The 57,671-nt window shown below is 49.7% G+C and carries 51 protein-coding genes, 1 tRNA gene and 2 pseudogenes (1 of these 54 running past the window's edge); 35 read left to right on the forward strand and 19 right to left on the reverse strand.

The window, feature by feature from the left end; all coding sequences use genetic code 11:
• Positions 1-149 precede the first annotated feature (149 nt).
• The 7 genes from tal to QEZ41_RS09915 all read right to left on the reverse strand — a co-directional run bounded on the left by tal (position 150) and on the right by QEZ41_RS09915 (position 9,030).
• A complete protein-coding gene (gene tal / locus QEZ41_RS09885) occupies positions 150-1,070 on the reverse strand; it encodes a transaldolase (protein ID WP_289411333.1) in 921 nt (306 codons plus the stop codon).
• A gap of 30 nt (positions 1,071-1,100) precedes the next feature.
• Positions 1,101-2,063, reverse strand: coding sequence for a tRNA dihydrouridine(20/20a) synthase DusA (gene dusA, locus QEZ41_RS09890; protein WP_289411334.1), 963 nt, complete (start codon positions 2,061-2,063; stop codon positions 1,101-1,103).
• Between the two features lies 1 nt (position 2,064).
• Entirely contained in the window at positions 2,065-3,066 is a 1,002-nt protein-coding gene (gene yejK / locus QEZ41_RS09895; RefSeq protein WP_289411335.1) for a nucleoid-associated protein YejK, read from the reverse strand.
• 14 nt (positions 3,067-3,080) lie between these two features.
• Entirely contained in the window at positions 3,081-4,436 is a 1,356-nt protein-coding gene (locus QEZ41_RS09900; protein WP_289411336.1) for a TAXI family TRAP transporter solute-binding subunit, read from the reverse strand.
• Between the two features lie 78 nt (positions 4,437-4,514).
• Positions 4,515-5,879 carry a sigma-54-dependent transcriptional regulator gene (locus tag QEZ41_RS09905; protein WP_289411337.1) on the reverse strand — a complete coding sequence of 455 codons (1,365 nt, stop codon included), beginning with the start codon at positions 5,877-5,879 and terminating at the stop codon, positions 4,515-4,517.
• A gap of 18 nt (positions 5,880-5,897) precedes the next feature.
• Positions 5,898-8,864, reverse strand: a complete 2,967-nt coding sequence (locus QEZ41_RS09910) for a sensor histidine kinase (protein WP_289411339.1) — start codon at positions 8,862-8,864, stop codon at positions 5,898-5,900.
• Positions 8,854-9,030 carry a hypothetical protein gene (locus QEZ41_RS09915; protein ID WP_289411340.1) on the reverse strand — a complete coding sequence of 59 codons (177 nt, stop codon included), beginning with the start codon at positions 9,028-9,030 and terminating at the stop codon, positions 8,854-8,856. The genes QEZ41_RS09910 and QEZ41_RS09915 overlap by 11 nt, the downstream gene beginning before the upstream one ends.
• A gap of 175 nt (positions 9,031-9,205) precedes the next feature.
• Between QEZ41_RS09915 and QEZ41_RS09920 the strand changes: the two genes are divergently transcribed.
• A complete protein-coding gene (locus QEZ41_RS09920; protein WP_289411341.1) occupies positions 9,206-9,595 on the forward strand; it encodes a DUF6858 family protein in 390 nt (129 codons plus the stop codon).
• 44 nt (positions 9,596-9,639) lie between these two features.
• On the opposite strand, the gene QEZ41_RS09925 is transcribed toward QEZ41_RS09920, so the two are convergent.
• Together QEZ41_RS09925 and yaaA are read right to left on the reverse strand one after the other, a co-directional pair.
• Positions 9,640-10,107 (reverse strand): multidrug transporter, encoded by a 468-nt coding sequence (locus tag QEZ41_RS09925; protein ID WP_289411343.1) that lies wholly within the window; start codon positions 10,105-10,107, stop codon positions 9,640-9,642.
• Between the two features lie 5 nt (positions 10,108-10,112).
• Positions 10,113-10,895 carry a peroxide stress protein YaaA gene (gene yaaA / locus QEZ41_RS09930; RefSeq protein ID WP_289411344.1) on the reverse strand — a complete coding sequence of 261 codons (783 nt, stop codon included), beginning with the start codon at positions 10,893-10,895 and terminating at the stop codon, positions 10,113-10,115.
• Positions 10,896-11,178: 283 nt separating this feature from the next.
• Here yaaA and QEZ41_RS09935 point away from each other — a divergent pair, with 283 nt between their 5' ends.
• From QEZ41_RS09935 to QEZ41_RS09945, 3 genes are all read left to right on the forward strand, one after another.
• Positions 11,179-13,014, forward strand: a complete 1,836-nt coding sequence (locus QEZ41_RS09935; protein ID WP_289411345.1) for a DUF294 nucleotidyltransferase-like domain-containing protein — start codon at positions 11,179-11,181, stop codon at positions 13,012-13,014.
• A 551-nt stretch (positions 13,015-13,565) separates the two neighbouring features.
• Positions 13,566-15,353, forward strand: coding sequence for a putative bifunctional diguanylate cyclase/phosphodiesterase (locus QEZ41_RS09940; protein ID WP_289411346.1), 1,788 nt, complete (start codon positions 13,566-13,568; stop codon positions 15,351-15,353).
• A 79-nt stretch (positions 15,354-15,432) separates the two neighbouring features.
• Positions 15,433-16,452, forward strand: coding sequence for an endonuclease (locus QEZ41_RS09945; protein ID WP_289411348.1), 1,020 nt, complete (start codon positions 15,433-15,435; stop codon positions 16,450-16,452).
• 580 nt (positions 16,453-17,032) lie between these two features.
• Here QEZ41_RS09945 and QEZ41_RS09950 read toward each other — a convergent pair.
• The gene (locus tag QEZ41_RS09950) at positions 17,033-17,272 is read right to left on the reverse strand and encodes a PA4570 family protein (protein WP_289411349.1); all 240 of its coding nucleotides are present in this window, start codon (positions 17,270-17,272) and stop codon (positions 17,033-17,035) included.
• A 176-nt stretch (positions 17,273-17,448) separates the two neighbouring features.
• On the opposite strand from QEZ41_RS09950, the gene QEZ41_RS09955 reads away from it, so the two are divergent.
• The 3 genes from QEZ41_RS09955 to QEZ41_RS09965 all read left to right on the forward strand — a co-directional run bounded on the left by QEZ41_RS09955 (position 17,449) and on the right by QEZ41_RS09965 (position 20,179).
• Positions 17,449-18,036, forward strand: a complete 588-nt coding sequence (locus QEZ41_RS09955) for a putative metalloprotease CJM1_0395 family protein (RefSeq protein ID WP_289411350.1) — start codon at positions 17,449-17,451, stop codon at positions 18,034-18,036.
• A gap of 95 nt (positions 18,037-18,131) precedes the next feature.
• Complete coding sequence (locus tag QEZ41_RS09960; protein WP_289411352.1) at positions 18,132-19,193, forward strand: hypothetical protein; 1,062 nt, start codon at positions 18,132-18,134, stop codon at positions 19,191-19,193.
• A 365-nt stretch (positions 19,194-19,558) separates the two neighbouring features.
• Positions 19,559-20,179, forward strand: coding sequence for a YajG family lipoprotein (locus QEZ41_RS09965; RefSeq protein ID WP_289411353.1), 621 nt, complete (start codon positions 19,559-19,561; stop codon positions 20,177-20,179).
• A 128-nt stretch (positions 20,180-20,307) separates the two neighbouring features.
• Here the strand turns inward: QEZ41_RS09965 and QEZ41_RS09970 are convergent, their stop codons facing one another.
• A complete protein-coding gene (locus QEZ41_RS09970) occupies positions 20,308-20,847 on the reverse strand; it encodes a CIA30 family protein (protein ID WP_289411354.1) in 540 nt (179 codons plus the stop codon).
• Between the two features lie 145 nt (positions 20,848-20,992).
• Between QEZ41_RS09970 and QEZ41_RS09975 the strand changes: the two are divergent.
• A pseudogene (locus tag QEZ41_RS09975) lies at positions 20,993-21,433 on the forward strand (DEAD/DEAH box helicase); the annotation flags it as partial.
• Between the two features lie 153 nt (positions 21,434-21,586).
• Here the strand turns inward: QEZ41_RS09975 and QEZ41_RS09980 are convergent.
• Positions 21,587-22,564: pseudogene (locus tag QEZ41_RS09980) on the reverse strand (IS5 family transposase).
• 34 nt (positions 22,565-22,598) lie between these two features.
• Positions 22,599-22,769, reverse strand: coding sequence for a hypothetical protein (locus QEZ41_RS09985; RefSeq protein ID WP_289411355.1), 171 nt, complete (start codon positions 22,767-22,769; stop codon positions 22,599-22,601).
• A 369-nt stretch (positions 22,770-23,138) separates the two neighbouring features.
• Here QEZ41_RS09985 and QEZ41_RS09990 point away from each other — a divergent pair, with 369 nt between their 5' ends.
• From QEZ41_RS09990 to QEZ41_RS10010, 5 genes are all read left to right on the forward strand, one after another.
• A complete protein-coding gene (locus QEZ41_RS09990; protein ID WP_289411356.1) occupies positions 23,139-26,828 on the forward strand; it encodes an ATP-binding protein in 3,690 nt (1,229 codons plus the stop codon).
• Entirely contained in the window at positions 26,825-27,445 is a 621-nt protein-coding gene (locus QEZ41_RS09995) for a DUF4194 domain-containing protein (RefSeq protein ID WP_289411357.1), read from the forward strand. Before QEZ41_RS09990 ends, QEZ41_RS09995 begins: the two co-directional genes overlap by 4 nt.
• Positions 27,445-28,701, forward strand: a complete 1,257-nt coding sequence (locus QEZ41_RS10000; protein ID WP_289411358.1) for a hypothetical protein — start codon at positions 27,445-27,447, stop codon at positions 28,699-28,701. The genes QEZ41_RS09995 and QEZ41_RS10000 overlap by 1 nt, the downstream gene beginning before the upstream one ends.
• Complete coding sequence (locus QEZ41_RS10005; RefSeq protein WP_289411361.1) at positions 28,698-29,513, forward strand: DUF7281 domain-containing protein; 816 nt, start codon at positions 28,698-28,700, stop codon at positions 29,511-29,513. The genes QEZ41_RS10000 and QEZ41_RS10005 overlap by 4 nt, the downstream gene beginning before the upstream one ends.
• 144 nt (positions 29,514-29,657) lie before the next feature.
• Positions 29,658-30,707 carry an AI-2E family transporter gene (locus QEZ41_RS10010; RefSeq protein WP_289411362.1) on the forward strand — a complete coding sequence of 350 codons (1,050 nt, stop codon included), beginning with the start codon at positions 29,658-29,660 and terminating at the stop codon, positions 30,705-30,707.
• A 179-nt stretch (positions 30,708-30,886) separates the two neighbouring features.
• Here the strand turns inward: QEZ41_RS10010 and QEZ41_RS10015 are convergent, their stop codons facing one another.
• Complete coding sequence (locus QEZ41_RS10015) at positions 30,887-31,309, reverse strand: hypothetical protein (RefSeq protein WP_289411363.1); 423 nt, start codon at positions 31,307-31,309, stop codon at positions 30,887-30,889.
• 53 nt (positions 31,310-31,362) lie between these two features.
• On the opposite strand from QEZ41_RS10015, the gene QEZ41_RS10020 reads away from it, so the two are divergent.
• The 5 genes from QEZ41_RS10020 (at position 31,363) to radD (ending at position 36,478) form a co-directional block, all read left to right on the forward strand.
• Positions 31,363-33,441: a cobaltochelatase subunit CobN gene (locus tag QEZ41_RS10020; protein ID WP_289411364.1), complete on the forward strand. Its 2,079-nt coding sequence runs from the start codon at positions 31,363-31,365 to the stop codon at positions 33,439-33,441.
• A gap of 68 nt (positions 33,442-33,509) precedes the next feature.
• A complete protein-coding gene (locus QEZ41_RS10025; protein WP_289411365.1) occupies positions 33,510-34,013 on the forward strand; it encodes a MotA/TolQ/ExbB proton channel family protein in 504 nt (167 codons plus the stop codon).
• Positions 34,010-34,321: a DUF2149 domain-containing protein gene (locus tag QEZ41_RS10030; RefSeq protein ID WP_289411366.1), complete on the forward strand. Its 312-nt coding sequence runs from the start codon at positions 34,010-34,012 to the stop codon at positions 34,319-34,321. The genes QEZ41_RS10025 and QEZ41_RS10030 overlap by 4 nt, the downstream gene beginning before the upstream one ends.
• Entirely contained in the window at positions 34,308-34,517 is a 210-nt protein-coding gene (gene hemP / locus QEZ41_RS12025; RefSeq protein WP_353061910.1) for a hemin uptake protein HemP, read from the forward strand. The genes QEZ41_RS10030 and hemP overlap by 14 nt, the downstream gene beginning before the upstream one ends.
• A gap of 200 nt (positions 34,518-34,717) precedes the next feature.
• Positions 34,718-36,478 (forward strand): DNA repair helicase RadD, encoded by a 1,761-nt coding sequence (radD, locus tag QEZ41_RS10035; RefSeq protein WP_289411367.1) that lies wholly within the window; start codon positions 34,718-34,720, stop codon positions 36,476-36,478.
• Positions 36,479-36,944: 466 nt separating this feature from the next.
• Here radD and QEZ41_RS10040 read toward each other — a convergent pair.
• From QEZ41_RS10040 to QEZ41_RS10050, 3 genes are all read right to left on the reverse strand, one after another.
• Positions 36,945-38,110 (reverse strand): IS3 family transposase gene (locus QEZ41_RS10040; RefSeq protein WP_434556810.1). Its coding sequence is split into 2 segments (ribosomal slippage): positions 36,945-37,864 and positions 37,864-38,110, totalling 1,167 coding nucleotides; the frame shifts between segments, so codons are not numbered across the junction.
• Between the two features lie 170 nt (positions 38,111-38,280).
• Positions 38,281-38,357 (reverse strand) — tRNA-Met (locus QEZ41_RS10045).
• 37 nt (positions 38,358-38,394) lie between these two features.
• Complete coding sequence (locus tag QEZ41_RS10050; protein ID WP_289411370.1) at positions 38,395-38,937, reverse strand: DUF2062 domain-containing protein; 543 nt, start codon at positions 38,935-38,937, stop codon at positions 38,395-38,397.
• A gap of 337 nt (positions 38,938-39,274) precedes the next feature.
• Between QEZ41_RS10050 and QEZ41_RS10055 the strand changes: the two genes are divergently transcribed.
• The 10 genes from QEZ41_RS10055 (at position 39,275) to QEZ41_RS10100 (ending at position 46,919) form a co-directional block, all read left to right on the forward strand.
• Entirely contained in the window at positions 39,275-41,521 is a 2,247-nt protein-coding gene (locus QEZ41_RS10055; protein WP_289411371.1) for a DNA internalization-related competence protein ComEC/Rec2, read from the forward strand.
• A 127-nt stretch (positions 41,522-41,648) separates the two neighbouring features.
• Complete coding sequence (locus tag QEZ41_RS10060) at positions 41,649-42,281, forward strand: MotA/TolQ/ExbB proton channel family protein (RefSeq protein ID WP_289411406.1); 633 nt, start codon at positions 41,649-41,651, stop codon at positions 42,279-42,281.
• Positions 42,278-42,706, forward strand: a complete 429-nt coding sequence (locus QEZ41_RS10065) for an ExbD/TolR family protein (RefSeq protein ID WP_289411372.1) — start codon at positions 42,278-42,280, stop codon at positions 42,704-42,706. Before QEZ41_RS10060 ends, QEZ41_RS10065 begins: the two co-directional genes overlap by 4 nt.
• Entirely contained in the window at positions 42,703-43,704 is a 1,002-nt protein-coding gene (gene lpxK, locus QEZ41_RS10070) for a tetraacyldisaccharide 4'-kinase (RefSeq protein ID WP_289411374.1), read from the forward strand. Before QEZ41_RS10065 ends, lpxK begins: the two co-directional genes overlap by 4 nt.
• Before the next feature lie 50 nt (positions 43,705-43,754).
• On the forward strand, positions 43,755-43,943 hold the full coding sequence (locus QEZ41_RS10075; protein ID WP_289411376.1) for a Trm112 family protein: 189 nt from the start codon (positions 43,755-43,757) through the stop codon (positions 43,941-43,943).
• The gene (gene kdsB, locus QEZ41_RS10080) at positions 43,943-44,710 is read left to right on the forward strand and encodes a 3-deoxy-manno-octulosonate cytidylyltransferase (RefSeq protein ID WP_289411377.1); all 768 of its coding nucleotides are present in this window, start codon (positions 43,943-43,945) and stop codon (positions 44,708-44,710) included. The genes QEZ41_RS10075 and kdsB overlap by 1 nt, the downstream gene beginning before the upstream one ends.
• On the forward strand, positions 44,710-45,174 hold the full coding sequence (locus tag QEZ41_RS10085; RefSeq protein ID WP_289411378.1) for a low molecular weight protein-tyrosine-phosphatase: 465 nt from the start codon (positions 44,710-44,712) through the stop codon (positions 45,172-45,174). The genes kdsB and QEZ41_RS10085 overlap by 1 nt, the downstream gene beginning before the upstream one ends.
• Entirely contained in the window at positions 45,171-46,193 is a 1,023-nt protein-coding gene (gene murB / locus QEZ41_RS10090) for a UDP-N-acetylmuramate dehydrogenase (RefSeq protein WP_289411380.1), read from the forward strand. Before QEZ41_RS10085 ends, murB begins: the two co-directional genes overlap by 4 nt.
• A 73-nt stretch (positions 46,194-46,266) precedes the next feature.
• The gene (locus QEZ41_RS10095) at positions 46,267-46,443 is read left to right on the forward strand and encodes a helical membrane plugin domain-containing protein (RefSeq protein WP_289411381.1); all 177 of its coding nucleotides are present in this window, start codon (positions 46,267-46,269) and stop codon (positions 46,441-46,443) included.
• Between the two features lie 194 nt (positions 46,444-46,637).
• Positions 46,638-46,919 (forward strand): DUF503 domain-containing protein, encoded by a 282-nt coding sequence (locus QEZ41_RS10100; RefSeq protein ID WP_289411382.1) that lies wholly within the window; start codon positions 46,638-46,640, stop codon positions 46,917-46,919.
• Positions 46,920-46,946: 27 nt separating this feature from the next.
• Here the strand turns inward: QEZ41_RS10100 and QEZ41_RS10105 are convergent, their stop codons facing one another.
• Together QEZ41_RS10105 and mfd are read right to left on the reverse strand one after the other, a co-directional pair.
• Positions 46,947-47,474, reverse strand: coding sequence for a CsiV family protein (locus tag QEZ41_RS10105; protein WP_289411383.1), 528 nt, complete (start codon positions 47,472-47,474; stop codon positions 46,947-46,949).
• Positions 47,475-47,495: 21 nt separating this feature from the next.
• Complete coding sequence (gene mfd, locus QEZ41_RS10110; protein ID WP_289411407.1) at positions 47,496-50,930, reverse strand: transcription-repair coupling factor; 3,435 nt, start codon at positions 50,928-50,930, stop codon at positions 47,496-47,498.
• 163 nt (positions 50,931-51,093) lie between these two features.
• On the opposite strand from mfd, the gene QEZ41_RS10115 reads away from it, so the two are divergent.
• The 7 genes from QEZ41_RS10115 to nqrF all read left to right on the forward strand — a co-directional run.
• On the forward strand, positions 51,094-52,539 hold the full coding sequence (locus tag QEZ41_RS10115) for a glyceraldehyde-3-phosphate dehydrogenase (protein ID WP_289411384.1): 1,446 nt from the start codon (positions 51,094-51,096) through the stop codon (positions 52,537-52,539).
• 267 nt (positions 52,540-52,806) lie between these two features.
• Positions 52,807-54,144 carry a Na(+)-translocating NADH-quinone reductase subunit A gene (locus QEZ41_RS10120; RefSeq protein WP_289411385.1) on the forward strand — a complete coding sequence of 446 codons (1,338 nt, stop codon included), beginning with the start codon at positions 52,807-52,809 and terminating at the stop codon, positions 54,142-54,144.
• Positions 54,145-54,147: 3 nt separating this feature from the next.
• Positions 54,148-55,359, forward strand: a complete 1,212-nt coding sequence (locus QEZ41_RS10125; RefSeq protein ID WP_289411386.1) for an NADH:ubiquinone reductase (Na(+)-transporting) subunit B — start codon at positions 54,148-54,150, stop codon at positions 55,357-55,359.
• Positions 55,352-56,140 (forward strand): Na(+)-translocating NADH-quinone reductase subunit C, encoded by a 789-nt coding sequence (locus QEZ41_RS10130; RefSeq protein ID WP_289411387.1) that lies wholly within the window; start codon positions 55,352-55,354, stop codon positions 56,138-56,140. Before QEZ41_RS10125 ends, QEZ41_RS10130 begins: the two co-directional genes overlap by 8 nt.
• Before the next feature lie 3 nt (positions 56,141-56,143).
• Entirely contained in the window at positions 56,144-56,812 is a 669-nt protein-coding gene (locus tag QEZ41_RS10135; protein ID WP_289411389.1) for an NADH:ubiquinone reductase (Na(+)-transporting) subunit D, read from the forward strand.
• Complete coding sequence (gene nqrE, locus QEZ41_RS10140; RefSeq protein WP_289411390.1) at positions 56,812-57,420, forward strand: NADH:ubiquinone reductase (Na(+)-transporting) subunit E; 609 nt, start codon at positions 56,812-56,814, stop codon at positions 57,418-57,420. Before QEZ41_RS10135 ends, nqrE begins: the two co-directional genes overlap by 1 nt.
• 13 nt (positions 57,421-57,433) lie before the next feature.
• On the forward strand, positions 57,434-57,671 hold the 5' end (the start) of the coding sequence (gene nqrF, locus QEZ41_RS10145; RefSeq protein ID WP_289411391.1) for an NADH:ubiquinone reductase (Na(+)-transporting) subunit F. The gene runs 986 nt beyond the window's last position; only the first 238 of its 1,224 coding nucleotides appear in the window; its start codon is at positions 57,434-57,436; its stop codon lies off the right edge, out of view.

Raw genomic sequence — 57,671 nt, forward strand, 5'->3', positions numbered from 1 at the left:
AATGAGCCCCGTACAATACAGACTCAAGTATGAAAACAATTGTGTAAACGCAGTCCAATAAATGGGGTGCATTCCAACGGACCATCCAACAACACCAAACCCAATCGCGCATAAGATGCGCTCCTATAAGAGCTAAGTGTGTGTCAGGTTTATGCGGTGAATAGCTGCTCTAGTTTGCGCTGGTCGTTGGCAAATGCACGAATCCCTTCGGCGAGTTTTTCTGTGGCCATGGCGTCTTCGTTGTGGTTCCAGCGAAAGGCGCTTTCATCCAGCTGCACCAAGGCTTCCCCTTTTTGTCCAGGTGACAGACGACGCTCAAGCACGCCGTCAGTTTGCGCTAGCTGCGCCAATAACTCTGGGCTAATAGTTAGACGATCACAGCCAGCTAATGACTCAATCTGCCCCATATTACGAAAGCTTGCACCCATCACAATGGTGGCAAAATTATTGCTTTTGTAATAACGGTAAATACGCGACACCGACTGCACACCCGGATCTTCAGTACCGCTGTAATCACGGTTCATCCGCTGTTTGTACCAGTCATAAATCCGTCCCACAAAGGGAGAAACTAAATACACACCTGCATCAGCGCAGGCAGCCGCTTGAGCGAAGGAAAACAATAGCGTCAGATTGGTTTGCACGCCTAGTTTTTCAAGACGCTCAGCCGCCCGAATGCCTTCCCAGGTGGCAGCGATTTTAATCAGGATGCGTTCACTGTCCAAGCCACGCGCTTGGTAGGCATTAATCAACTCTAAGGCAGCGGTATAGGTGCCTTCTTCATCGAAAGATAAACGCGCGTCCACTTCGGTGGAAATTCGTCCCGGAATCAGCAGGCTTATTTCTTTGCCCACAGCGACCGCAAAATCCACGGCGGCTTGTCGCGTGTCGGTTGGGTGGGCCGCTTTTGCTTGGCTAAGCAGCTGGCTGTATTGCGCTTGCTGTGCAGCTTTCAGTAGCAGGGTGGGGTTAGTGGTGGCATCCTCTGGCTGCAATTGACGGATAAGCTCAACGTCGCTGGTATCGGCAACCAAGGTGGTGAATTGTTTAAGTTGTGCCAGTTTTGAAGCCATTTTTGTGTTAACCCCGTAAGTAGAATGTGTTTAGCGCCCTTGCAAAACCTCAATAGCTTGGTCGAATACGGCGAGTTGGTTTTCATGACGATGGATATCAGCCGATAGAAGTTGTCGAAAACGTCGTGCACCGGGAAACCCTTGAGCAATCCCGAGAATATGCCGTGTAATATGGGTTACTTTAACCCCTTGTGCAACTTGCTGTTCAATGTAAGCACGCAGTTTGAGCATGACTTCACTGCGACTTGTTGGCGCAAGGCTGTTGTTGTCTTGATACAGTCGCTGATCCACCTCAGTGAGTAGCCAAGGGTTTGAATATACCTCACGTCCAAGCATCACACCTTCAAAGGTTTGTAAGTGCTCCTCGCATTCGTCAAGGGTTTTAATGCCGCCGTTAAGCGTCATCTGTAGGTGCGGGTACTCTTGCTTAAGCTGTTGCACTACCTCATAACGTAGTGGCGGCACATGGCGATTTTCCTTGGGCGATAAACCTTCTAAAATCGCAATGCGTGCATGTACGATAAAATGCTCACAGCCAGCTTCGGCTACCATGCCGACAAAATCCACCAGCGCCTGATAGCTATCGCGGCCGTTAATGCCAATGCGGTGTTTAACGGTCACGGGAATATCCACCGCTTGACGCATGGCATCCACGCACTCAGCGACACGATCAGGGTGCGCCATTAAACAGGCACCAATCATGTTGTTTTGCACGCGGTCGCTGGGGCAGCCAACATTGATATTGACCTCGTCATAACCCCAGTCTTGCGCCATGCGCGCGCACTGTGCCATTTCTTGTGGCACGCTACCGCCTAGCTGCAGCACCAAGGGATGTTCAGTGTCGTTAAACGCAAGATGCCGCTGTACATCACCATGAATTAAAGCACCGGTGGTCACCATTTCGCTGTACAGAGTAGCGCGGCTACTGAGCAAGCGTAAAAAATAACGGCAGTGGCGATCGGTCCAATCCAACATCGGGGCGACGGCAAACATCTTAATTCTGCCTTTTTAGCTGGTCTTTGAGCTGAGTCGGTAGGTTACGAATGATCAGCGTATCTTGAGCTTCATCATACTCAACCTTAGAACCCAGTAAGTGTGCCTCAAAGCTAATTGAAAGTCCTTCAGCGCGGCCACTAAAACGTTGAAACTGGCTCAGGGTGCGGCGATCGGTAGGGACGTAGGGGCTTAAGCCGTAGTCTTTATTACGAATATGGTTGTAAAAAGCCTGTGGGTTTTCCTCATCCAGTACTTCAGACAGTTCAGTGAGTGCAACGGCATCACCTTGGCGGCTTTGTTGGTTAGCATAGCGCACCAGGGTGTTGGTTTTTTCCTTGACGTGCTCTTCGCTTAGTTCGTTGTCATCGACATAATCACTAAACGCCTGCAGTAGGGTGCGGGTTTCGCTGGGAGCATCTGCACCTTCTTCGCAACCGATAAACTCAGCGAAAGCTTCGGTGACTTTTTTGCCGCCCTTGGCTTTAAGTAGAGAAATATAGTGTTTGGACTTGGGATTATTACGCCATTCGCTCAGATTAATGCGGGCAGCAAGACTCATTTGACTTAAATCCAGGTGTTGCACATCCGTAAGCTCAAGTGCAGCGTTGATGCTAAAACCTTGGGTTTGCGGCAAAAATGTAATCAGCAGGTAATCACCCGCACCTTGGTGGTAATGCACTAAGCACAGGTGGGCACGCATAAAAATTTGTTGCTCGTCCAGTGTTTTTTGCCAGGCTTTGGCTAGTTGCTCACTTAGGCTGTAGAAATCCAACTGCTCGGTTAGCAATAACTCTAATTGCTGGGCCAAACCGGAGCTTTGGCTGTTATTAAAAAACGCCCAAGACTTGCTCGGCTTGCTGTTGTAGTGATGGTTTAAATCAGCCAACAGGTTTTCCAGCTTGTCTTGGTCGTTAAGTGGCTCAGCGCTCAGGTTAAGGGATGCTGGGCTGTCGTTAGGTTTTTTTTCGAGAAAATGAATAACGCAATGATGAATGGGCATAAGGGACTGCTGTATTAAAGAATTAGGTGGTTATAGGATGCTTGTGCTGAGTCATTGGAGTCTTGTAGCTGTTTTAGGCGCTGTACTACATAGCGCACATGTAGATGTAGCTCATACAGCTCATGGGTAAAAGCCAGTGGTACTTCCACTTTAGCCAGATCGTTTTGCATCAACAGCAAGCGCTGTATTTCTTCTTCTAGGTTTTCGGGTGTGGTGTCTTTCAGTAGCTTTTTGTCGATATCACGCAGGATTTTATACCAACGATAGATGCGCGAGCGGATACGCCAGCGGTAGACAGGACCTGCCACTTTAAACAGGGGAAACAGCACTACCAGTAAAGGGAACAGCAAGATGATGTAGCGGTCGGCCAGTGAGGCAATGCGAAACGGCAGATAACGCTGCAATAACGGTAAACCCTTGGTGTAAAAATAGGCGGCTTCATCGAGCATTGGAAAAGCGTTTTGATCTTCAATCGGCCAGGTGTCCGGCTCATCGAGCAGGGTGCCTTTTTTCATGGCTTCGCGCGCCGCAGCTAAAACCAGTGGGGTTAGTGCGGGGTGGAATGAGTCGTTAACCACCAGTAAAGCCTTGGAGGACAGGGTGGTAGTATTTTCTTTGGGCAGGTTTTGGGCAATGCTGAGCAAGCCTTGGTTAACCTCCAAGCCTTTCACAAAAGGAAAGTGCCGCTCATAAGCGATAGCGCGCTCAAAATGAAACAATTCCACTTCGGGGTTGCTGGCGAATTTTTGAATAAATTCGTTTTCGGGCGGTACCATGAGAAACACAGCATCGAGTTTTTTTTCCAACAGCTCTTGAGTTGCTTTGGGACCAGAATACAGATGCCAGTTGTCACCTAGGTTGTCTATGTCAATGCCGTTTGCCTGCAGCAGAGGCAATACAATAAGACTGCTACCGCCATTAGGGCTGCCAATGGCAACGCGGTATTTGGCTAAGTCGGCCAGGGTGTTAACCTTTACCCCTTTGCGTAAAAATAACCACAAAGGTTCTTGATACATAGCGCCCAGACTGAATAATTGCGCGCGCTCATTCTCGTTTAACCCCAACTCCTGACCACTTTGCAGCAAGGCAATATCGACACCGCTGTTTGGGTCGAGTAGACGCTCTACGTTTTGTTGTGAGCCACTGCTGTTAATAATTTCCAGCTCAAAGCCTTGCTTGGCCAGCTCAGTTTTAAGCTTTTTGGCAAAGGTTTCATAACCGCCGGCGGGAAAGCCTGCGCTGATGGTCATGCGCATGGGTGGCGGCGGGGCAGCATAGTAAAATACAGCGCCCAGCAGTGCTGCAATAACAGGCACCAACCAAAGGTTGGCGCGAATAAAGATAGAGAGGTCTTTGAGGGATTGGCTCATAGTAAGTTACCGGTGAGACTTAAGAAAACACTGAATAATTATTTGCGTGTTGGCTGTGCTAAAAATCAGCCCACGACATCAGGTGCTGTCGCTTTTAGAGCCTTTTTTACGCGGAATTCCTAGACGTTGGCGGCGCTCCCACAAGCTTTTACGGCTAATGCCCAATTTGCTCGCCAGATCCGTTTCTGTCATGTGATCTTGATGCTCTAAAACAAAGCGCTGGAAATAGCCTTCCATAGAAGGATCCGTATTGGATGAGGAGGTTTCTTCTTCCACGTTGGAATGTTTAATTTCTACATCAATCCCTAGCAATTCGGTATTGATCTCAGTGCCTTCGCACAGAATCACCGCACGCTCAATGGCGTTTTCCAGCTCTCTGACGTTACCCGGCCAAGGGTATTTTTCCAGCGTGGTTAGGGTTTGCTTGCTAAATTTCATGGGCTCACGACCAAGGCGCAAGCGTTGCTGTTCAAGCAAAGCCTTGGCAATTTCAATAATGTCATCACCGCGCTCGCGCAAGGCGGGAAGGTTCAGGGCGATCACATGCAAGCGGTAGTATAGATCTTCACGGAACTGGCCACTTTGCGATAAGGATTTTAAGTCTCTGTGTGTTGCTGCAATCAAACGGATATCGACTTTTTGTGACTGTACTGAGCCGACACGGCGGATTTCCCCTTCTTGCAGAACACGCAATAAGCGCGCTTGAGCTTCTAGGGGTAACTCGCCAATTTCATCTAGAAACAGTGTGCCACCGTGAGCGGCTTCAACCAGACCTGCGCGGGCGCGATCTGCACCAGTGAAAGCGCCTTTTTCATGGCCGAATAATTCTGACTCAATCAGGCTTTCTGGAATAGCCGCGCAGTTAACTGAAATAATGGGCTCCTGAGCACGCTTGGAGAGCCGATGTAAAGCGCGAGCAACCAGTTCCTTACCTGTACCGGACTCACCCTGAATCAGCACGTTGGAATCGGTGGGGGCAACTTTACGAATTTTATCGAACAGCGTTAACATGCCCGGACTGCTGCCAATAATGCCTAAGTCGCTGTTATCACAGGATGATGTTTTTACCGTATCAGCTGGATCCGGTTGCTGTTGACGTTCTTGTAAAATACGCGCGATGCTTTGCAGCATGTCGTCATGTTCAAAGGGCTTGGCTATATAGTCGATGGCACCCAGTTTCATAGAGTCCACGGCTGAGCGCAGGCTGGCATAGCTGGTCATGATCAGTACGGGGATTTCTCCAGCCAGTTTGATCATTTCAGTACCGGGTGCACTGGGAAGGCGCAAGTCACTGACGATGAGGTCAAATTCATTGGCAGCCAACAAAGGCTGTGCTTCCTGAACTGATCCAGCTTCGCTGGTTTGATAGCCGTTGCGTTCCAACAAACGCTTTAAGGCCGAGCGAATAATGGGCTCATCTTCAACAATTAAAATATGGGGCATTGCTTTCTCTCAAGAGGGTTATTGCTCGATTAGTGCTGGCACGTTGGTTTTTGTTGGAGTGTGCCGCGGTAAACGAATACAAAAACGGGTTCCACGTTGGTTAACCTTATCACAAGGGCTATCAATAGAAATATCACCTTGATGTTCTTCGATAATGGAAAATACCATGGCCAAGCCAAGTCCAGTACCTTGACCGGGATCTTTGGTGGTGAAAAAAGGCTCAAACAGTTGCTCGATAAAGGCCGCATCAATACCCGTGCCTTGGTCTTCAATGTATAACCAGACTTCAGTACTGCTAGCGCGTGAGCTAATGCGGATGCTTGATTCGGCTGGGCTGGCATCGCGGGCGTTATCGAGCAGGTTAATAAATACTTGACCTAAACGCTGTGCATCGCCAAGCACAAAAAAGTGTGGGTCTATTTGGTTAATAAAATCAACGGGCTTTTGCTGTTGATTGAGTCGTAGCAGGTTGATTGCTTCATTGCACACATCATATAGCTGCACTGGGACAAATTGCTCTCTAATTTGGTGTTCAGAGCGGGCAAAATTCATCATGGATTGCACAATGCGAGTTACACGCTTGGTTTGTTCGATGATTTGTTCGCTGATTTCAAGCAGTTCAGCATCCTCGGTACGTTCTTCGCGCACAATTTGCGCCAAGCAGGCAATGCCAGTGATGGGGTTGCCGATTTCGTGTGCCACGCCGGCGGCTAAGCGGCCAATGGACGCCAAGCGTTCGGCGTGCATGAGTTTGTCTTCCAGTAGGCGGGTTTGTGTGGTGTCTTCTATTAATAGAACCAATCCGCCCGCACCGGATGAAACCAGTTGGTCGATAGCGGCTTTGTGAAGGTTAAGCCAGCGTGATTCATATTGGTTTTGTAGTTTTTTCTTATAAAAATGGTTATCACTGCCTTGTACAAAATCCATTAATAACTCTCGCCAAGGCTGATCAATATGTTGGATGCGTGAGCCTATGACACGTGCTGCGGCAATACCAGTAAGTGTCTCCATAGCACGGTTCCACATGAGGATTTCTTGATCGGCGGACAACGAGCAAACACCTAGCGGTAAGTCTTGCAAGGTTTGTCGATGATAACGTCGCAGTGCATCCAGCTCGGCAGCCAAGCCTGTTAGGCGTGAACGATAGTCTTCTAGCCGACTTTCAATAAAGTGAATGTCTTCAGTTTGATAGGATTCGCTGTTGTTGGTATAGGGCAGAAAGGTGCTGACTAAGTCCTGTGCAATGCTCGGCCCCATGAGTCCCGAAAGGTTGGCTTTAATTTGGTTTCTTAACCGTCTGAGAGCAAAGGGGCGGCTTTCGTCAAAGGGTAAACCCAATTGTTGTAGAGCATGTTCCACTTCACGCTGGGCGGTCGTGGCGCCTAAGGGTTTGGCTAGGGCGAGGGCGAAGTCCTGCGCTGAACCAGCTTGCAGGGTACGTCGCTCCGGCATGATGACTTTGTTAATTGCGCTAGCTTGCGCGGAACGCTTTTCTTCTTTGCTAGTGCGGGTGATTAAGGAGACCACGACGAAAATACTGCAGTTAACGCTTAGCGCCAAGATGCTGTAGTTATGCCAGCTATTGGGATCAAGCTGGTAGTTCAGGTTTAGCCCGGGAACCACTAGGTGGCGCACATTAGACAGCAAGGGCAGTAGTAGTCCAACTCCCCAAATTAGTAACCCTGCAGTGACGCCGCTAATGAATCCATAACGGTTGGCTTTGGGCCAGTACAAAGTGGCTAATACACCAGGGAAAAACTGCAGTGTGCCGGCGAAGGCAATGATGCCTAAACTGGAAAGGTCTGGGTTGGAACTGAGGACGATATAAAGGGTGTAGGCAGCAGCAATAATGGCAAAAATTAATAAGCGTCTACTCCACTTGAGCCAGCGATAAATGTTGTTTTCTGCGCTGGGTGGGTAAAGCGGCAAAATAAGATGGTTGAGCACCATGCCCGATAAGGCAATGGTTAAAACGATGGTTACGCCACTGGCTGCAGATAGGCCGCCCATAAATGCGATTAAGGCAAGGTTGGGGTTGTTGACGGTAATACCCAGTCCTAGGGTGAAGTAGTCGGCAATACTGGCTACTTCGAGCTTGAGTCCTGCCCATAAAATAATGGGCACGGGCAAACTCATCAACAGTAAAAATAAGGGCAAGCCCCAGCTGGCGGTCATCATGGCGCGTGGGTTGAGGTTTTCAGTAAACACCATGTGGTACAGGTGCGGCATAACAATGGCAGAGGAGAAAAACAGCAGCAGTAACGTGCGCCATGGACCTTCTTGCAGTGGGACCTGCATGTAGTTAAGAAACTGTTTGTTATCAAGGAGCCAGTTTTCTAAATCACTTGGGCCAGAAAAAATATACCAGAGTGCGTAGCCGCCCACGCAAAGGATAGCGATGAGTTTGACCAGTGATTCAAAGGCGATGGCAAACACCAATCCTTCGTGTTTTTCACGGCTGCCTGAGTGGCGTGCGCCAAAGAGTATTGAAAACAGGGCGATGAGTACGCAATAAAAGAGCGCTATTTCATTCAGTATGGCTTTGCCGGTCATGATGCTGACGGTTTCTGCTACGGCCTGAATTTGCAGTGCCAACAAGGGGAGTGAGCCGATGAGTAAACCCAGAGCCGTCACGGCGCCAGCGGTGCTGCTACGAAAACGAAAGGCAAATAGATCCGCCAGTGATGAAAGTTGGTGCGTGCGCGTAAGCTGTTGTATTGGATACAGCAACACCGGAGCCAATAAGAATGCACCAGATAAGCCCAGATAGATGGATAAAAAACCATTGCCGTAGCGATAGGCGAGTCCGACTGCACCGTAGAATGCCCATGAGCTGGCGTAAACACCTATGGATAGGGTGTAGGTGATGGGATGGCGCACCAGTCGGCGCGGAACCCAGCCGCGCTCGGTCATCCAAGCAACAGCGAAGAGGGTGATTAAGTAGGAAATGCTGATTAAAATCAGATGTGTAAGGCTAAAACTCATCAGTATCTCGCTGGGCTTGTAGTAAGAAAGTAACGACGATGAGAATGAGCCACAGCAGATAAGGGCGATACCATTCATTATGCACGGCAGTCCACCAGTCCATGATGGCTGGCGAGAACAAATAAATACCTATAACGAGAATTAAAACGAGGCGGTAAATATACATGCAGTAACCTGATGAAATTGTTACTAATAGTAACTATTATGCGGCTGAGCTGCTAGCTTTGCGTGGCTTACTCTTTAGTAGTGCGGCTGTTTGCTGAGGCAAAAAGCACAGGATGGCTACGGACAATAAAGCTATACTTAAGGGTAAATTAATTTTGGTGATTTTAGGAGTCAGCATGCAATTCTCGAACTTTTTAGACAAGTATCCAACCTATAGCTTCACGTTAGCCAAAAATACTACGCGCTTTAATTCAGTAGATGAAATTATTGCCGTGCTTGAAGATAAGATCAGTGCTGATCCTATTGCTTGCCAGATTGCGGTTTTTGACCACCACGCGCACACGAGTGCGTTGCCCAATGGTGAAATTGCTGAAAATATTCAGGCCGCTAAAAGCTTGGTATTTTGCTTTGGCATTAAGCTGCCCAGCCCGCAGGCTATGGCTCCACGCCCGCGCTCATTTGGTGTGTGCGAACTAACCGACAGCTTTGTCATTACCTTTATGCAGGCGCCTAATCCGCAAATGAATGAGGTGATGCAGGGCTGGGTTAAAGCGCTGGCTGAGTAGAACGGTGGGTTTTGTCGCAGGCTTGTGTTGCCTGTGAAGCGATTTTATCGCTCAAACTTACCTTTCAAATCCTGTGCGCTGTACTCCAGGGTGCTGGCGCGGTAACCGGCTCTAAGGTTGGGCAATGGCAAACAGTGTTGCCAGCTTTGTTTAGCCGGCAACACATTGGGCAGCATGTAGCTGGTTTCATCAAAACCAGAGCGGGCTAGGTTGACGCGCTCGCCAGGTAGGTAGGCGGCAACCTGCCAACTAAGTTCTCTTAATCTGCGCTCAGTGGTGTTGTCTACTGTTATCGCCAGCGGGCGGTCAATTGGGCAGATGGTTGTAGAATAAGCCAGCTCGATACTCAACTGATTGAGTAGGTGCTCGTTGCTTTTTTCTTGCCACTGCACCCATATTGCAATGCCTAATATTCCAGTGAAAACCGGCACGGCAATCGCAAGAGTGCGCTTTGGGTAGCGTATGAGCAACGCCAGCCAAGTAAAGAGTGGAAATAATACAGGGGGTATCATGTTGGTTAGGACTCGTTCGCGTGTTCGCGTAAGAAAACAAGGTGGTTGGGCTTGGACTGCTCGGTGCTGAAGTAGTAGCCGCCACTGTCAAATGCTTGTAATTGTGCTTGGGTGTTAATTTGGTTTTGTATTACGTAACGCGCCATCATGCCGCGTGCTTTTTTAGCGTAAAAGCTAATAATTTTGTATTGACCGTTTTTTAAATCCTTAAAATCGACATTGACAAGGTTTGCTTGCAGCTTGCTTGGCTTGACGGCTTTAAAGTACTCGTTGGAAGCCAAATTAAGCAAGGTTGAGAGACTGTTTTCTTGCATGTACTGATTCAAGTGCTCGGTAATGCTGTCGCCCCAGAAGCTATAGAGGTTTTTGCCCTGTGGATTGACCAGTTTGGTACCCATTTCTAGGCGGTAGGCTTGCATGAGGTCCAACGGACGTAATACCGCGTACAGTCCAGAAAGAATTCTAAGGTGCTTTTGTGCGTAGCCTAGCTCGGATTCGCTTAAAGTTTCAGCATCTAGACCAGTATAGACATCGCCCTTGAAAGCCAGTAGGGCTTGTTTGGCATTGTCAGGAGTAAAGTCAGGTTGCCATTGGGCAAAGCGCGCTGTATTTAATCCTGCGAGTTTATCCGACAGGCCCATGAGTTTGGCTAAGTCCGCTGGGCTGTACTGCTGTAAAACAGTGACTAATTCCTGTGCTTGTGGCAAAAACTGTGGTTGCGTGTGGTGCTTAGTGGTGGGCGGCGTAGTGTAATCCAAGGTTTTTGCTGGTGAAATCAGCATCAACATGAGTCTATCCTCTTATTTGGAAGGGTATTGCAGTAGTATAGGGTAGTGTGTTCGCTAAGTAATCTTATAGTGGAAAGCGGCTAGGATGCGCATTCGGTGGATTAAGCAGGCGTAGAGTCGTTAACACTGAATGTATAGAGTAGTGATGCGCAAATTTACTTTAAATTACTGAGGCGTCTTGACTCAAGTCAGTTAGTAATAGTATGACAAGGCAATATAGTAATTTGTAGTGTTCAGCAAAAAGGTTTTGTACCCGCGCCAACATAACAACAAGGAGAAGCGCATGTCAGCTACATTCAACCTACACAATTTGCCCTTTAGCGTGTTAAACGAGCACGAGCAAGAAGCATTGTTGGGCGCAATTCAACGTATTGAATATGCTCCTGGAGATGTGGTTTTAGAAGTCGGAGAGACACCTAAAGGTATCTATGTATTACAGAGTGGCCGTGTTGCAGAAACGGATCCTGCTCAGCAGCAGGCCAGCAGCTCAGCAGCACTGAGTGTGTTTATGTATTACGAGCAAGAGGAGTACTTTGGTAGCTGGTCACTCTTTAATGGCACTGCTATTCATCGCTTCACCGCCGTAGAGCCTACAGTTTGCCACCTACTACCCACACAAATGCTGTTTGATTTGATTGACAGCAACCCAAGTTTTGCTGATTTTTTCCAACAAAACTTAAGAGCTAAGCGCGAAATTGTTGCCCAGCAGGCGCCCAGCCAGGATATGGCTGAGTTTATGCTGGCGCGCATTCAGGACAGCACCATTCGCGAGCCATTAATAGTGCCTGAGGGAACCTCGATTGAGCAGGCCACGCGCTTAATGCGTGAAAGTAAAGCCGACTGCATGCTGGCGCAGAAGGGCATGCGCTATGGCATGGTCACTGGTACAGATTTGTTGGATGCGGCGATTTTAAATCATTTACCGCTCGATACCGATGTGTCGGAAATCGCCAGTTACCGCCTGATAACCATTCGGCCCGATGATTACCTGTTTAACGCACTGATCATTATGACGCAGCAAAAAATTGAGCGTGTGGTGGTGATGGGTGAAAACAAGAAGTTAGTGGGCGTGATTGAGCTAACGGATGTCTTGAGTTACTTCTCTAGCCATTCGCATGTGATTGGTCTACGGGTAGAGCGTGCACAAACCATTGATGAGCTGCGTGAGGCGTCGTTTGGTTTGTTTGATCTGATTAAAGCGTTAATTTCATCGGGCGTTAAGACGCGCTTTATGATGGAGCTGCTGTCGGTAATGAATGCACGGATTTTGAGCAAACTATTTGACTTGATTGTGCCCAAGGAAGTGCATCCGCATGTGTGTTTGATTGTGATGGGCTCGGAAGGACGCGGTGAGCAAATCATGAAAACCGACCAAGACAACGGTGTGATTTATCGTGATGGCTTGGACTGGCCAGAAATGCATAAAACCATGCAGAAATTTAGTGAAACGCTTATTTCATTTGGGTTTCCCCCCTGTCCTGGCAACATCATGGTGTCTAATCCGGAATGGGTTAACTCGGCTAAACAATGGGCTGAAAAGCTAACCCGTTGGAGTAAAAGCTGTGATGGGGATGCCTTGATGAACTTAGCCATCGCTGCAGACAGCAAGCCTGTGGCAGGTAATACCGCGCTCTTTAAAGTATCACGTAATATTTTCTTCAGACGCATTCAAGATAACGACATGTTTTTCGCGCATTTTTCCCGCAGTGCGTTGGATTTTGATACACCCTTGTCCTTCTTTGGTCGTTTAACCGGCAGTGGATTGGATATTAAGAAAGCTGGGGTTTTCCCTATCGTGCATGGCGTGCGTACCTTAGCGCTTGAGCAGAAAATCACTGAAACCAACACGTTTAAGCGTATCGAGTTGCTGGCACAAAAGCATATTATCGATCAAGAAGTGGCCAATAACCTGGCGGAAGCACTGTCATTCTTTATTCAGTTACGGTTGCAACAACAAATTGCCCGAGTTACAGAGACTGACGCTGTGCACGACAAAATTCCCAATGAAATTGAATTTAAGCGCCTGAATAAGTTTGAACGCGAGTTGTTGCGTGATTCTTTAATCGTGGTTAAAGACTTTAAACGAACGCTGACAATGCGTTACCGCCTTAATTTTTAACTTCACTGACACCCCCCAATCAGCTAAAGCAGCCTCTGGAGGAGGCTTACAGAAGCTGCTGGCTGTACTGTATTCCAGAGGTTTATCTGTTTTGGGCAAGCAGCAGGCAAATGTAAATGGCAGAAAAGCTTTTAACTGTGGTTCTAGTTGTCTAGCGTACTAAAGGGTCATTTTGCACCTTGTTTTCTGTTGACCAAAGTCAAAATTAATTTATAGTGCATTGCTTATTGTGAAGCGCATCGCATAGTATGCGTGCAGGCGTTTTGCTATTACGCTTGATTAAAGTACGGTGCGAGTGGTGTGACGCATGACAAGAGTTGAAGTAAGCAGCGTAAGGATTTGCCCTTTTTTGAGTACGGATAAGTCAATAAAACAACGCATACGTGTTTGTATACCCAATACCAGAAGTATATTTCAGTAGATAAGCGAGCTGGCGTGCATGCGCCCATTGTTAAGGCAAAGCTCTGCTAAATAGGTAACAGCAGTCATAAAGCCTTAAGTGATTGGAGCTTTATAGGAACACTTTATTTAGCTATGCGAGTTGTTATTAGATGCTACGACAGCAAAAAAACCCATCAATGAACTATGAATTAGAAAAGACACAAACCCAGTTGGCGGCAGCTCAAGAACGTTTAGAGTTGGCATTGGAGGCGAGTGAGCTTTCTTTATGGGATTGGGATCTGCTAGAACAGCAGGTCTATCACACACGCACCGAAGAAATCCTTGGTCTGACGACAGAGCAAGGGCAATCCATGCTGCTTGATCTGCGCCCGCTTGTGCATCCAGATGATTTAAAAGATTTGCGCAAAGCCATGATTGGTCACTTAAAAGGGCATACGCAAGAGTATTATGCCGAATACCGCATGCGCCATGCGGATGGGCATTGGGTATGGATTGAGGACCGCGGTCGGGTAGTGGAGCGCGATGAACAAGGGCGCGCACTACGCATGCTGGGCACGCGCAGAGACATTACCAAACGATTGCAAAACGATGAAGTGCTCAGTGCGGCCCAAGCAAATAGCAAGAAAGTAAAATACCTCAGCGAGTACGATGCGCTAACCGGCTTGGCTAACCGAGAGCTTTTTCAGCAACGTTTAAATGAATCAATCGCCTATTCCCACGATAAAACCAACCGTTTTGCTTTACTGCATTTAGATTTGGACCGATTCAAAGTTTTGAATGAAAGCTTAGGTGTGGAAAGTGCAGATCAGTTGCTCGTACAAGTCAGCCGTCGTCTTAACGACATTTTTTCAGAAGCCAATACGGTTGCGCGCTTAAGTGGTAACGAATTTGCCATTATTTTGCGCCAATATGGCAGCTTTGCCAGTTTAAGACGCTTGGCAGAGCTTACTTTGGAACGCATTAGCCGTCCCATTGAACTGGTTGATAAAAGTTTAATTATTACCACCTCCATCGGTATCAGCTTGATGCCTGAGCATGCAATTGAAGCAGGTGATCTGCTTACCCAAGCAAGCATGGCATTGAAGCAGGCTAAGTATCACGGTGGAAACACCGTTGAGTTTTATCATGAGCGCATGCAGGCATCCGCCCTAGAAAGGCTGGAGCTTGAACAACAGTTGCGCTATGCCATTGCCAATGGTGAGCTCTGTGCGCATTATCAGCCCAAGGTAGATCTGCTTACGCAAAAAATCAGCTCGGTAGAGGCCTTGGTGCGCTGGAATCATCCCGAGCTAGGTCTTGTATCACCTGCTGTGTTTATCCCCATTGCTGAAGAAACAGGTTTAATCAAAGCCATTACTGAGCAAGTGTTAGAGCAAGCCTGCAATCACGCTAAGCACTGGAAGCAGCATGGTTACCCGGTAGCTGTTTCTGTAAATTTGTCGGTACACCACGTGCGTCAAGGCAATATTCTGGGCTTGGTGGTTAAAACTCTAGAGCAAACCGGTTTGCCAGCGCATTTGCTCGAGTTAGAGCTAACAGAAAACCATCTGCTGGATAATGCTGAAAGTGTCATTGAAGAATTTACGCGCTTGCGTGAATTGGGTGTGCGTTTAGCGATAGATGATTTTGGTACAGGCTTCTCATCGCTTAACTATTTAAAAGTGTTCCCCGCAGACACCATCAAAATTGATCAGGCTTTTATTCAGGGCGTTGCCACCAATAATGCAGACGCACAGATTACTAAGGCCGTCATTAGCATGGCGCACAACCTGAATATCAAAGTGGTCGCCGAGGGAATCGAAACCCGCGAACAGCTTGATTTCTTAACCCAAAGCGCTTGTGATGAAGTGCAGGGTTATTTTATAAGTCGACCTATTCCTGCAGAGCAAATGCTCAAGCTGCTACAAAGCTTCCGTTATAAAGATCTCATCGCTTAACCCATCACCCGTCTCTTTACGCACAGTTTGCCTGAGGTTGCCTCGATGCAATTGTACGTTTTATTGGTAAGGCTGTATTTTGGCAAGACGTAAAAAATCCCAACAACTGAATTTAAAAACCCTAGCCGTTTTCTTAGCCAGCGCCATCAGTGCAGCTATTTTACTGTACTTGCAGCCTGCAGATGCACCCGAAAATTTTTCTGCGGCAAAAGTTTTGCTGCGTGAAACTGTGTATGCCGACCAAAACTATCAGGGTCATTTGGGCACGCTTTATTGCGGTTGTGACTGGCAGTGGACAGGTAAAAGTGGTGGGGTGGTTGATATGTACAGCTGCGGTTATACGATCCGCTCCCAAGCCCACAGAGCTAAGCGTATCGAGTGGGAACATATTGTTCCAGCAAGTTGGCTTGGACGGCAACGACAGTGTTGGCAGGAGGGTGGGCGCAAAAACTGTAATGCCACCGATCCGGTTTTTAATGTTATGGAAGCGGACATGCATAACCTGTCGCCAGTGATAGGAGAGGTCAACGCCGACCGCTCTAACTATCGCTTTGGTGTTGTGAAACACGCTGAGCAACAATATGGACGCTGCAGCAGTAAAACGGACTTCAACGGACGGGTGTTTGAGCCGCGCGATGAGGTAAAGGGTTTTGTGGCACGGGTAAACTTTTATATTCACGACCGTTATCAATTGAGCATGAGTCCAGCCCAGCAAAAACTGTTTATGGACTGGCATACAAAATACCCAGTTAGCGAGTGGGAGCTAGAGCGTAATAACCGTATTGCTAAACGTATGGGGCATGACAATGAATTTGTCACTGGCAAACGGCAGTGGCAATTGACCCAAGCAGTTTCCAAGCCGACTTTGGCACCAAAGACAGCCCAAGCAACTCAACCTACTCGCGCACAGCCTGGAGCAATCCAGCCGACAGCTATCAAAGGAAATAAAACCAATCAGCTTTACCACATTAAAGATCGTTGCCCCAGTTTCGCCAAGCTGAGCGAACGTAATACGGTCTACTTCAAAACTGAGCAAGAAGCACAGCAAGCAGGTTATAAGCTGGCTGGTAATTGCCGTACTGCTGTAGGTTCAAATTAGCAGTTGCTAATGTGGTTTTCTTGGATTTAATCCGCTTCGCGCCACCGTAGTAGCGCATCTTATGCGCGATTGGAGTTTATCGCACGCGTAACAGGCTGTTGTGGGAGCGCATCTTATGCGCGATTGGGGTTTGGTGTTGCTGGATGATTTGTTTCGCGCAAGAGTTGCGCTCCCACAGTAGAGCGGCCGCTGCGTTGCCGGTTTTTGGGCACGGCTTTTGTGGGAGCGCATCTTATGCGCGATTGGGTTTGGTGTTGCTGGTTGGTTTATTCGCGTAAGAGTTGCGCTCCCACAGTAGAGCGGCCGATACATCGCTGGTTTTGGGCACGGCTGTTGTGGGAGCGCATCTTATGCGCGATTGGGTTTGGTATGGCTGGATGGTTTGTTCGCGTAAGAGTTGCGCTCCCACAGAAGCCCCCACATCAACAGTACGAACTAAAACACTTTTGTGGGAGCGCATCTTATTTATTAGGCGTGCGTCCGACTGGGAGGTTAGGTGTGAGCTGGTTGCTTTTGCCATAACCAAGCAGTCGGTGCACTTGCGGGCTGTAACTGTGGGTGGATGGTTTAGGTGATCACTTCATTGCTGAGTAGTGCGCTGTGCTGCCTGACCACGGCAAAATAAAAACAACTGACGTATCTGCTCTTTAATATGCGACGGTTCTGGGCTACTCAGATCCTGTATATCTAAAATGCCCTGCTCGCGCAGTTTTTCTAACTCGTTGCCCTCGATCTGCAAGCAGGTGTGACCGGTAAGGCGGTTGATAATGCGTAGGTAAGGCTGTGGGCGGTCGAGCCAAGCATCAATAAAGTAAGTCATGGTAGTTTCCTGTAGGTATGAAATAGCTGCTAAATGAGAATAGTTATCATTTGAGAGGAATGCAAGTGTTTTTTATTCAGCCCTCAGGTTTTGTGTTGTTCCGGGCTTAACACTGGAACAACGGCTGCACACGCGGCATACTGTGAGTATCAAATCCATTACATCTGGAGGCCGTCATGAATATTTCATCTGTTGGCCATTCTTTTGCAACGCATTCTTATGCCGCGCGTTCCGAACAGAGCGGGGCAGATAAGCCTGAATATAAAAAGCCAGAGAAGGACGCAGCGCTCTCGCCCGAGCAGCTTAAGGAAGTAGAAAAACTCAAAGCGCGCGACCGTGAAGTGCGTGCCCATGAAATGGCGCACTTGGCTGCTGCAGGTGGATTAGCAACTTCGGGTGCATCTTTTAGCTACCAGCGTGGACCTGATGGCGTTAGCTATGCTGTTGGTGGCGAAGTGAAAATAGACACCTCAAGTGGCAGCAATCCCGAAGAAACTCTGCGTAAAGCACAAATTATCCGCGCCGCTGCCTTAGCACCGGCAGAACCTTCTGGGCAGGATCGAGCCGTAGCTGCCAAGGCTTCGCAAATGGAAGCCCAAGCCAGAGCCGAGCAAGCTGCCGTCGAACGAGATGAGCAAGAGCCATCCGCAGAAGATGAGAAGGTTCAGTCGCAAAATAACGCTAATCAGCAAGCCGCGGTGCAACAGTATCAGAGTGCAGCCGCTGGTTTTGATAACGCACCACAACTACAGCTGCAGGCATAAAGCGGTACAGTTAAATCAAACCAAGCTAGCCGAGCAACCAAAACTTTTTATCTGTAATTAAGCAATAAGAAAATAAGCAATAAGAAAATACGTTGATGAAACTAACCAGTTTTTTACGCTTCAGCGCTTTGATGGTTGGACTTAGTCTAAATGCAGGCTGTGGCGTGATTATCAAAGATCCGATTTATCATTCAGTTACTCGCAGCACTAAAAAAGAGAAATTAAACAACGAGCTGCGTAGTTATCAAGTGAGCTGGCTGGCGCAAGCATTGCTAAAACCCGAAACACGAGGTGCAGTGGCGCGCAACTTGGTCGAGAACGCACCAGATATTGCAGCAGCTGGCGGTTTTAGTTTGGCTGATGCGGCTGATGTATCAATAGCGGCGCAAATGGTTACCGATTTAGCTGTGGGACAGCTAGGTTCAGGATTGGGTGGTAGTGTTGGTAATACGCTTTTTCTTGGAGGCGTTGCGCTCTCCATGCTTGCTGGTGATGGAAGTCTTAAAGTAACAAGTGTGGTGTTATTGCCTGAGGAGTTAAACGGCGAAGTTTTAGACTCAGCCGAACTAGCCAAAGCCGCCGCACAGCAATTAATTGTAGAACGCTATGCAACTGCCGCAACAAAATTTGGCTATAGCTTTACCTGTGAGTACGCGTGCACTGCTTTCCCTTCCGCTTATCGCATGCAGCGCCAGCCTGAAGCAGATACTTCAGCTTTTCTCTATGCAGCTGATGATGTTGCTTTTTATTTCGCTGATTTCGAGGTAATTGCACCCGAGCAAACGCAAGCAGTAGATTCATTAGCAGCAGGCTTCAATGTTGCTTGGCGCAGTCATTTCAATAATGATGCGAGGATTGATATGCTGCAAAATCCGCTGATAGACGAACAGGGTAATATTGAAATTGAAATGAACGATAAGAAGATCGCAGGCTGGACGTTTTATGGCGATAAGAGGTTTTTTCAAACGGATTTTGGTCGGGATTTTCTACGTGAAGTATATAAAACGCCTTATATGCTCTACGGCACCGCTAACGATTATCCACGGGTTGCCTATTATGATGGTGAGGTTTATCAGTATATTCTCAACGGTATTCCTGATGCCTTTGACAGAGTGGTTTTACCTTTTCAGCCGCTTGAGCAAAAAAACCGCCAATAAAAAACGTTTTAATGGATTACGACCTTATTACCCCGTGCTGCGCAAGAACCTAAGCAGAAAAAATTAATGCTTCACACCAAGAGACGCAGCAATTAATGCCTGTTTAATCATAGCTTTGCAGCTTCTTGCAAAGCCGTTCACACTTTGTGTCAACCAGGCTGGTACAAACCTAGCTCCGGTTGTTAAAAACCAAGCAGAATTACCTAAATCCTAGTAGCGTTTTGTCGCTGGAAAAAATCTAGAAATAATGTATGGTATCGATTTGCTATCACCCTAAGGTGGTGGAAAATCGCTTCTTTACGTGCATTTTCAAAGCATATCAAAGCAGCAGGCATAACTTTAAACTAGAAAAATAAGGAAAAAAGATGAAAAGCTACATCAGAATTTTACTGGTTGGGATATTTAGCGTTTATCTTGTGGGTTGTTCCAGCTTGAAAACAGTAGAGCAGACCGCACCGAAGATAAGTGTTCAAAAAAACGCAGAGCCACTGGTTATCGCTGTGTTGGATCAGCGCCCTTATGTTCTTAATAAGGACAAATCACCAGCGTTTGAAGGCCTTATACGCAGTGGCTTTGGCATTCCGTACAGCTACAATACCGCTACGCGTGAGCCAATGAGTTTATATCTGGGTAAGCGTCTTACGCACGGCTTTAAAACCGCTGGGATAACTGCTGAACTTTATCCCACCAGCTTGGACGTAACCAAAGGCGTTTTGCTGGAAAAACTCAGCCAGAACGGTGAGAAATCCTTGGTCGTCTCGTTTTCCGAGTGGAAATATGACCATCACGCCTTTGCTAAGTCGGCCTTTTACGACACAGATATCATCATTCTTGATAACGAGGGGAATACCCTAGTAAACAAAAACTTTGCTGGCAAAGATGCTATCCCTTCAGGCGTCATAGCTAACGCCATGCAGGAAGTGTACAAGGCACGGTTCGAAGCGATTTTCGCTGACAATGAAGTGCGCCAAGCACTTGAGCATTAATTAGCTGGCCCAGTTGTGTTGAGTGGTCTAGTGCTGCTCAACACAATGCGTGCAAAATGAGACAGCCTGTCTAAGCTGTTGCATCCTTAAGTACCACTGCCGCTTTTGCACAAAATCTCTGTGCTTTTTCAACGGCTAAGATAAAAACCAAAACGCCGCACGCAAACATCAACATCGAATGCTTGACCAATGGCCACCACAGCCACGCTGCGGATGTTCATAGGCTGCAACTCTGCATCGGTACGGTGCGCGTGCAGTTGGTCGTAGGGCACGATGAAACGTGTCCATTGTGGTTCCACTGGCAGAGTGCAGCGAAAAGATTGCCAAGGGCGGGTCAGCTGGGTGGTTTTTACGTGCAGGTTGTAATCCTGTGCGTTGCCGTAGAGCTCGATAAACACGCCTTGGTAATCAGCGCGCAACCAGTCCGGTTCAATCTCTAGCCGCATTTGCACGAAGCCGCCGTTGTTATCCAAACAGGTGCGGCCCACTAAACAGCTACAGCTCGCATTCTGACGCACATCTTGAAGCACGGACGCACTGGACACACCGCCCATAACCTGATCGCTAATCCCGCGCCAAGATGTAGGCTGAGTTTGGCTGGCGCGATACAGCTCCACCAGCTGCTCTTCACGGACGGCAGGGCCTTGGATGTTGAAAGTGTCGTTCATACGCTGGAAGCCCTCTTGGTGCGCAGGTAAATATTCCGGCCATTCTAGTCAGCTAAAACGCCAGAACAGGTTTATTCACAGGCTAGCAGGTCGGGGGATTTGTTAGTATGGCTTTTTCCAGTTGAGTCAGATTAAGCACTGCCACATGAATACGTCTTTTACCCTACGGCCTTATCAGCAAGAAGCTGTGGATGCCACGCTTAAACACTTTCGTACGTCCGATGAGTCGGCGGTGATTGTGTTGCCTACCGGTGCGGGTAAAAGCCTGGTGATTGCCGAATTGGCCCGGCTGGCACGGCGTAAAATTTTGGTGGTCACCCACGTGAAAGAGCTGGTGGAGCAAAACCACGCCAAATACCAAAGCTATGGGGTTGAGGGCGGTATTTTCTCGGCGGGGTTAAACCGTAAAGACAGCCATCATCAAGTGACCTTTGCCAGTGTGCAATCGGTGGCGGCGAATTTGGATCAGTTTCACGATGAATACTCACTGATGATTATTGATGAGTGTCATCGCGTCAGTGGCGAGGAGGACAGCCAGTATCAACGCATTATCCAGCAGTTGCGCCAACAAAACACGGGCTTAAGGAACCGCTGAACAAATTCGCTCAAGCGAGCGAATTTATCAATTTTACAAATCAGCTCTGAAAATCGAGCGTCAGAGTCATAAAAACATCTATTTTTGAACGGTTTTACCCGTTTTTGCTGCTTTTCCGGGCAGCATCCCGGGTTTTAGGCGGATTTATCCCGCCAACGGCATAAATCGCTCCGACCAAAACAAGTTCGCCAAAGCAAACAGGCTATACAGCTGGGCGGTATTTTTCGCCAGACCACGGTAGCGCGTCTTGCGATGGCCAAAGTGCACCTTGACCCAATAAAACGGATGCTCAACCTTGGCGCGAATCTGGCTCTTTAACTGCTCGATTTTCTCGACCAGCCGACCTTTCTCCGTACCGCTTTCACGCAGCTTGCGACGCTTGCCATGACGCATGGCAATCACTCAGTCTACCTTTTTGCCCTTGTTCTCTTCTCGTTCCCCAGCGCCCTGATACCCTGAGTCACCATAGACCTCCTGCTCCTCGCCATGCAGCAAGGCATGCGCCTGGGTTACATCGTGAGTATTGGCAGGCGTAGTCACCATCGTATGCACCAGGCCGCAGGCCGCATCAACGCCGATGTGGGCTTTCATGCCCAAGTAATACTGGTTACCTTTCTTGGCGTGACGCATTTCAGGGTCACGGCTTTTGCTTTCGTTTTTGATAGAAGGCGGCGCAGAAATGATGGTGGCATCAACGACCGTGCCTTCCTTCAGGTATAGCCCTTGAGTCGCCAGCTGGTAATTGACTGCAGCAAAAATTTGCCGGGTCAGATTGTGAGTTTCCAACAGTCGCCGAAAGCGCAATAAGGTGGTTGCATCCGGCACGGCATCACGCCCAAGGTCGATGCCCATAAAGAGCTGAATCGCCGCGCTGTCATAGACTGCATCCTCCGTGCCTTCATCGGAAAATCCCATCACCTGTTGCAGGATGTACATGCGCAGCATCCGGGAAAGCCCCATGGCTGGGCGACCTTGTTTGCCGTCTGTTTTGGGATAGTGCGGCTCAATCACCGCCTCCAGAACAGCCCAAGGCGCCAGGCTTTCCAGATCGGCCAACAGGCGATCACGACGGGTTTGCTTCTTTTTGCTGGCGAACTCGGCGTCGGCGAAGGTGATTTGCATGGGTACGGGCTCAGTGTTGACGAATTAGGCTATTTTACCAAGATATACGCTGGGGATGGGGTTTGTTCAGCGCCTCCTTAGGCAGCTCAATGCCTAGGCGTTGCTCAACGCTCAGGAGAAAGTGAGGGTAGACGTATAAAATACCAAACGGGGCAACCAGTAAATAAAGTAGCGTATCGAGCGTATTCAGTAGTTTTTTGAACATGAGCAGCCTTTTAATGCGCAGGGCTAAATGAGTGCACAGCGATAATAAGCAAGCGCCGTACAACAGCCAAGCACTCTGTAAATGAGGCAATTATACAGCTTTAAACGGGCTTTTCTGTTAAGCGGTTAAGAAGGCTCTGCTTGGCCGCTCGAGAGGGACCCTATAGCATGCTGCCCCTATAAGAACTTTGATTCGAACGTTCGCCCAATCCGCTTGGGTTAAGGCAAAATAGGAGCAAAGTCACTGCAAACACCTAGATCTTAGGGTATGCTGCTTGGCTGATTTTTTAGTGAACAGGGGCGCTAGAGGCCGCAATAAACCTCTGGCCCGCAGTGGCCACACAAACACCCATTACTTTAAAGGACGTGCATGGCAAAGCTAGTCAAAATAATCATGATCCACGGTCATATGCCCGGTGTGGTGGAGTTAGACTTGGACGGTCACACCAATATCTGTGGCAGTAACGCCTCAGGCAAAACCACCTTACAGCGAATGATTCCAGTGTTTTATGGCGAGCTGCCAAACAGGGTGGTGCCGCGGACCCGGCTTAGCTTCGATGCCTATTACCTGCCGCACAAAAACAGCTATGTGATTTATGAATACGAGCGCCCGCGCAATGGCTTAGCCCAAGTAGTGCTGAGCAAGCGTGCCGATGGCGTGGATTATCGTTTTGTGGATGCGCCTTATCAACCCGAGCAGTATTTACTTGAGCACGAAGGTGGCGTACTGGCGCGTGAGTATCAAGACTGGGCTAATGACATGCGTCATCGCGGGATTGATATCTCAGCAAAAATTTCCAGCACCACTGAATATCGCAGCATTATCCTCAACGACATCAAGAACGATCGCAGCAATCGCAGTGAAAGTCTCAGGCATCGCCAGCTGGCCTCGCGTTATAGCTTGTCACCGGATAAACATAGCTTGCGCCATATCGAAAAACTGGTGTCTGCGGTGCATGCTAAAGAAGGCAAAATGGACACGCTAAAAAGCATGCTGGCGGCGATTCTCGAAGAGGACGGCTATCAGCGCCCAGCTAATACCATGACCGGCGATAAAATCCGCAGCTGGCTAACGGATATGAAACAGTTTATGAAAATGGATACGCTGCATCAGTCCTTAGAGGAAATTGAGCGTATCAGTGGTGAGCGTGCGGCGCACCTCGCCACCCTGTGGCAGCTAAAAAAATTACTTGAAACGGATAACGGCGCGCAGCGTCAGTGCCGAGCAGATACCGAGCAGGCCATTCAAGCACTCAAGCGTGCCATTGCGGCAGCAGCGGATGATTACAGGCAGCGCCGTGGTGAACTGATTGATACCAAGAGCGATGCCGGCAGCGCGTTACAAAGCAGCCAACAGCATTTAGATAATGCGCAGCGTCAGTATGATCGCTACCGCGATGCGGATATTGAGCGGGTGGGGCGTGAGTTAACACGCTTACCGGAGCGTCGTAGTGAGCTGCAAGGACTTGAGCAGCATTATCGCCTCATGATGGAGGCGCATCAGGGCGCTGAGCGGGAGCTGCAGGAACACCGACTGCAGCTCACAGAGCAGTTAAAGCGCGCCAGTGATCAGTTGCAGGCGCAGATTAATGACAAAAATACGGAACAAAAACGTATTCATGCCGCCGAGCTTGATGCCACCAAGGACATGAACCAGCAGCTGCAGCAAGCCCAAGAAAAGGTGCGCACCCACTACCAGCAAGAGCTGACCCAATTGCAAACTGAGCTCGCAGGCAAGCGAGCGCAACACGGGTTGTCGATGCTTAATGCAGAGGAAATGGAGCAGATGCGGCTGGTTGAGTTGCGTGTCGACAACGCACAGCAACAGCTTGAGCAGCACCGACAGCAGCTCAGCACGCAACAAGGCGTGTTAGCCAATGCCCAGCAGCAGCGCGAACAGGCGGCAGCGAGCCTCACCAGTGCCCGCAGCGCCGCGGCTCAGGGTCAACAGCGCATTGAACAGCTGGAACAACAGCTCCAACCCAGCGCAGGCAGTTTGCGTCAGTTTTTAACGCAGCATGTCGAGCACTGGCAGTATAGTTTTGGTCGAGTGCTGGCTGAGCCCTTATTGCAGCGCACTGATCTGGAGCCACAGTTGCAGCAGGAACAGCAGGACACAGTGTTTGGTGTACAGCTAGACTTACACGCCGTTGAGTTGCCCGAGCATGCCCTAACCGATGAGCACGTGCGTGAGCAACTTGAGCAGGTTATAGAGCAGTGGCAGCGACAGCGACAGCAGTCTGAGCTGGCGGAAAAAGCCTTGGCGAAAGCCGTGGCAGACGTCAAACAACAGCAAGAGGCCTTGGAGTTGGCGCACCAGCAGCATCGTCGGCTCGAAAGCGATGTGAGTTATGCACGTGATCACCGTCAGCGGCTCCTGCATGAGCAAGCCCAGCTTGATGCCGCGCGCCAAGCGGCCGTCCGCGAGCGTATTCAACAGCTGCAAGCCCAGCTTGAACACGTTGAGCATCAGCGCCAAGCCAACTTAACTGCCGTTGACAGCGAGTATCAGGAACGCGCCCTAGAGCTGACTGCAGAGTACCAAGAACAGCAGCAAATTCTGCAAGATGCTATTGATGAACTGCACAGCGAGCGTGAGCGTATCGAAGCCAACACCAAAGAGCGACTCCAAGAGCTTGAGCGGGCTTTTAGTGCCAAGCTAGCCGAACAAGGCGTGGATGAGCATACCTTGCAGCAGCTAAAGCAAACGATCAGCGGCGAGCAGGAGCACATTCGCCAGATAGAAGCCCAGCGCGATGCCTACACTGAGTATCAGCAGTTTATGCAGGTCACCTGGCAGCGCTTGCGCCCACAATGGTTGGCGACTGAGCAGCAGGCAAAGCAGGAGTTACGTGAGGCTGAAACCGCCCTAGAGCGCCACGAAGCGGACTATAAAAATACGCAGCGCAGCCGGCATGCGCAGCTGACTCAGCTCAACGAGCGGTTAGACAAAGCCGAACAGCATGTGCAAGTTCTCAAAGGTTTGCTGGCGCGGATGGAGGAGCTGCCCATGGCTCTTGAACCCGCGCAGGCGATGACCGGACTCGAACAGGGCGATGTGAGCGAACGCAGTGCGCGCGCCTATGAGCTGCTGGAGGAAAAACACAGGTTGGACAAGGCGCTTGAAACTGGGATTCATACCCTAGAGACTGACATTCGCAAAGACTCTGAACAGCAATTTGTCACCTTTATGGAAGCCTCCTTTGCCAAGCTTGAACCGGCGCCGGATATGCAGGCGCGGGTCAATGTCTTAAAAGACATCATCGATGTGCTAGAAGGCAAGCAGCAGCAAACCATCGAGCAAGGCAAAACCATCGGTGCGCAGCTGTTTAAGTTTTTTACGGTGTTTAATGACATTCACAAGCGCGTTAGCGACTACAGCCGTCGCCTCACCCAGGCCGTGGGTGATGAGCTCAACCTAGAAGGCATTGATAAAGCCGAAGTGAAAATAAGCTCAACCATTGACGAGTTGGGCTTTTGGCAGCCGCTAAAAGAGATGACCTACCATTACCAGCAGTGGCAAAGCTCTGGTGAACCCTTGCCTACCAATGACTACCTAGAGCATTTAAGCGATGTCGCCAGTTTGCTGAAAACCCATCAGGAGTACAGCATTGAATCGCTGCTAAAACTGCAGCTCAACCTGATTGAAAACGGTGAGCCGGTCATTATTCGTAACGACCGCCAGTTAACCGACTCCTCAAGTAACGGCATGGCGTATTTGATTTTATGTAAGTTTTTACTTGCCTTTACCCGCCTGCTGCGCCCTGCTGACGCGGGTGTGACGCTGCACTGGCCCATTGATGAGCTGGGTACTTTGGCGTATCACAACGTGGAAAAGCTCTTTATCGCCTGCAGCCAAAATGACATTGATATTCTCGGTGCGTTTCCAAATGCCGAGTCCGATGTGCTGCAGCTGTTTAAGCATAAATACCTGATTGAACCCCACGCCGAGCTGCCCAACAAAGGCCAGCTTAAACGCATTAAGCCGCGGGTGTCTGAGTTGACCCAAAAGCTACAGCAATTACAGCGCAACGTCCGCACACCGGAGGTGCAAGCATGATGGTGCATGGCCCACTGTTAGAAAAACTACTCGCCGGTCAGTTTCTGTGTGCCGTCACCGATGAGGAACTGTTTGCCAAGCTGCAGCGCGATGAGCTGCGCGAGCGCGTGGATGCGTATCTTAAACCGCTGAACCGACGCGTGGCGAGCAATGCAGATAATAGCGTGTATTTTTTGGCGTACCGCGATCTTGATGAGTCCGCACGTGTGCACCTAAAGCAGCAGTTTAGCGTAGTGATGAGCTCTTTACTGCCTTTATTAGAGTGGCTCACCTATGTGCAAGAAGCCATGGGCAGCGACAGCCTGCTCACCGCCGGTGACACCCTCAAGCTGCAAGAGTTGATCCTGAAAACCGAAGATAACCCCAGCTTACGCCAGCGTTTACAGAGCCTCGCTGACGATAGGTTCTTTGGCTCAAGCGCTGATGCGGTCGATGGGCAAGCCAAACAAGTAGCTAGGCGCTTAGTCGAGCACGGTTATCTGCTGCAACCGCATAGTAATCGTCTGTACTTTACCGTCACCGGCAAGATTGATTACCTGCTTGAGCTGGTGCGTTTTATTAAAGACGAAGAAAACATTCCCTTGGAGTCCAGTCAAGCGCAAACGGAGCTGCTCTAATGACTGCCTGCAATGACGACACGCACCACCTAAGCAGTCTGTTGGAGGTGGGGGTTGAGCGACTTAAGCTGATTGGGGATAACGCCAGCCTGTTGATGCAGGGCTACCTCAGTGGCGGTGTTGATCCGACGCAACTTAGTGAGCGCAGTTTGCGTCGGCTGGTGAGTGCACGGGTGCTGTATCAGCCCGAAGACAGCTTAGAGTTAAAGCTGCGGCAGCCGGTTGTACAGCTAGTGGCCGCGCTGGTCACCGATGAAAGCCGCCGCGCAATCAACACCGACATAGCCGACAAGCTGGTCAGTATTCGTGGCTATGTAGAAGGCTTGCGTGAAGCGCGACGCATGGGCGATAGCCTGCGTGCCGATCACCAGATGCAGCGGATCGATGAGGCGGTACAGGATTTAACCGCGCAGTTTGAGGAGGCTATTTTTAGCCTCTGGCATCGACTCAATAGCAACTTTGGTTTTGTCAGCAATCTCAGCGATAAGATTCGCGAAAACGACCGTGCTCAGCAGCAAATTAAACGCCTCATTGACGGTTTGTCCTTGATTGATTTTGATGAATTGATCGAACTGGCCGAGGGCAATCCAGCGCTACGTAAAATTCTCGTCAGTCGCCTGCAACAACACACAAGTGCCCACCATGGCAGCTTGCTGGAAGTGCAAAAACGGCTGGTCGAGCTGATGACACGTTTTCGTGAGCAGCAAGAACGCAGCTTACTGGTGGTTAAGATGGCCGCTTTCTTGCGTGAGCACCCGGGCTTTATGGTGGGGGATTACTCCTACCGAACACAGGTGCCAAACTTGGTTAACTGCGCGGCTGCGATCATACCGGCAGCAGCAGTGACCTTAGATAAGCCCGAGCACCAGCCTGAGCTGACGCATTTAGTGCACAGCCTGTATCGCGAACTAGCCATTAAAGCCAGTACCCAGGAGACCAGTCTGAGTGCCGAGGCGGTCTGCGCGCCAGTGCAGCAGCAGGTCGAAGCACGCCAGCAGCAGCTAAAAAAGGATGCTATGCGTTATTTTATTCAGGTGTGCGACACCTCACAGCCGTTATCAGCGCTGCAGTTTTTAAACGAGCACGAATTAGCCTGGCCGGCGGATATTTGGTTGTTTCAAGTGCTGGCTGAATACAGCGCCTTACCGCGCGATGAGCAAGCCTTGTTTGTCCTGCATCGGGAAGAGCGTCAACTAAACCAGTTTAACCATGTGCGGGTGATTGAAGATCTGGCCGTGAGGTATCACCCGGCATGAACCGAGATCTAACGCGCAGCGAGCGCAGAGTATTAAGAGACATCAAAGCCAAGCTGCGCTGCCAAGTTCGTTACTCGCGTAAGCTGACTGACACCGAACGTCGTGTGTTGGCGTGGTGTCACGAGCAGGACTTGTTGGCCACTGTGCCCATACAAGTGCAGGAGTACAGCTATACGCTGACGCTGCTGCACGCTATTGAGCAGCGCTTGGCGCTACTGGGTTTAGCGCCTTTGGGCGCAGACTTGTCCGGCTCAAGTTTAGCGCAAGCTGCCCAAGGCGCCGCCGAACATAAGTCCGGGCGCAGTCAGCCCCGCGAGCACCGTGTATTAAGAGCGGCAGGGGGCTTAATTCTTGATCAGGACCAGCGCGAACTGGCACTGGAGTCGTTTAGCGAGATTATCCTCGTTGAAAACCTAGACTGCTTTTACCAGTTAACGCGCTTTCACTTACCTGTATTGCCCAGTAGCCTGGTGATTTACCGTGGCGATAGCCTATACAGCACAGGCCGCGCCCAGCTGTTGAAACGCTGGCGCGAGGGGGGCTATGGGCCGCGCAAATATTTCGGTGATCTGGACCCCAAGGGCCTACATATGGCCAGCAGCGAAGGCTTTACGCATTTAGCTGTCCCCGAGTTGGATTGGTTTTGCCAGCAGGCCAGTGAGCAGGCGTATCCGAGCAAGCAACACAGCCTTACCGCGCAACTGCGTGTCAGTGAGGAGTTGCAGCCTTACCTGAGTTTTATTCAGCGCCACCAGCGTGCGCTTTTACAGCAGTGGCTGCAAGATGTCGCTTTGCATTGGGTGTTGGTGTGATGCAGGCACGGTGTCTGGGTGCGTGAGAACCACCGCTCATGCGACCATCAACGAAGTGAGCCGGCGGGTGGAAGCTGATACCATCGACCGAGTTTAGGTTATGCTCCACGTTTGTTTATCAACCAAAAGAGCCTCACACTTGTTATGTCACACTTGGATTATAAAAGCGGTATTTTAAAAGCCCTGTTGATCGTCGCCGCCTTGTTTGTTGTGCTGGCGGGATTAAAAGTGGCCGCGAATATTTTAGTGCCTTTTTTGTTGTCGCTATTTATCGCCATTATCTGCCACCCGCTGGTGAAGAAAATAGAGCGTCTAAAAGTACCCAAGCCCCTGGCCATTGTCGGTGTGGTGCTGGTGGTCGTAACCGTGGCGGTATACATGGTGAGTTTGGTGGGTAAGTCGCTGCTTGAGCTGTCGCAAATGCTGCCCAGCTATTTAGAAACCTTGCGCGGTGAGATTAATTGGGTGGTCGACAAGCTGGCCACCTACGACATTGTCGTCTCTAGAGAGCTGATCACCGAGTATTTTAACCCAGGCGTGGCGATGAAGTTGGTGGCCGATACCCTCAGCAGCTTAGGTGATGTGATGAAGAACCTGTTTTTGGTCATTATCACCGTGGTGTTTATGCTGTTTGAAGCCTCATCATTACCTAAAAAAATCTATGCAGCGCTTGATAAACCCGATGAGAAAATGCAGCAGGCGGAGCGCTTTTTAGCCTCGGTCAACAACTACCTGGCCATCAAAACCCTAGTTAGCGCCGCCACCGGCCTTGGTGTGACCCTGATGCTGTGGGCTGTGGGGTTGGATTTTTACTTACTTTGGGGTGTGCTGGCATTTTTGCTTAATTACATTCCAAATATTGGCTCAATCATCGCCGCGATTCCGGCGGTGTTATTGGCCGCATTGCAGTTTGGCTTGGCGCCGGCTGGGTTTATCGGCGTCGGTTACTTGGCGATTAACGCTGTGATGGCCAACTTAATTGAGCCAAGGTATTTAGGTCGTGGCTTAGGCCTGTCCACTTTAGTGGTGTTTTTGTCATTGGTGTTCTGGGGCTGGCTGTTAGGCAGCGTGGGCATGCTTTTGTCTGTGCTCTTAACCATGGTGATAAAAATAGGGCTGGAAAACTCAGAAGATGGCAAGTGGATTGCCACGTTATTATCTGGCGATGTGCAAGAGCCTAAACAGGAGCAGTAAGGTTGGGTGCGGCTTCGCTCGCGCCTTGCTGAGTCGCGATTGAGTCCGGCTGAGAACGTTTGGGAAAGTCAGGGGCTGGCTGGATGGCCAGCCGCCCCTCGCGGTTAAAAGCGCGCGGATGTAGTAACACCCGCTTAATGAGGCCCTGAATAACAGGACTTAGCTGACAACGCAGAACATTATTCAGGCTTTTCTGTGGTATCGCTTGGGTCGTGTGACGCCTGCTCACTCTCGCTGAGCAAGTCGTCATGTTCAGCCATTTTCCATGGCAAGCTACTGGGCGAAACATGCAGAAAGTGCAGATACTTTTCGAACTGATCTAGCAAATCACGGATGATACTTTGCTTGTCATAGCCGTAAATATCATACGACTGCCCACCGCGGCGCAAAAACACTTCTGCACGGCCATACTGGGGAGCAGGCTGCTCACTAGAGTGATGCGTGCCGTCAAGCCCGTAATCTGGCGTGTCATAGGTGACCAAGCGTATTTCATAGACGAAGTCGATGGCCTCACCTTTGATTACTTCTAAATACACCCGGTTATTGTGTGGATCTTTTTCGACAATGGCTAACCAGCCCTCATTGCTGAGCGCTTTGCGCAACACCGGCCTTTGGCCCGGCTGGACTGCATGGCGAACTCAATCAGCTGCATGACTTGCTGCACACATGGGAGACCATGACAGAAGGTGAGGTGCGTAACGCTACTGCCCAGCGCATTGTTGAGCTCACAGCTGAATTGAATATAGATAAAGACTTAGCGCTTGATCTGGACAGCATGCAAGACAATCTAGCTGAGCTTGTGGGTGCCTTACACCTGCATTTGCATGACTTGGCGTTGCAACATCAGCCATTGGGGTTAGCGCACTTTGGACTGCCTGCCGAAGATGATTTGCGTCTATTTACCGTACAGCAGATGTTAGGTATGCCTCTATTGGAAGCGCTGTTTCCTGACGACCCCGAAGAGCTATTGGTGGTGGATTATCAGGAACTTCGCAATAGTAAGCCTTGGCAGCTGCTTGACCAGCACTTGCGCCAAGGCAAAGAGTGGCAAGGTGATGGCAGCATCGGAGAGTTATTGGTCGAGGGACGTAATTATTGGCAGAACTTTGCTAACAATGGTGAGTTGGACGGTTACTTCAACGCCCTCCAAGGACGACATATTGAATCATCCTACGGTGGCGATCCGATTAAAAGTCCCGATAGTTTGCCCACTGGGCGCAATCTATACGGCTTCGACCCTTCACGTATTCCTACCCGTGAAGCTTGGCAGGCAGGTCAATTGGCGGCACAACGCTTGCTGGAGCAGCATCGTGATGAGCATGGCAGCTACCCAGACAAGCTAGCGTTTAGCCTGTGGTCGGTTGAGACAATGCGCCATTTTGGTTTGCTTGAAGCGCAAGCAATGGCCGTGATGGGGTACCGGCCGGTTTGGGATGAAGGTGGTCGTGTAACGGGTATTGAAGCTATTCCAGCAGCAGAGTTGCAACGCCCGCGGGTGGATGTGGTGATCTCTGCCACTGGACTTTATCGCGACCACTTTCCCAATGTCATGAAATGGTTAGCACAGGCAGCGGAACAAGCCAGCGAACTACAGGAGCCGGACAATAGAATAGCTGCCAACAGTCAACGACTTGAGCAACAGTTCTTCGCCAGTGGCATGTCTAATGAAGATGCACGCCTAGCTTCACGTACGCGTATTTTTTCATCAGAATCGGGTGCCTACGGTACTGGGTTGGATGATGCCACTTTGGTGAGTAACAGCTTTGGCGAAACGGATGATAACCAGCAAGACCGTTTGGCTGGGGAGGCCAAACTGGCAAAGCTGTACCTCGAGCGCATGCAGTTTGCCTATGGGCCAGACAGTTCACGCTGGGGCGAGAAGGGCGCTACTAACCTTTATGCCGAGCAGCTAAAAGGTGTTGAGGGGGCGGTGCTAGCACGCTCGTCCAATCTGTACGGCATGCTGACCACGGACGACCCTTTTCAATACTTAGGCGGCTTGGGACTTGCGGTTCGCCATCTCGATGGTAAATCACCAGAGCTGTATATCAGCAACTTGCGTGATGCCGGAAATCCACGGGTAGAAACCGCAGCTGGTTTTCTCGCTCGTGATCTGCGTACCCGCTACCTACATCCGGGCTGGATTGAGCAGGTACAGAAAGAAGGGTACAGCGGCGCATTAGAAGTGCTGGGCAGTGCCAATAACCTGTGGGGATGGCAGGTTACAGCGCCAGAAACTGTACGTGATGACCAGTGGAATGAGTACAAAGCAGTTTATATGGATGACAAGTATGAGTTGGGCATCAATGAGTGGTTTGAAGAGCATCACCCGCATGCCCAAGCACAACTGATTGAGCGCATGCTCGAGGCGGCACGAAAGGAGTACTGGCAAACCGATGAGCAAAACTTACAGCAGTTAGCCCAACGTTGGCAGGAGTTGGCTGAGCGATATGACGTGCAAAGTAACAACAGTCATTTTAATGACTATGTGGCTCAAGCCGCTGTTGGCTTTGGTTTGGGTGCAACAGCTAACTCTGCTGAGGCAAGCAGTATGCCAGAGGCCACTGAGGCAGCGGATGCGAATCTGGAAACTGTTGAAGGCCAGCGGCTAGAAAAACAACAAGAGGGAGCGTCACAGCCTGAGCCATTTGACCCTATGTTTTTAATAGGTCTGCTGGTGATCGTTTTGGCGGTACTGGGCGGTGCTTGGCGTCAATCACGTCGTTTAGCCTGACTTGGTTGTATTGCGGGCAGCTGCATTCAAGTCGTTGCCCGAATTGTTTTTATTAAGGAGAGTTTTAAATGTCACTGCAATTATTAGTTGAAACAGCTTTGTACCAAGCCAGTCAGCTGTTTATGCTGCCAATTTTATTGGCGGTGATTCTGCTGTTTGTTTACGCTTTTTACGCCGTAGGGGTGTTTGTTTGGCAAAGACGCCAGCGTCATCAAGGGCTGGAAGGTGCGTTTGATTTGCTGTACAGCTGGCAAAAAAACCCAGCTATGAGCAATATTGAGCTGGAAACACAAGCGTTCAAGCGTTTAGAAATACCAAGAATTGTTACTAGGGTTACGCCTATGCTTGGGCTGGTGGCAACGATGATTCCAATGGGACCTGCGCTGAAATCGCTGTCAGGTGGCGATCTGGCGCAAGCAAGCGATAACCTAACCGTTGCTTTTTCAGCAGTAATTCTGTCGTTGATTGCTGCTTCGCTCACCTACTGGGTTGTTAACGTGCGTCGTCGTTGGTATGCCGAAGAAATAGTGCAGATAGAAACGCTGCGCTTGGCAGGGCAGGTACAGTCATGAGTTTACGCTTGATTGAAGATGCTGATGCGGACGACCCGATTTTATCGGTAGTCAACTTGATTGACGTGTTTTTGGTCGTTATAGCGGCACTGCTACTTACTGTGGCGAGCAATCCGCTCAATCCCTTTATGCAAGAAGACTTTACCCTGGTAAAAAGCCCCGGCCAAGACAACATGGAAGTGATAGTGAAGAAAGGAGAGGTGTTGGAGCATTACAAATCCAGCGGAGAGATGGGCGAGGGTGAGGGCGCTAAGGCGGGTATTACCTATCGTATGAAGGACGGGAGTATGATTTATGTGCCGGAATGATCGCGCTAATAATGTAGCTGCCCATGCATCAGGCGTTGCCAGTTTCGAGAGTGATGCGTGTAATTGCCAGCATACACAACGCCACCTAAGCAGTAGTGCGTTATTAGGCAGTGCTAATGAGGTTGTAATTGAGCACAATGGTTGTCAGTACAGTTTGCGTATCACGCGACAAAATAAGCTAATTTTGACCAAGTAGTGTTGGGTGTGAAGTGTCGAGGTTGATAGCTCTGTTGGCTCTTGAATACCGTGCCATTGTCCAAACTTGAAATAAGTAGCTAGAAATAGATGCTTTTAAGAAAATGCCCTACAAACCAGAACAGGTTTATTCACAGGCTAGCAGGTCGGGGGATTTGTTAGTATGGCTTTTTCCAGTTGGGTCAGATTAAGCACTGCCACATGAATACGTCTTTTACCCTACGGCCTTATCAGCAAGAAGCTGTGGATGCCACGCTTAAACACTTTCGTACGTCCGATGAGTCGGCGGTGATTGTGTTGCCTACCGGTGCGGGTAAAAGCCTGGTGATTGCCGAATTGGCTCGGCTGGCACGGCGTAAAATTTTGGTGGTCACCCACGTGAAAGAGCTGGTGGAGCAAAACCACGCCAAATACCAAAGCTATGGGGTTGAGGGCGGTATTTTCTCGGCGGGGTTAAACCGTAAAGACAGCCATCATCAAGTGACCTTTGCCAGTGTGCAATCGGTGGCGGCGAATTTGGATCAGTTTCACGATGAATACTCACTGATGATTATTGATGAGTGTCATCGCGTCAGTGGCGAGGAGGACAGCCAGTATCAACGCATTATCCAGCAGTTGCGCCAACAAAACACGGGCTTAAAAGTGCTGGGGCTAACCGCCACGCCCTATCGTTTAGGTATGGGTTGGATTTACCGCTATCACTACCGTGGCTTTGTGCGTAGCGAAGAAGACAAGCCCTTTGTGCACTGCATTTATGAGCTGCCGCTCAACTATATGATTCATCGCGGCTACCTGACTAAACCAGAGCTGGTCGATGCTGCCGTGGCGCAATATGATTTCTCCGCGCTGACGCAAAACCGTTTTGGCGACTACGCGGAAAAAGAGGTTAACGCGCTGCTGGGTAAACATCAGCGGGTTACTCGCGCCATTATTGAGCAGGTGATGGAACTGGCACAGACGCGGCAAGCGGTGATGATTTTTGCTGCCACGGTGGAGCATGCGAAAGAAATTACGGGGTATTTGCCGCAAGAACAGACGGCTTTGATTACCGGTGCGACTGAGCAACGTGAGCGCGATGTGTTGATTCAGCGTTTTAAGCAGCGCCAATTAAAATACTTGGTCAATGTCTCGGTGCTTACCACAGGTTTTGATGCGCCGCATGTGGATTTTATCGCCATTTTGCGCCCGACCCAGTCGGTTAGTTTGTATCAACAAATAGTGGGTCGTGGTCTACGTTTGGATGAGGGCAAGCAGGAGTGTTTGGTGATTGATTACGCCGGCAATGCGGTGAATTTGTATCACCCGGAAGTGGGGGAGAAGAAGCCCAATCCCGACAGTGAGCCGGTGCAGGTATTTTGCCCCAGCTGTGGCTTTGCCAATATCTACTGGGGTAAAACCGATGGCGAAGGGCAGGTAATTGAGCACTATGGTCGCCGTTGTCAGGGGCTGCTTGGCGTCGGTGAAGAGGACGAGCCTGTGCAGCCTTTTGAACAGTGCGACTACCGTTTTCGTTTCAAAGAATGCCCGCATTGTGGCGCCGAAAACGACATTGCCGCGCGTAACTGCCACCAGTGTAAAAAAGCTATTATCGATCCCGATGATCAGCTACGTGATGCGCTGAAGCTCAAAGATGCCATGGTCATCCGCTGCGCTGGGATGACTTTAAGCGTCAATGACAACAAACTGAAAATCACCTATCACGGCGAAGACGGTGAGGAGTTGAGAGAGTCCTTTGATTTTAGTAAACCCGCCCAGCGCACGGTGTTTAACCGACTGTTTGGCCGCCGCTTAGCCCAGAGCCGTGCACCGCAAACATTTAGTCAGTTGGCACAGGTGCTGGAAGTGCAAACCCTGCTGCTCGCACCAGACTTCGTCATTGCCCGCAAGCAAAAATACTACTGGCAGGTGCAAGAGCGGATTTTTGATTACCAAGGTAGCTATCGTAAGGCAAATGAAGCCTAACTTCTGTTCGAACTGTCGCTGCGCTGCTGGTCTTTGGGCACGGCTTTTGTGATGCACAGCTCTTGTGGGGCACAGCTCTTGTGATGCACGGCTCTTGTGGGAGCGCATCTTATGCGCGATTGTGGTTTGGTGCTGCTGGATGGTTTTTTCGCGCAAGAGTTGCGCTCCCACAGTAGAGCGGTCGCTGCGCCGCTGGTCTTTGACCGAAAGCTTGAATTTAATGAAAGCTTTAGCGACTGTGTTACATGTATTAATAAATTACTTTCCTCAGGTTTAATCGATAGGATTAAGTTATTAAGGGATAACCGGCTTACGCATAAAGAATGGCGACTATGATATGGCTGAAAAGGGGAATACAATTCAAGACACTTTTAGTCTTTATCACACATGGAAGCAATTTTGGTTAGCCTAAACAAGCTGCATCAACGCGTTAGCTATCCAATCTCTGTGAACTTCCCCCCCACTTCTATAGACACTCGGCTACTGGACTTAAGTGGTTCTTTTCTTCGTATTCTACTGGTGACATCTGGCCTAGGTAGCTGTGACTTCTTTTACGGTTATAAAATACTTCGATATAATCAAAAATATCACTACGCGCATCTTCACGAGTAGTATAAACCTTACGTCTGATTCGCTCTTTTTTCAATGAACCAAAAAAAGATTCCACAACCGCATTATCCCAGCAGTTACCGCGTCGACTCATACTAGGGGTTAAGTTATGGTCCTTAATAAACTTCATCCAAGCATCGCTGGTGAACTGTGAGCCTTGATCAGAGTGGATGATTACTGCGCCTTTGGGTCTTCTACGCCATAGGGCCATTAATAGTGCATCAAGCACTATTTCCTTGGTCATTCTTTCTTTCATCGACCAGCCAACAACCCGGCGCGTGCATAAATCGAGTACGACAGCTAAGTATAAAAAGCCTTCTCGGGTTTCAATGTAGGTAATATCAGTGACCCAAGCCTTGTCTGGTTCATCATAATTAAACTCACGGTTAAGGATATTATCTGCAGCATCTTCGGGCTTACCAGCAGGATGATGCCTTGGTACCTTATAGCCTCTTAATGCACGTATATTCGCTTGCTTCATTAGCCTCGCTACTCGGTTAACTGAGCATTTTTCGTCTAATTTCTTTAGCTCATTATGAATACGTGGGCTGCCGTAGATATAATCAAAATCTTCCCATATTGTTTGGATTAAATCGGTAAGGCGCTTATTTTCAAGGGTTCTTGGTGAGTCAGGTTGTTTAAGCCATTGATAGTAACCACTCGGATTGACCTTCAATAAACGGCACATGAGCCTGACTGGGTGGCAGTTCTTATGTTCTTTAATAAACGCATACCTTAGCTGAACTGCTTGGCAAAGTATGCGGCGGCCTTTTTTAGGATATCTCGCTCTTCTTCAGCGCGTTTTAAAGCTGCTTTAAGCTGAGCATTTTCAGTCGCTAAGTCTGCCTGTGCGCTGATTACTGGATCTGGATTGGTGGCTTGCCTATGCTGTTTTAACCAGTTGTAAAGGGTGCTTCTAGTCACGCCGATTCTTTCAGAAACTTCTAAAACGGAATAGCCACGTTCAGTGACTTGCTTAATTGCTTCGGCTCTAAACTCTGGTGTGTAGTGGGGTTTCAACATGTTAATCTCCTAAGGTATGTATTCTAACTTAAGAGTGTCTAGTAGTTTAGGGGAAGTTCAGTCACACATGCGTCACAGAAGTGTCACAGAGGCTTTTTAGGCAGTTTTTAAGACAGGAATGGCAGGCATAAAAAAAGCCCTAACTTATTGAAAGTTAAGGCTTTTGAATCTGGTTGCGGGAGCAGGATTTGAACCTACGACCTTCGGGTTATGAGCCCGACGAGCTACCAAACTGCTCCATCCCGCGACGACAATTATACACAGAATGTGAGTTGTGTCAAAAACTATTTCTGTTCGCTCGAAATGTCGCTCTGTTGACGCGCTTTTTGTCTGCGCTTCCAGTTTTTAGAAACCCACCAACGCCAGTAGAGCATGGTGATGCTATAGCCGAGGATGGCTAGGATTATTCCAGCAACAAGTGAGCCTAGGTAAAGCGGTTGCCAGTGGGTGGTGGTGACTTCCATGATCCATTGCAAGGTGAATTTGTCCGGCATGCTGACTGCCGGGGTGCCCAGTAGCCATGAGCCCAGTTTATAAGTGGCATAAAAAATGGGTGGCATGGTGATGGGATTGGTTAGCCAAACAAGACCAATGGACAGGGGAAGATTGGCGCGTAACGGAATGGCAACCAGTGCGGCAGCCAGCATTTGCATGGGCATGGGGATCATGGCCCAAAACAAACCTATAGCCACAGCCCTTGCAACGGAGTGACGGTTGAGGTGCCATAGGTTTGCATCATGGATCAGGCTGCCTAAGAAACGTAAAGACTTGTTTTCTTTAATGGTTTCCGGGTTGGGCATGTAGCGTCTGAATAACTCGCGTGGCATTGAAAAGCTCGATGTGAAAAAATTAGGCTATTATGCATCTGCAAGAAATTGGCTTGTGCGTGAAGATGCAACAAAAAATAGCGTGGTATTCCTTAGCGAAGAATTGTCTTCTTTTTAATGCTGAATCGCCATTATAGCGCAGTTTAAACGGTTTCATTTGCATTTGTTTTGTTGCTAATTATGTTGCAAGCCACTGCGCAATTATTCGCGGTAGCGAAGCTGTATGTCTAGACCTATAGCTGGTGGCTGTGTTAATTAAGTGACTATAGTCCTGTGAAAGGCTAAGTAAGTCGAGCAAGTTCTGGATTTTTACCGATTGGCACAAGGAAGTGGCAATATGCGTATTTATTTTTTGGCATTTTGTGCTGGCGTAATCGCGTTACGCTTTATTCCGGCTTTACCCGCACCGCACTGGTTATTATTGCTGCTCTTGTGTGCGCTCTTATTGCTGCGCAAGTTGGGATGGTTAGCGGTTTTTTTGTTGGCGTTCTGCTGGGCTAGTTGGCAGGCCACTTTGCTGCTCAACAACCGCTTAGTGGACGAGTGGGATGGGCAGACTGTTTGGCTGGAAGGGCAGGTGGCTGGTTTGCCGCAGTGGTCGCAGTCGGCAACGGGACAGCCAGTGGTGCGCTTTGAGTTGTTGGATGCGCAGTCGCGGCGTACTGAGTTGCCCAGTCGCATTCGCGTATCTTGGTATAACCCACCGCTAATTAAAGCCGGTGAGCGTTGGCGTTTGGCGGTAACTTTAAAACAGCCGCACGGCTTGTTGAATCCACACACCTTTGATTACCAGCAATGGCTGACGTCTCGCGCAATAGGGGCTACCGGCAGTGTCAAAACAGGTGAGCGTGTGCGTGCTGGGCGGGGACTGGCTGCTTGGCGAGAAGCGCTGCGTGATAGGCTTTTGCTTGCTCTGCCTGATACGCCAGCGCGTGCTGGCGTGATTGCTTTGGTGTTAGGTGATGGTTCGGGTTTGTCGCGCGCGCAATGGCAAGTGCTGCAAAGCTCTGGCACGGTGCATCTGTTTGTTATTTCGGGGCAGCATATTAGTCTTGTTGCTGGTCTGGCTTATGCGCTTATTGCGTGGTTGCAACGCTTGGCACTGTGGCCAATGCGCGTCCCTTGGTTGCCGGTGGCTTGCGGCTTGGCTTTGCTGAGTGCTCTGTTGTATGGCGCTTTGGCGGGTTTTGCCGTGCCGGTGCAACGGGCATTGATTATGGTGGCGGTGGTGTTGTTTTGGCGCTTACGTTATCAGCAACTGGCCAGTTGGACGCCTTGGATGCTCGCGTTGAGCCTTATATTGTTTTACGACCCTTTAGTGGTGTTGCAGCCTGGCTTGTGGTTGTCTTTTGCTGCGGTGGCAGTGTTGTTGCTGGTGTTTGCTTGGCGCTTAGGTCGTTGGCCGTGGTGGCAGGTGTTAACCCGTGCGCAGTGGGCGGCGGCTCTGGGGTTGATGCCTTTTTTGTTGGCTTTAGGATTGCCCGTGAGTGCGTTGGGTGTCATAGCGAATATTGTCGCGGTGCCTTTTGTGAGTGTGTGGGCTTTGCCTTTGTCTTTGCTGGGGGCGGGATTGTTGTTTTGGCCTGCTGCGGCGCAGTTTGTTTTGTGGTTGGCGGCACAGTCTTTAACGCTGATGTGGCATGTGTTGGAGCTGGGTGTGAGTTGGCAGGCGGCTTGGAATGCGCCTTATTTGCCTTGGTGGGTGCTGCTGTTAGCCGCTTTAGCGGTTTTTTTATTGTTACTACCCAGCGCATTACGGCCTGCATGGCTGGTTTTGGGTTTATTTATTCCGCTGTTGTGGCCGCCCTTAACCCATGAAGTTCGGCCAAATAGGGCGCAGATTTGGCTGTTGGATGTCGGGCAGGGTCAGGCCATTGTTGTGCGCACCGCGACTCATACCCTGCTGTATGACGCAGGTCCAAAGATGGGTGGCATGGATGCGGGCGAGCAAATTGTTTGGCCTTTTTTGCGTGGCGAGCGCATCAAGCAGCTTGATAAGTTGGTTTTGTCACATGCGGACGCTGACCATGCCGGTGGTGCTGAAGCTGTTTTGCAGAGGCTGCCTGTGTTACAGCGCATTAGCGGTGAGCCGGAACGTCATCAGCATTGGCAGGCGCAACCCTGCTCAGAGCAGTCTTGGCAGTGGGATGGCGTGCGGTTTTGGCAATGGCAATGGTCGCAGGCGACTGAGGGCAATGAGGCATCCTGTGTTTTATTGGTGCAGGCGCAGGATGAACGTTTTCTGGTGACAGGAGATTTAGGGGTGAACGGTGAGCGGGCGCTGCTCGATGCGCAGCCTGATTTGCAAGTTGATTGGCTGGTCGCAGGGCATCACGGCAGTCGTACCTCTACCAGTGCTGAGTTTTTGCAGCACCTACAACCCAGCGCGGTGTTAATTTCACGCGGGCGTTATAACGGTTATGGACATCCCCATGCGGTTGTGATGCAACGTTTGCAGCAGGCGCAGGTAAAAATTTACGACACGGCTAGCGATAAAGCGATGCGTATTGATTTAGGTGCACATCAAAAAATATGGCGCATGGCACAGCAGCGCGCTTTTTGGCGTGATGGTGTACAAGAGTAAATTTGTCGCGATTAAATTTTATTGGTTAAATTTCTGTCTTTACCTGCGAGAATTGAGATCTAATTCAGTCGGACTCTGCTAGTGCTTGTGCTAAAGTTACGCAAAATTTTTGCTTGGAGTGATGCTTGTGTGGGAGCTGATTAAATCGGGCGGCTGGATTATGCTGCCAATTATCGTTTGTTCAGTTATAGCGGTGGCTATAGTGGCTGAAAGGTTGTGGACGTTACGCCCCGGCAAGATTAATCCACCGCATTTATTAGGGGAAGTGTGGCGCTGGGTGCAGGCTAAACAGCTTGATAGTGGCAAGCTTAAAGAGCTGCGCAAGGGTTCAGCGTTAGGTCAGATTTTAGCGGCTGGTTTAGCAAATTCCCGCCATGGTCGCGATATTATGAAAGAAAGTATCCAGGAAGCGGGTACTAAAGTAGTTAATGAGCTGGAGCGTTATTTAACGCCGCTGGGAACCATTGCGGCTATTACGCCTTTATTAGGTTTGCTGGGTACAGTGCTGGGGATGATTGAGATTTTCAGCGCCTTTATGGGCTCAGGTATGGCGAACGCACCACAACTTGCGGGCGGTATCGCCAAAGCTTTGATTACTACAGCAGCCGGTTTAATCGTGGCCATTCCAGCGCTGTTCTTTCACCGTTTTTTACAGCGCCGCGTAGATGAGCTGGTGGTTGGCATGGAGCAAGAGGCGATTAAGCTGGTCGAGGCTGTGCAGGGTGATCGTGAGGTTGAATTAAGCGAGGCTCAAGAGTGAAATTCCCCCGTAAAGCACGTGAACCCGTAGATATCAACTTGGCGCCACTGATCGATGTGGTGTTTATTCTGCTACTGTTTTTTGTGGTAACCACCACCTTTACGCGCGAGACCTTGCTGAAAATTGATTTACCGGAAGCGGTATCTGGTGTGCAGCCTGAGGAGCAATATACTATTCCTTTAGAGATTTTAGTGGGTCAGGAAGGTAACTATGCAGTTAATGGGAAGACTCTGGCCAGTAGCGATCTTAATTCGCTAATGGCGGCTTTAATTGAAGTATCCGCAGGGGATAAAGAGTTACCCGTTACACTGAGCGCCGATGGTAAAGCACCGCATCAGGCGGTAGTTACCGCGATGGATGCAGCTTCTAAACTTGGTTTTATCCATATGCGTATTACCACTATTGAGGCGCAAGAGTCGCAGTGAAATTTGCCGACCGCCTCGTACAAGCCTGGTATGAAGGTCATGCTGGGCTTGTTGCGTTATGGCCGTTGGAAAAACTCTACCGTGCGGTGGTGCAGCGCAAGCGTCAACGGTTTTTACGGGGTGAGTTAGACAGCTACCGTGCGCCTGTGCCGGTGATTATTGTGGGTAACATTACCGTGGGCGGGACGGGCAAAACGCCGCTGATTTTATGGCTGATTGACTACTGCCGTGCGCGTAACTTGCGCGTGGGGGTGGTCAGTCGTGGCTATGGTGGGCAGCCAGCGCAGTGGCCGTGGACAGTGCAGGCAGACGATGAGGCGGCTTTAGTGGGTGATGAGCCAGCATTGCTAGTGCGCCGCTCGGCTGTGCCACTGGTGATTGATCCGCAACGACCCCGCGCCGTGCAGCAATTGTTGGCTGAACATGAGCTGGATTTGGTGCTTTGTGATGACGGTTTGCAGCATTATCAGTTGGCGCGAGACTTGGAGTTAGTACTGATTGATGCCCAGCGTGGTTTAGGCAATCAGCGTTGTTTGCCAGCGGGCCCTTTGCGTGAACCGGTCGAGCGTCTGCAGTCGGTGGATGCGGTGTTGTTGAATGGTGCGACTGAGGATTCCGTGCAAGGGTTTTCGATGTTTTTGCAGCCGACCCAGTTAATTAATGTTAAAACGGGTGCGCGCCAACCATTAGAGTACTTCCCTGCAGGGCAGCGCATGCACGCCGTAGCTGGGATTGGTAATCCGCAGCGTTTTTTTAATACGCTGAAACAGTTACACTGGCATCCTATTACCCACGCCTTTGCTGATCACGCTGAATTTACTGCCGCTGATTTAAGTTTTGATGATGACTTACCGGTGCTGATGACCGAGAAGGATGCAGTAAAGTGCCAAGCCTTCGCACAAGAACGCTGGTGGTATGTTGCTGTGGATGCACAGCCTTCTGCGGGTTTTGTGCAGTGGCTGAATGCGCGCTTTGAGACGATGTTTAGAGCTACGTAGTTATTTTTATCAGCACTATTAACGCAAATATATTTACGAGGTGAACTGAGATGGATGCAAAGTTGCTGGATATTTTGGCCTGTCCGTTATGCAAAAGTAATGTGCAGTTGAGTGCGGATAAAACCGAGCTTATCTGTAAAGCCGATGGCTTAGCCTTTCCGGTGCGTGACGGTATTCCGGTGATGCTGGAAGAGCAGGCACGTACGTTAACCACGGACGAGCGTTTGGATTCTAAATAATGCAGCACGATTTTTATGTGGTGATTCCGGCGCGTTATGCCTCAAGCCGCTTTCCCGGTAAGCCGCTGCAAGACATTGCCGGTCAGCCAATGATTCAGCGGGTGTGGCAACAGGCGCAAAAAAGCGCGGCCAAACACGTGGTGATTGCCACCGACGATCAGCGTATCTATGAGGTCTGCCAAGGCTTTGGCGCGCAAGTGGTGATGACGCGCGACAATCATGAGTCCGGTACTGATCGGTTGGCAGAAGTCGCGCAAAGCATGAGCTGGCCGGTAGAAGCCATTGTGGTGAATGTGCAGGGTGATGAGCCGTTGATTCCGCCGGCGGTAGTGAATCAAGTGGCAGATAATCTGGCCAAGCACCCAGAAGCGGCGATGGCCACCTTAGCTGAGCCGATCAACGATATGGCCAGCCTGATGAATAACAATGTGGTCAAGGTGCTGAGCGATAAAAACGGCTTAGCGTTAACCTTTAGCCGTGCGCCTTTGCCATGGGCGCGCGATGCGTTCTTAAGCCAGCCGGATGTGTTGCCCGCAAACGTACCTTATCGCCGTCATATTGGTATTTATGCCTACCGCGTGGGTTTTTTGCAGCGTTTTGTTGAATGGGGTCCTTGTTGGTTAGAGTTAACCGAGTGCCTAGAGCAACTTAGGGCGCTATGGCATGGTGAGCAGATTCATGTAGCCGATGCTCTTGAGACGCCACCGCCGGGTGTGGATACCCCCGAGGATTTGCAGCGTATCCGTGAGTTATTTAAGGAGTCGTAGTGAAGGTTTTATTTGTGTGTTTAGGTAATATTTGCCGTTCTCCCACTGCTGAAGGGGTGTTTCGCCATTACGTCGAACAGGCAGGTTTAAGCGATAAAATCACTATTGATTCAGCCGGTACCGCTGAATGGCATATCGGCAAAGCACCGGATCCTCGCACCGTGGCGGCGGCAGCCAAGCGTGGCTATGATTTAAGCCCACTGCGTGGACGTCAGGCGCAGGCTGAGGATTTTGCTAAATTTGATCTGATTTTGGCGATGGACAAAAGCAACCTGAGCAACTTACAGGCGATTCAACCCGCGGACGCCAAAGCCGAGCTGGCGCTGTATTTACCGCGCTTTGGCATTAGCCCTGATGAGGTACCAGACCCCTATTATGGCGGCGAGGACGGCTTTGAGCTGGTGCTGGATATGCTGGAACAAGCCAGTGAAGTGTTGCTGGATGAGATAAAGGCCAAGTTGTGAGTTTGCACCTGCAAGAACACCTCTCTTTGCGCCCGTACAACACCCTCGCGGTGGATGTGCGGGCGCGTTACTTTGTGCAGGTCGATAGTGTTGAGCAGCTTTGTGAAGCACTGCGTTGGGCTAAGGCACAGCAGCTTGAGGTGTTGTTGTTGGGCGGTGGCAGTAATCTGGTCTTAAGCAATGATTTTGCCGGCTTGGTGCTGCAGCTTAATTTGCGCGGTATCGATTGGCTAGAGAACGATTCCGAACAGGCCGTTGTACGCGTACAGGCAGGTGAGAACTGGCATGAATTTGTGCAGTGGAGCTTGGCGCAAGGATTGTCTGGGCTAGAGAACCTAAGCCTGATTCCGGGCTCAGTCGGCGCTGCGCCGGTGCAAAATATCGGTGCTTATGGGGTTGAAACCAAAGACAGTGTCGTACAGGTGCAAGCATTGGAGCGCGATAGTCTCACGCCGGTAACGCTCACTGCTGCCGAATGCGATTTTGCCTATCGCGACAGTGTGTTTAAGCAGCAGTCTAACCGCTGGGTGATTACCAGTGTGGATTTTCGTTTGTCACGCACGCCTGAATTAAAACTGGGTTACGGGCCCATTCAAAGCTGGTTAACCGAGCAGGGGATTGATGCACCAACGGCCATGGATGTTAGCCGTGCGGTGATGGCGATTCGGCAATCTAAATTGCCCGACCCGGCACAGTTGGCCAATACAGGCAGTTTCTTTAAAAACCCCATCGTCAGTGCGGCACAGGCGCAACGCTTGCAGCACGAGTTCCCACAACTGGTTAGTTATCCGATGGCCGATGGGCAGGTCAAGCTGGCCGCCGGTTGGCTGATTGAGCAGGCGGGTTGGAAGGGGTTTCGTCAGGGCGATGCTGGTGTACATGCTCAGCAAGCCTTGGTGTTAGTCAATTACGGCCAGGCAACCGGACGCGACATTCTTGAGCTGGCCAGTCGTATTCAGGCGGATATCAACCAGCGTTTTGCCGTGCAGCTTGAGATAGAGCCCGTGGTGTATCGCTAGCTCGCATCTTCTTAGGTGAAAAACAAGTTTTTATTTATGTGTGGTTACTTAACAGGTGGTTCTGGGCTGACCAATGCGTTACGCTTCGGCGCAGGCAGCAGCAACGGCTGAACCGCCGACGCTGTGGCAAAGCATTAAGAAACTCAACAAAGATGAGGATGCTCGACGTGGGCTGGATGTGGTGGCGAATATACTGGCCGAGCTAGGTCGTCAAGCCGCTATTAAAGGACAGGAAATGCCGGACGATTAAATATGATAGATGGTTAGCAAGGCCCAGCAGCAGTGTTGGGCTTTTTTGATCCGGTTTTATCAGCGATCGATAAGCACCCGCGAGGACTGAACGAATTCGGGCTGTACAGTCCTGTGATACGATGACGTTATCCTCAGGTTTGCCCACCCGTGCTGGGTGGGTGATTGGATTAAATGCTTATAAGGGCTGCTTGTATGCACATTGCTATTTTGACGTTAAGGTTTTCTTTGCCTGGATGCGCTTCTTTAAAGGAAAAGCGTCAGCGTATTGGCGGGATGCACGAGCGGTTTGGGCGCAATCCCTCGGTAGCTGTGTGTGAGAGTGGCGAGTACGATCGGCATGATGCCAGTGAATGGTCGTTTGTCGTGATGGCCAGGACTAAGCGCGAGGTTGAGTCGTTGTGCAGCCAGATCGAAGACAAGATCCAGCGCACGGTGGAAGGGCGAGTGATGGACGTGGTGCAAGAGTTTCTCTAGTGGCTAACAGAGCCTACAGCCGTACTTTTATTGGGGCAGTACACGGATCAGTGCGCCAAGGCTGCCGTAGTCAATGTAGCTGAGTTCTTTGTAGGGAATAACAGCTGTTTGCTTGAAATGCTCACTGCTGCTGAGGCTGCCGTCCGCTTGGAATTGGTTCACCCAGAAGTTTAGCTCGATTTCATTAGCGCGATCTTGGCGAATAGTAAAAGTACCTTCAATGGGGTGGTGACCAAAAACATCCTCGCCGCTGCTTAACGCAACACTCTTGAAACTGGGGCTGTTGGTTTGTTGCCAAGCGCGGTGTAGTAAAATTTGATAGCCGTTGTTGTTGGTTAATTTGCTGACCACGTTGTCAAGCAAGCTGCTGCGAAACTGTTCTGGTTCAAGTTGTTTGGCATCGGCTTGCCAGTTATCTGGGGCAGCTCGGCTATTGATAACGGGTTTAACTCCGGCTTGGCGAAAAATAATCACCTCGATGTGGTGTGTGTCTGCCGCCCAACTAGGCATGCAATAGGTTACGAAGAGTAAAAATCCAAGTACGAGTTGACGCATGGTTGATTGTCCTGAAGAAAGTTAATTGGCGAGCTGTTCTAATAATGCTTCAAGCATAGCAAAACGCTCATTGTATGTATCCATGGGCAGAGTAAACTTGAATACAGTCGCACCCTCAAAACGGTAGTGTTTCGGCTGACTTTGAATCATCTTGATCAGGCGCATGGGCTCAACAGAGGTACTGGCAGAAAACTCCAGTCGACCACCCTGCGGACCAGCATCAATTTTTATAATGCCGAGCGCATCGGCGCGTAGCTTGAGTTCGGTCTGGCGGATAAGGTTTTTAGCCGGTTCTGGCAATAGACCAAAGCGATCAATCATTTCCACTTGCAGTTCGTCCAATTCGTCTTGGTTCTGTGCTGAGGAAATGCGTTTATACAGCATCAAGCGGCTATGTACATCAGGTAGATAGTCTTCGGGAATCAATGCGGGTACGCGCAAGTTCACTTCGCTGCCTGTATGCAGCGGCTGCTCAAGATTAGGTTGTTCGCCATTTTGAATGGCTTTAACCGCACGCTCCAGCATCTCCATGTAAAGACTAAAGCCAATAGAGTGGATCTGTCCGCTTTGCCCGTCACCTAGCAGCTCTCCGGCACCACGAATTTCCAGATCATGGGTGGCCAGCATGAAACCTGCACCCAAATCTTGTGCGTTAGCAATGGCCTCTAAGCGTTTTTCAGCATCGCGGGTGAGGCGCTTTTCGCTGGGTACTAACAGATAGGCATAGGCTTGGTGGTGACTGCGGCCAACACGACCACGCAGTTGATGTAGCTGTGCCAGCCCAAACTTATCCGCACGGTCGATCAAGATGGTGTTAGCGCTTGGCACATCAATACCGGTCTCAATGATAGTAGTGGCGACCAGTACGTTAAAACGCTTGTGGTAGAAGTCGTTCATGACCTGCTCAAGCTCACGCTCGCGCATTTGCCCGTGCCCCACGCCAATACGCGCCTCAGGTACTAACTTAGCCAAGTCTTGCGCGCATTGCTCAATGGTCTTTACATCATTATGCAGGTAATACACCTGGCCACCGCGTAACAATTCGCGTAACAACGCCTCTTTGACGATGGCGTCTTGCTTGGGCATAACAAAGGTGCGTACAGACAGGCGTCGCGATGGTGGTGTGGCGATAATAGACAGATCGCGCATACCGGAAAAAGCCATGTTTAGGGTGCGCGGAATGGGTGTGGCGGTGAGGGTAAGAATATCCACCTCACTGCGCAGAGCTTTGAGCTGTTCTTTTTGACGCACACCAAAGCGGTGCTCTTCGTCGATAATAACCAAGCCTAGATTGTTAAACTTCACATCACCCTGCAACAGCTTGTGCGTACCAATCACGATATCAATCTTGCCATCGGCTAGGTCAGCCATGGCTTGTTTGCTTTCTTTGGCCGTACTAAAACGGCTCATGACCTCAACGGTGACGGGCCAGTCGGCAAAACGATCGCGGAAGCTGTTGTAGTGTTGCTGCGCGAGCAGGGTGGTAGGCACGAGTACTGCCACTTGTTTACCGCTGTGCACGGCAATAAAAGCCGCACGCATGGCCACTTCAGTCTTACCAAAACCTACATCGCCACAAATTAGGCGATCCATAGGTGTGCCAGCCAGCATGTCACGGCGCACGGCATCGATAGCGATCTGCTGGTCAGGGGTTTCTTCGTAAGGAAAAGCAGCGCTAAAGCTGGCGTAATCAACACCGGGGTTGTTAAAGGCAAAACCTTTGCGCGCGGCACGGCGGGCATAGATATCCAGTAACTCTGCAGCGACATCGCGCACTTGCTCAGCGGCTTTGCGCTTGGCTTTAGACCATTGGTCGGTGCCTAAACGATGCAGCGGTGCGCCATCTTCATCGCTACCGCTGTAACGAGCAATTAAATGCAGGTGAGCGACGGGCACATAGAGTTTGGCTTGCTCGGCATACTCAAGCATCAAAAACTCAGTGGCTTGTTCATCGATTTCCAGCGTAACCAAGCCGCGATAACGCCCCACGCCGTGATTAATATGCACGACCGGCGCGCCTTCGCGCAGTTCGGTAAGGTTGCGAATGACGTGTTCGCTGCTGTGTTCGCTATGTGATTTTCCTTTGCGCCGCAGGCTTACGCGCTGACCAAGTAGGGCGCTTTCAGGAATCAAGGCCAGCTGTTTAAGTTGCAGGCCTTGTTCAATCGAAGCAACACAAATACCTAAGCGATTGTCGGACTGCAAAAACTCGGCCCAGCTATTAACCGGTTCAGGCTGAATCTGAATACGAGCGAGTAGTTCAAGAAGTATTTCGCGCCGCCCAGCGGTTTCGGCAGTGAATAAAACCCGCCCAGTGTAATCATTAAGAAAGTGTTCTAGTGCGGCTAAGGGCTCAGCCGTGCGTGCTTGTAAACTCAGATCGGGAAGCGGTTCAACGTCCAGTGCGGTGCGCCCGACCGCCGTGGCTTGCACGCTGGCATCAAGAATTACTCTGGAATGGTTTTTTAGTTGGCCGAAAAACGTATCTACTGGAACAAAAAGATCAGCGGGTGGTAATAGAGGGCGCTCTAAATCACCGCGGCGCTCATCGTAGCGGTTGCGTACATCCTGCCAAAACTGCTCTGCGGCTTGTTCGATACCGGGTAGGCTGAAAATTAGGCTGTCTGGTGGTAAATAACCAAACAACTCGGTGGTGTGTTCAAAAAATAGCGGTAAGTAGGCTTCTATGCCGCTGGCTAAAATGCCGTTGCTGACATCTTGAAACAAAGGACAGCGGCGAAAATCAACATCAAAGCGCTCACGGAAACGGCCGCGAAAATCGTTGCGTGCTTGCTTGTCAAACGGAAATTCGCGTGCCGGTAAGAGGTGGACGGACTCAACCTGCTCGATCGAGCGCTGAGTTTCCGGCTCAAACGTGCGCAGGGTTTCAATTTCGTTATCAAATAAATCAATGCGGTAAGGAAGTTCGCTACCCATTGGATACAAGTCCAACAGCGCGCCACGTACCGCAAACTCACCATGCTCATACACAGTGTCAACACAAACATAACCCGCGGCCTGTAATTGAGCGCGCATAGCTTCGATATCAAGGGTTTGCCCAACATCTAACACTAAGCTGCCGCCGAGTAAAAAATCGGTGGGTGCTAAGCGTTGTAAGGCTGTGGTGATGGGGATAATAAGAATCCCTTGTTGCAGTTGCGGCAGCTGATACAGCGTGGCAATACGCTGAGAGATAATATCCTGATGCGGGGAAAATAGATCGTAGGGCAGTATCTCCCAGTCAGGAAACAGCAGGGTGGGCAACTCCGGCGCAAAAAAACTCAGCTCTGCTTGCAGGCGTAAAGCGTTTTGGCTGCTGTCGGTTATTAATACACTAAGCCGTGGCTGTGCTTGAGCCGCTTGCGCCAGTGCCAAGGCTGCGCTGGCTCCCTGTAAGTGAGTCCACTGCTGTTTGCCGGATTGGGCTGGAAGTTTGGGTAATGCTAAAACAGACACATGCATACCTAGATTGAAAGTAAAGCTTGGAATTGTAACTAGCCCCATCTGTTTTCGCCACTATTGAGGAGCTGCAGGGCATTACTTTGTTTAAGACTTGCTGCTTTGTGCCGGAAGACTGATAATATGCGCACTTTATTAACCATCACTATAGGTATTTCACGTGACTGATAAGACAGATCAGTGCTTGCGCGACTGGATTGAGCGCGAAGCATTAGCCGAAGCAATGATTCCTTTAGTTGGCCAACTGTACCGTAACAACAACGTTATTACGTCGATTTATGGTCGTGGCTTAATTAACCGTTCAGTGATCGCTATTTTAAAAGCGCACCGCTCCGCCCGCCACCGTGTAGGTAACGATGAACTGTCTGTGCGTGATACCTACCCAATCATTGAGGCCATGAGCAAACTGGATTTGGGTGCTGCCTCGATTGACTTAGGCAAACTGGCAACTAAATTCAAAGAAGAGGCCAATGGGCGTTCAGTGGATGATTTTGTTCGCGAAGAATTGGCACCCGTTGTTGGTAAAAGCAATGAAAACAAACATCAGGGGACGGATGTGGTGCTCTATGGTTTCGGTCGTATCGGTCGTTTATTAGCGCGCCTCATTGTAGATAGAACCGGCAGCGGTGACGGTCTGCGTTTGCGTGCAGTAGTGGTGCGTAAAGGTGCAGAAAACGACCTGATGAAGCGCGCAAGCTTGTTGCGCCGCGACTCCGTACATGGCTCTTTCAAGGGTACTATTGTTGTTGATGAGGCCAATAACGCGCTGAATATCAACGGCAACCTAGTAAAGTTTATTTACTCTAACGACCCCTCAACTGTGGATTACACCCAGTACGGTATCAAAGATGCATTGTTGGTGGATAACACCGGTCGTTGGCGTGACGCGGAAGGCTTGGGTCAGCACTTGCAGTGCCCGGGCATTAAGCGTGTAGTGCTGACGGCACCGGGCAAAGGCACCATGAAAAATATCGTTCACGGTATTAACCATACCGAGATCACAGCTGAAGACAAAATTATTTCAGCAGCTTCCTGTACTACCAACGCCATTGTGCCCGTGCTTAAAGCGATGAATGATAAGTTTGGTATCGTGCATGGCCACGTTGAAACTGTGCATTCTTACACCAACGACCAAAACCTCATTGATAACTTCCATAAGGGCAGTCGTCGTGGTCGTAGTGCGGCGTTGAACATGGTAATTACTGAAACAGGTGCAGCAACGGCTGCTGAGAAAGCATTGCCATTCTTGAAAGGTAAGCTCACTGGAAATGCAATCCGTGTTCCTACACCGAACGTTTCTATGGCGATTCTGAGTTTGACGCTTGAGCAATCAACCAGTGTGGAAGATGTGAATGAATATTTACGTCAGATAGCAATGCACTCTGAGCTGCAGAAACAAATTGACTTTGTTGCTTCTCAGGAAGTGGTTTCTACCGACTTCGTCGGCAACCGTCATGCAGGTATCGTGGACTCTAAAGCAACTATCTGTACTGATAAGCGTGTTATTTTGTACGTTTGGTACGATAACGAGTATGGTTACAGCTGTCAGGTGGTTCGTGTGATGGAAGAAATCGCCGGAGTTCATCCGCCAGTGTTCCCGGCTTAGTGGACCTGCGCAAATCAAGTTGAACTTGTTCAGTCAAGGGAGCTTTGGGGCTCCCTTTTTGGTTTTCTTGATTTTAAAAAAGGCAGCAACTGGTCAAAAGGTATAAAAAGGCTGCTTTGTACTAGCAACTTGAGAGTTCAGCTCTTAAAATGTAACAGTTTTTTTCGGGGTCGCTAAATGCTTGATGGATGCTGGCTTGGTTTAGCATGGCTGATTCAAGTGTTGAGCGATAAAAGTTAATTTTTGTTAACGTGGTTAGGCTAACCTATGATCAGAATAAAGCGTGGGCTCGATTTGCCCATGGTGGGTGCGCCAGAGCGGCGAATTGATGCAGCTCAGAAGGTGCGCAGCGTTGCAGTCATAGGCTTCGACTATAACGGAATGAAGCCGACGATGCAGGTGCAAGAAGGTGATCGTGTTAAGCTAGGACAGGTATTGTTTTCTGACAAGAAAACACTGGGTGTAAACTTTACATCTCCTGGCGCTGGCGTGGTCAAGGCAGTAAATCGTGGTGAACGACGCGTTTTTCAGTCTGTTGTTATTGAGCTTGATGGTGATGAACAGGAAACCTTTGCTCAGTATTCGCCAGAACAATTGGCGAGCTTAGAAGAGCAGCAAATACGCGATAACTTGCAGCAATCAGGTCTGTGGACCGCATTACGCACCCGCCCCTATTCGAAAGTTCCAGCTGTGGATTCAACTCCAAGCTCAATTTTTGTTACCGCAATAGACACACATCCTCTTGCAGCTGATCCAGCATTAGTCATCGCAGAGTATGCACAGGACTTTGAGTATGGTTTGCAGGTGCTCAGCAAACTTGCCAAAGTGTTTTTGTGTAAGGCGGATGGCGTTACCTTGGCGGGCGAGAATCTAAGCAATGTGCAAACAGAGTCCTTTGCGGGTGTTCACCCAGCCGGTTTGCCTGGCACCCATATCCATTACTTGGATCCTGTTAGTGCGACTCGCACAGTTTGGTATATCGGTTATCAAGACGTTATTGCTATCGGTAAGCTGTTTACAACAGGTCAAATCTGGGTAGAGCGCATTATTTCTTTAGCCGGTCCTAGTGTTAAGCAGCCACGTTTAGTTAAAACACGTTTAGGTGCCAACCTTTCCGAGTTAACCGCTGGTGAGCTGGTGGAAGGCGAAAATCGCCTGATTTCCGGCTCCGTATTTGGTGGTCGTACCGGTCGTGGTACCTGTAACTTCCTTGGTCGTTACCATGTGCAGGTCAGCTGTCTGGCTGAAGGGCGCGATCGTGAGCTGTTCCACTATCTGCGTGCCGGTGTCAACAAGCACTCGATTCTTAACATCTTTATTTCCAAGCTGTCGGCAGGCAAAAAGTTTGCTTTCAACACCAGTAGCAACGGTAGTCAGCGTGCCATGGTTCCGGTAGGGAACTATGAAACTGTCATGCCGCTGGATATCCTGCCGACCCAGTTGCTGCGTGCGCTTATTGTCGGTGATACCGAAATGGCTCAAAAGCTTGGCTGTCTGGAGCTGGACGAAGAAGACTTGGCGCTGTGCACCTATGTATGTGCCGGTAAATATGAGTATGGCCCGATTCTGCGGGATAACTTAACGCGCATCGAGCTGGAGGGTTAATTCATGGGTCTTCGTTCTTATCTCGATAAAATCGAGCACCACTTTGAAAAAGGTGGCAAGTATGAAAAATGGTTTGCTCTGTATGAAGCAGTAGACACCTTTTTGTACAAGCCGGCCGATGTAACCAAAACCACAGCTCACGTGCGTGACGGCATTGACCTTAAGCGCATGATGATTACCGTCTGGCTTTGTACTTTTCCGGCCATGCTGTTTGGTATGTGGAACGTCGGTTATCAGGCCAACCTGGTATTTGCGGCAAGCCCTGAGCTGCTGGATGTACAGGAAGGCTGGCGTTTTGCACTGACCGCTGCGTTGGTGGGTTTTGACCCGGGCAGTGTGTTTGCCAACGTCTTCCAGGGAGCTACCTGGTTTGTGCCCATCTACCTGACCGCTTTTGTGGTTGGTGGTTTCTGGGAAGTGCTGTTTGCCATGATTCGTGGCCACGAAGTAAACGAAGGTTTCTTTGTTACTTCCGTGCTGTTTGCCCTGATTCTGCCGCCAAGCATTCCGTTATGGCAGGTTGCACTGGGTATCAGCTTTGGTGTGGTAATTGCCAAAGAGGTATTTGGTGGTACAGGTAAAAACTTCCTTAACCCGGCTCTGGCTGGTCGTGCTTTCCTGTTCTTTGCTTATCCGGCAGATATTTCCGGTGATGCGGTCTGGACTGCAGTTGACGGTTTCTCCGGTGCCACCGCGCTTAGCGTGGTAGCAACCAGCGGTATGGCTGGTGTGGCCGAGCAGGGCGTAAGCTGGATGGATGCCTTTATTGGTACAACCACAGGTTCTATCGGTGAGACCAGTACGCTGGCCATCTTTATTGGTGGTGCAGTGCTGCTGCTGACCCGCATTGCGGCCTGGCGTATTGTTGCCGGTGTAATGCTGGGCATGATTGGCCTTAGCTTGCTGTTCAATGCAATCGGTTCTGAAACCAACCCGTTGTTTGCTATGCCTTGGCATTGGCATCTGGTGTTGGGTGGATTTGCCTTCGGCATGATCTTCATGGCAACTGACCCTGTATCAGCTTCTATGACGAATACCGGTAAGTGGATTTTTGGTGCTGTAATCGGCGTGATGGTGGTGTTGATTCGTGTAGTTAACCCAGCCTTCCCTGAGGGCATGATGTTAGCCATTCTGTTTGCTAACCTCTGCGCACCATTAATTGATCACTTTGTTGTTCAAGCTAACGTTAAGCGGAGGCAAGCACGTAATGTCTAGTAAGAAAGAAACTACAGCACGCACGCTGACAGTCGCTTTTCTGGTCTGCTTGGTGTGCTCGATTTTTGTCGCCGGAGCTGCAGTATCCCTGCGTCCTGCACAGTTAGAGAACAGCCTGTTGGACAAGCAGCGCAGTATCTTGGCGATTGCTGGATTGGGCGATGCAAGCCTTTCTGGTAGCCAAGTTAAAGCGATGTTTACGGATCGTATCCAGGCACGCTTGGTTGATTTGGAAACGGGTAAGTATTCAGATGCTTACGACCCGCAGACTTTTAACCACCTTGCGTCATCAAAGGAACCAGCTATCTCAATGGCAGTTAGCGACAAAGAGGATATTGCTTCTATTAAACGTCGTGAGCGCTACAGCACGGTATATGTGGTTGAGCAAAACGGTCAGCTAGATACCGTAATTATCCCTGTTCGTGGTTACGGTTTATGGTCAACTTTGCATGGCTTTATTGCTTTAAAAGGTGATCTCAACACTGTGGCTGGCTTTGGTTTTTACGAGCACGCTGAAACACCCGGTTTGGGTGGAGAGGTTGATAACCCTAAGTGGCGCGGTATCTGGCCTGGCAAAAAGTTATACGACGACGAGGGTAAGCTGGCTTTGCATGTGATTAAAGGCAGCGTAAACCCAAGTAGTGCAAGCGCTAAAAATCAGGTGGATGGCCTAGCTGGTGCAACCTTGACCAGTAACGGTGTTAATCACTTGTTGGATTATTGGCTGGGTGAGAACGGTTTTGGTTTGTTTTTATCTCACCTACGTAATGGGGAGGCGTAACAGATGTCGCAACCAACCATTAAGAGTGTGTTGTTAGATCCGATTTTTAATAACAACCCAATCGGCCTGCAGATCTTAGGTATTTGTTCTGCGTTGGCTGTAACGACAAACTTGAAAACTGCCGTGGTCATGTCTATTGCATTGACTTTGGTTACAGGATTTTCGGGTCTGTTTATTTCCATGATTCGAGCGCAAATCCCTAGCTCTATTCGTATGATTGTGCAGATGGTAATTATTGCATCGCTAGTGATTGTGGTAGATCAGGTGCTTAAAGCTTACGCCTATTCGCTGTCGAAACAGCTGTCGGTATTCGTTGGTTTGATTATTACCAACTGTATCGTGATGGGTCGTGCGGAAGCCTTTGCCATGTCTAACAAGCCTGTACTGTCTTTCTTTGATGGTATCGGTAACGGACTGGGCTATAGTGCTATGCTGATTGTGATCGGGGTTATTCGCGAGCTGTTTGGCGCGGGTAAGTTGATGGGTTATACCATTATTCCAGTAGTGAATGACGGCGGCTGGTACCAACCTAACGGCATGCTCTTACTCCCACCTTCAGCGTTTTTCTTGATCGGCTTAATTATCTGGGCACTGCGCAGCTGGAAAACAGAGCAGGTTGAAGCGCCTGATTTCCGCATTACCGAAAACGTTAAAGAGAAGGAGGCTTACTAATGGAACATTATATTAGCCTATTAGTTAAGGCTATTTTTGTTGAGAACATGGCCTTAGCTTTCTTCTTAGGCATGTGTACCTTCATTGCTATTTCTAAGAAGGTCGAAACAGCTATTGGTTTGGGTATTGCGGTAGTTGTGGTGCAAACCATTACTGTGCCGGCTAACAACCTGATATATACCTACTTGCTCAAAGAAGGTGCGCTGGCTTGGGCGGGCTTGCCAGAAGTTGATCTAAGCTTCTTGGGCTTGTTGAGCTATATCGGTGTAATTGCAGCTATTGTTCAAATCCTTGAAATGTTATTGGATAAGTACGTGCCTTCACTTTACAACGCGCTGGGTGTGTTCCTGCCCCTGATTACCGTGAACTGCGCAATCATGGGCGGCACCCTGTTCATGGTCGAGCGCGACTATAACCTGCCTGAAAGTGTGGTTTATGGTATCGGCTCTGGTATTTCATGGGCTTTAGCTATTGCCCTCTTAGCAGCCATTCGTGAAAAGCTGAAATACAGTGATGTGCCCGATGGACTGCAAGGGTTAGGTATTACCTTTATCACCATTGGTCTGATGTCGTTGGGCTTTATGTCTTTCTCCGGCGTACAACTCTAAGGAGCAGTGAACAATGAGTTTCGAAGTCTTTCTAGCCATCGGAATGTTCACCGCCATAGTGCTGGCACTGGTGGTAATTATTCTGATAGCACGCGCCAAGCTGGTTTCCACTGGCGATGTGAGTATTCTTATCAATGATGAGCGTACTGTAACCGTTCCAGCTGGCAGCAAGCTGCTGCAAACCCTGGCTGCGAACAATATCTTCCTTTCCTCTGCCTGTGGTGGTGGTGGTACCTGTGCCCAGTGCAAGT

Origin of the sequence: Thiopseudomonas acetoxidans, assembly GCF_030362935.1 — a bacterium.
Taxonomy (GTDB): Bacteria; Pseudomonadota; Gammaproteobacteria; order Pseudomonadales; family Pseudomonadaceae; genus Thiopseudomonas; species Thiopseudomonas acetoxidans.

Coding starts and splice junctions, on each gene's coding strand:
- tal (WP_289411333.1), bottom strand. CDS start 1,070: ATGGCTTCAAAACTGGCACAACTTAAACAATTCACCACCTTGGTTGCC.
- dusA (WP_289411334.1), bottom strand. CDS start 2,063: ATGTTTGCCGTCGCCCCGATGTTGGATTGGACCGATCGCCACTGCCGT.
- yejK (WP_289411335.1), bottom strand. CDS start 3,066: ATGCCCATTCATCATTGCGTTATTCATTTTCTCGAAAAAAAACCTAAC.
- QEZ41_RS09900 (WP_289411336.1), bottom strand. CDS start 4,436: ATGAGCCAATCCCTCAAAGACCTCTCTATCTTTATTCGCGCCAACCTT.
- QEZ41_RS09905 (WP_289411337.1), bottom strand. CDS start 5,879: ATGCCCCATATTTTAATTGTTGAAGATGAGCCCATTATTCGCTCGGCC.
- QEZ41_RS09910 (WP_289411339.1), bottom strand. CDS start 8,864: ATGAGTTTTAGCCTTACACATCTGATTTTAATCAGCATTTCCTACTTA.
- QEZ41_RS09915 (WP_289411340.1), bottom strand. CDS start 9,030: ATGTATATTTACCGCCTCGTTTTAATTCTCGTTATAGGTATTTATTTG.
- QEZ41_RS09920 (WP_289411341.1), top strand. CDS start 9,206: ATGCAATTCTCGAACTTTTTAGACAAGTATCCAACCTATAGCTTCACG.
- QEZ41_RS09925 (WP_289411343.1), bottom strand. CDS start 10,107: ATGATACCCCCTGTATTATTTCCACTCTTTACTTGGCTGGCGTTGCTC.
- yaaA (WP_289411344.1), bottom strand. CDS start 10,895: ATGTTGATGCTGATTTCACCAGCAAAAACCTTGGATTACACTACGCCG.
- QEZ41_RS09935 (WP_289411345.1), top strand. CDS start 11,179: ATGTCAGCTACATTCAACCTACACAATTTGCCCTTTAGCGTGTTAAAC.
- QEZ41_RS09940 (WP_289411346.1), top strand. CDS start 13,566: ATGCTACGACAGCAAAAAAACCCATCAATGAACTATGAATTAGAAAAG.
- QEZ41_RS09950 (WP_289411349.1), bottom strand. CDS start 17,272: ATGACTTACTTTATTGATGCTTGGCTCGACCGCCCACAGCCTTACCTA.
- QEZ41_RS09955 (WP_289411350.1), top strand. CDS start 17,449: ATGAATATTTCATCTGTTGGCCATTCTTTTGCAACGCATTCTTATGCC.
- QEZ41_RS09960 (WP_289411352.1), top strand. CDS start 18,132: ATGAAACTAACCAGTTTTTTACGCTTCAGCGCTTTGATGGTTGGACTT.
- QEZ41_RS09965 (WP_289411353.1), top strand. CDS start 19,559: ATGAAAAGCTACATCAGAATTTTACTGGTTGGGATATTTAGCGTTTAT.
- QEZ41_RS09970 (WP_289411354.1), bottom strand. CDS start 20,847: ATGAACGACACTTTCAACATCCAAGGCCCTGCCGTCCGTGAAGAGCAG.
- QEZ41_RS09985 (WP_289411355.1), bottom strand. CDS start 22,769: ATGTTCAAAAAACTACTGAATACGCTCGATACGCTACTTTATTTACTG.
- QEZ41_RS09990 (WP_289411356.1), top strand. CDS start 23,139: ATGGCAAAGCTAGTCAAAATAATCATGATCCACGGTCATATGCCCGGT.
- QEZ41_RS09995 (WP_289411357.1), top strand. CDS start 26,825: ATGATGGTGCATGGCCCACTGTTAGAAAAACTACTCGCCGGTCAGTTT.
- QEZ41_RS10000 (WP_289411358.1), top strand. CDS start 27,445: ATGACTGCCTGCAATGACGACACGCACCACCTAAGCAGTCTGTTGGAG.
- QEZ41_RS10005 (WP_289411361.1), top strand. CDS start 28,698: ATGAACCGAGATCTAACGCGCAGCGAGCGCAGAGTATTAAGAGACATC.
- QEZ41_RS10010 (WP_289411362.1), top strand. CDS start 29,658: ATGTCACACTTGGATTATAAAAGCGGTATTTTAAAAGCCCTGTTGATC.
- QEZ41_RS10025 (WP_289411365.1), top strand. CDS start 33,510: ATGTCACTGCAATTATTAGTTGAAACAGCTTTGTACCAAGCCAGTCAG.
- QEZ41_RS10030 (WP_289411366.1), top strand. CDS start 34,010: ATGAGTTTACGCTTGATTGAAGATGCTGATGCGGACGACCCGATTTTA.
- hemP (WP_353061910.1), top strand. CDS start 34,308: ATGTGCCGGAATGATCGCGCTAATAATGTAGCTGCCCATGCATCAGGC.
- radD (WP_289411367.1), top strand. CDS start 34,718: ATGAATACGTCTTTTACCCTACGGCCTTATCAGCAAGAAGCTGTGGAT.
- QEZ41_RS10050 (WP_289411370.1), bottom strand. CDS start 38,937: ATGCCACGCGAGTTATTCAGACGCTACATGCCCAACCCGGAAACCATT.
- QEZ41_RS10055 (WP_289411371.1), top strand. CDS start 39,275: ATGCGTATTTATTTTTTGGCATTTTGTGCTGGCGTAATCGCGTTACGC.
- QEZ41_RS10075 (WP_289411376.1), top strand. CDS start 43,755: ATGGATGCAAAGTTGCTGGATATTTTGGCCTGTCCGTTATGCAAAAGT.
- kdsB (WP_289411377.1), top strand. CDS start 43,943: ATGCAGCACGATTTTTATGTGGTGATTCCGGCGCGTTATGCCTCAAGC.
- QEZ41_RS10095 (WP_289411381.1), top strand. CDS start 46,267: ATGCGTTACGCTTCGGCGCAGGCAGCAGCAACGGCTGAACCGCCGACG.
- QEZ41_RS10100 (WP_289411382.1), top strand. CDS start 46,638: ATGCACATTGCTATTTTGACGTTAAGGTTTTCTTTGCCTGGATGCGCT.
- QEZ41_RS10105 (WP_289411383.1), bottom strand. CDS start 47,474: ATGCGTCAACTCGTACTTGGATTTTTACTCTTCGTAACCTATTGCATG.
- QEZ41_RS10120 (WP_289411385.1), top strand. CDS start 52,807: ATGATCAGAATAAAGCGTGGGCTCGATTTGCCCATGGTGGGTGCGCCA.
- QEZ41_RS10125 (WP_289411386.1), top strand. CDS start 54,148: ATGGGTCTTCGTTCTTATCTCGATAAAATCGAGCACCACTTTGAAAAA.
- QEZ41_RS10130 (WP_289411387.1), top strand. CDS start 55,352: ATGTCTAGTAAGAAAGAAACTACAGCACGCACGCTGACAGTCGCTTTT.
- QEZ41_RS10135 (WP_289411389.1), top strand. CDS start 56,144: ATGTCGCAACCAACCATTAAGAGTGTGTTGTTAGATCCGATTTTTAAT.
- nqrE (WP_289411390.1), top strand. CDS start 56,812: ATGGAACATTATATTAGCCTATTAGTTAAGGCTATTTTTGTTGAGAAC.